At 53.6% G+C, this 56027-nt stretch carries 63 protein-coding genes (1 of these 63 running past the window's edge); 15 read left to right on the top strand and 48 right to left on the bottom strand.

The genetic code is table 11. The features are described 5' to 3' along the window. The 11 genes from CV944_RS01940 to CV944_RS01890 all read right to left on the bottom strand — a co-directional run. Positions 1-1474, bottom strand: the 5' portion of a protein-coding gene (locus CV944_RS01940; protein ID WP_044742633.1) for a stage V sporulation protein D. It extends 461 nt beyond the left edge of the window; only the first 1474 of its 1935 coding nucleotides appear in the window; its start codon is at positions 1472-1474; its stop codon lies off the left edge, out of view. A 72-nt stretch (positions 1475-1546) separates the two neighbouring features. Beyond that, positions 1547-3742 (bottom strand): penicillin-binding protein, encoded by a 2196-nt coding sequence (locus tag CV944_RS01935; RefSeq protein ID WP_100659528.1) that lies wholly within the window; start codon positions 3740-3742, stop codon positions 1547-1549. Positions 3743-3748: 6 nt separating this feature from the next. Next, positions 3749-4105, bottom strand: coding sequence for a cell division protein FtsL (gene ftsL / locus CV944_RS01930; RefSeq protein ID WP_033011332.1), 357 nt, complete (start codon positions 4103-4105; stop codon positions 3749-3751). Positions 4106-4139: 34 nt separating this feature from the next. Then, on the bottom strand, positions 4140-5081 hold the full coding sequence (gene rsmH, locus CV944_RS01925; RefSeq protein WP_033011333.1) for a 16S rRNA (cytosine(1402)-N(4))-methyltransferase RsmH: 942 nt from the start codon (positions 5079-5081) through the stop codon (positions 4140-4142). Between the two features lie 259 nt (positions 5082-5340). After that, the gene (bshC, locus tag CV944_RS01920) at positions 5341-6969 is read right to left on the bottom strand and encodes a bacillithiol biosynthesis cysteine-adding enzyme BshC (protein ID WP_100659529.1); all 1629 of its coding nucleotides are present in this window, start codon (positions 6967-6969) and stop codon (positions 5341-5343) included. Positions 6970-7042: 73 nt separating this feature from the next. Next, positions 7043-7429 (bottom strand): DUF3397 domain-containing protein, encoded by a 387-nt coding sequence (locus CV944_RS01915; protein ID WP_033010250.1) that lies wholly within the window; start codon positions 7427-7429, stop codon positions 7043-7045. Beyond that, positions 7422-8312 (bottom strand): 2-dehydropantoate 2-reductase, encoded by an 891-nt coding sequence (locus CV944_RS01910; protein ID WP_100659530.1) that lies wholly within the window; start codon positions 8310-8312, stop codon positions 7422-7424. The genes CV944_RS01915 and CV944_RS01910 overlap by 8 nt, the downstream gene beginning before the upstream one ends. Positions 8313-8409: 97 nt before the next feature. Next, positions 8410-8985, bottom strand: coding sequence for an RsfA family transcriptional regulator (locus tag CV944_RS01905; protein WP_055358184.1), 576 nt, complete (start codon positions 8983-8985; stop codon positions 8410-8412). Between the two features lie 70 nt (positions 8986-9055). Further along, positions 9056-9811: an enoyl-CoA hydratase/isomerase family protein gene (locus CV944_RS01900; RefSeq protein ID WP_033010253.1), complete on the bottom strand. Its 756-nt coding sequence runs from the start codon at positions 9809-9811 to the stop codon at positions 9056-9058. 157 nt (positions 9812-9968) lie between these two features. Then, positions 9969-10142, bottom strand: coding sequence for a 50S ribosomal protein L32 (gene rpmF, locus CV944_RS01895; RefSeq protein WP_011230605.1), 174 nt, complete (start codon positions 10140-10142; stop codon positions 9969-9971). A 138-nt stretch (positions 10143-10280) separates the two neighbouring features. Further along, complete coding sequence (locus CV944_RS01890) at positions 10281-10829, bottom strand: YceD family protein (RefSeq protein WP_033010255.1); 549 nt, start codon at positions 10827-10829, stop codon at positions 10281-10283. A 327-nt stretch (positions 10830-11156) separates the two neighbouring features. Between CV944_RS01890 and CV944_RS01885 the strand changes: the two genes are divergently transcribed. After that, entirely contained in the window at positions 11157-12377 is a 1221-nt protein-coding gene (locus CV944_RS01885) for a nucleotidyltransferase (RefSeq protein ID WP_047818092.1), read from the top strand. On the opposite strand, the gene CV944_RS01880 is transcribed toward CV944_RS01885, so the two are convergent. Together CV944_RS01880 and CV944_RS01875 are read right to left on the bottom strand one after the other, a co-directional pair. Next, entirely contained in the window at positions 12350-13369 is a 1020-nt protein-coding gene (locus CV944_RS01880) for a SepM family pheromone-processing serine protease (RefSeq protein ID WP_044742629.1), read from the bottom strand. The genes CV944_RS01885 and CV944_RS01880 overlap by 28 nt on opposite strands. Further along, positions 13366-14154, bottom strand: a complete 789-nt coding sequence (locus CV944_RS01875; protein ID WP_100659473.1) for a patatin-like phospholipase family protein — start codon at positions 14152-14154, stop codon at positions 13366-13368. The genes CV944_RS01880 and CV944_RS01875 overlap by 4 nt, the downstream gene beginning before the upstream one ends. 133 nt (positions 14155-14287) lie before the next feature. Between CV944_RS01875 and ylbJ the strand changes: the two genes are divergently transcribed. Then, positions 14288-15523 carry a sporulation integral membrane protein YlbJ gene (gene ylbJ / locus CV944_RS01870; RefSeq protein WP_033010260.1) on the top strand — a complete coding sequence of 412 codons (1236 nt, stop codon included), beginning with the start codon at positions 14288-14290 and terminating at the stop codon, positions 15521-15523. 139 nt (positions 15524-15662) lie between these two features. On the opposite strand, the gene coaD is transcribed toward ylbJ, so the two are convergent. Both coaD and rsmD read right to left on the bottom strand, forming a co-directional pair. Continuing rightward, positions 15663-16157 (bottom strand): pantetheine-phosphate adenylyltransferase, encoded by a 495-nt coding sequence (coaD, locus tag CV944_RS01865; protein WP_033010262.1) that lies wholly within the window; start codon positions 16155-16157, stop codon positions 15663-15665. Beyond that, on the bottom strand, positions 16123-16731 hold the full coding sequence (gene rsmD, locus CV944_RS01860) for a 16S rRNA (guanine(966)-N(2))-methyltransferase RsmD (RefSeq protein WP_044742664.1): 609 nt from the start codon (positions 16729-16731) through the stop codon (positions 16123-16125). Before rsmD ends, coaD begins: the two co-directional genes overlap by 35 nt. 360 nt (positions 16732-17091) lie before the next feature. Here rsmD and CV944_RS01850 point away from each other — a divergent pair, with 360 nt between their 5' ends. Further along, positions 17092-17481, top strand: a complete 390-nt coding sequence (locus CV944_RS01850; RefSeq protein WP_033010264.1) for a DUF7147 family protein — start codon at positions 17092-17094, stop codon at positions 17479-17481. Positions 17482-17518: 37 nt separating this feature from the next. Here the strand turns inward: CV944_RS01850 and CV944_RS01845 are convergent, their stop codons facing one another. The 7 genes from CV944_RS01845 to CV944_RS01815 form a co-directional block, all read right to left on the bottom strand. Next, positions 17519-17788, bottom strand: coding sequence for a YlbG family protein (locus tag CV944_RS01845; protein ID WP_044742663.1), 270 nt, complete (start codon positions 17786-17788; stop codon positions 17519-17521). Between the two features lie 18 nt (positions 17789-17806). Then, positions 17807-18253: a YlbF/YmcA family competence regulator gene (locus CV944_RS01840; protein WP_033010267.1), complete on the bottom strand. Its 447-nt coding sequence runs from the start codon at positions 18251-18253 to the stop codon at positions 17807-17809. A 147-nt stretch (positions 18254-18400) separates the two neighbouring features. Then, positions 18401-18772, bottom strand: coding sequence for a hypothetical protein (locus CV944_RS01835; protein ID WP_033010268.1), 372 nt, complete (start codon positions 18770-18772; stop codon positions 18401-18403). Positions 18773-18812: 40 nt separating this feature from the next. Then, complete coding sequence (locus CV944_RS01830; RefSeq protein WP_033010269.1) at positions 18813-19046, bottom strand: YlbE-like family protein; 234 nt, start codon at positions 19044-19046, stop codon at positions 18813-18815. A gap of 12 nt (positions 19047-19058) precedes the next feature. Beyond that, the gene (locus CV944_RS01825; protein ID WP_033010270.1) at positions 19059-19442 is read right to left on the bottom strand and encodes a YlbD family protein; all 384 of its coding nucleotides are present in this window, start codon (positions 19440-19442) and stop codon (positions 19059-19061) included. Positions 19443-19523: 81 nt separating this feature from the next. Continuing rightward, entirely contained in the window at positions 19524-20531 is a 1008-nt protein-coding gene (locus CV944_RS01820; RefSeq protein ID WP_033010282.1) for a CAP domain-containing protein, read from the bottom strand. Positions 20532-20656: 125 nt separating this feature from the next. Next, positions 20657-21082 carry a CBS domain-containing protein gene (locus tag CV944_RS01815; protein ID WP_033010272.1) on the bottom strand — a complete coding sequence of 142 codons (426 nt, stop codon included), beginning with the start codon at positions 21080-21082 and terminating at the stop codon, positions 20657-20659. 175 nt (positions 21083-21257) lie between these two features. Between CV944_RS01815 and CV944_RS01810 the strand changes: the two genes are divergently transcribed. Further along, positions 21258-21617, top strand: coding sequence for a YugN family protein (locus tag CV944_RS01810; RefSeq protein WP_033010273.1), 360 nt, complete (start codon positions 21258-21260; stop codon positions 21615-21617). 36 nt (positions 21618-21653) lie between these two features. Here CV944_RS01810 and CV944_RS01805 read toward each other — a convergent pair whose 3' ends face one another. The 8 genes from CV944_RS01805 to cyoE all read right to left on the bottom strand — a co-directional run bounded on the left by CV944_RS01805 (position 21654) and on the right by cyoE (position 28453). Beyond that, positions 21654-21947: an Asp23/Gls24 family envelope stress response protein gene (locus CV944_RS01805; RefSeq protein WP_033010274.1), complete on the bottom strand. Its 294-nt coding sequence runs from the start codon at positions 21945-21947 to the stop codon at positions 21654-21656. Between the two features lie 71 nt (positions 21948-22018). Further along, a complete protein-coding gene (locus CV944_RS01800) occupies positions 22019-22474 on the bottom strand; it encodes a DUF420 domain-containing protein (RefSeq protein WP_033010275.1) in 456 nt (151 codons plus the stop codon). Between the two features lie 43 nt (positions 22475-22517). Next, complete coding sequence (gene ctaG, locus CV944_RS01795) at positions 22518-23420, bottom strand: cytochrome c oxidase assembly factor CtaG (RefSeq protein WP_044742660.1); 903 nt, start codon at positions 23418-23420, stop codon at positions 22518-22520. A 106-nt stretch (positions 23421-23526) separates the two neighbouring features. Further along, positions 23527-23859 (bottom strand): cytochrome c oxidase subunit IVB, encoded by a 333-nt coding sequence (gene ctaF / locus CV944_RS01790; protein ID WP_100659472.1) that lies wholly within the window; start codon positions 23857-23859, stop codon positions 23527-23529. Positions 23860-23863: 4 nt separating this feature from the next. Then, positions 23864-24484, bottom strand: coding sequence for a cytochrome c oxidase subunit III (ctaE, locus tag CV944_RS01785; RefSeq protein ID WP_100659471.1), 621 nt, complete (start codon positions 24482-24484; stop codon positions 23864-23866). Then, positions 24484-26355: a cytochrome c oxidase subunit I gene (gene ctaD / locus CV944_RS01780; RefSeq protein ID WP_100663790.1), complete on the bottom strand. Its 1872-nt coding sequence runs from the start codon at positions 26353-26355 to the stop codon at positions 24484-24486. Before ctaD ends, ctaE begins: the two co-directional genes overlap by 1 nt. Before the next feature lie 22 nt (positions 26356-26377). Next, positions 26378-27448: a cytochrome c oxidase subunit II gene (gene coxB / locus CV944_RS01775; protein WP_100659469.1), complete on the bottom strand. Its 1071-nt coding sequence runs from the start codon at positions 27446-27448 to the stop codon at positions 26378-26380. Between the two features lie 75 nt (positions 27449-27523). Further along, positions 27524-28453 (bottom strand): heme o synthase, encoded by a 930-nt coding sequence (cyoE, locus tag CV944_RS01770; protein WP_100659468.1) that lies wholly within the window; start codon positions 28451-28453, stop codon positions 27524-27526. A 390-nt stretch (positions 28454-28843) separates the two neighbouring features. Between cyoE and CV944_RS01765 the strand changes: the two genes are divergently transcribed. After that, a complete protein-coding gene (locus CV944_RS01765; RefSeq protein ID WP_145994815.1) occupies positions 28844-29797 on the top strand; it encodes a COX15/CtaA family protein in 954 nt (317 codons plus the stop codon). 85 nt (positions 29798-29882) lie between these two features. On the opposite strand, the gene pyc is transcribed toward CV944_RS01765, so the two are convergent. From pyc to CV944_RS01750, 3 genes are all read right to left on the bottom strand, one after another. After that, on the bottom strand, positions 29883-33326 hold the full coding sequence (gene pyc, locus CV944_RS01760) for a pyruvate carboxylase (protein ID WP_100663789.1): 3444 nt from the start codon (positions 33324-33326) through the stop codon (positions 29883-29885). Positions 33327-33388: 62 nt separating this feature from the next. Then, positions 33389-34600: an FtsW/RodA/SpoVE family cell cycle protein gene (locus tag CV944_RS01755; protein ID WP_100663788.1), complete on the bottom strand. Its 1212-nt coding sequence runs from the start codon at positions 34598-34600 to the stop codon at positions 33389-33391. A 121-nt stretch (positions 34601-34721) separates the two neighbouring features. After that, positions 34722-35009: an Fpa/YlaN family protein gene (locus CV944_RS01750; protein WP_033008511.1), complete on the bottom strand. Its 288-nt coding sequence runs from the start codon at positions 35007-35009 to the stop codon at positions 34722-34724. Positions 35010-35173: 164 nt separating this feature from the next. Between CV944_RS01750 and CV944_RS01745 the strand changes: the two genes are divergently transcribed. Beyond that, positions 35174-35680: a hypothetical protein gene (locus CV944_RS01745; protein ID WP_044742651.1), complete on the top strand. Its 507-nt coding sequence runs from the start codon at positions 35174-35176 to the stop codon at positions 35678-35680. Positions 35681-35798: 118 nt separating this feature from the next. Here the strand turns inward: CV944_RS01745 and CV944_RS01740 are convergent, their stop codons facing one another. After that, positions 35799-37130: a PhoH family protein gene (locus CV944_RS01740; RefSeq protein WP_033008508.1), complete on the bottom strand. Its 1332-nt coding sequence runs from the start codon at positions 37128-37130 to the stop codon at positions 35799-35801. Between the two features lie 134 nt (positions 37131-37264). Between CV944_RS01740 and CV944_RS01735 the strand changes: the two genes are divergently transcribed. Together CV944_RS01735 and CV944_RS01730 are read left to right on the top strand one after the other, a co-directional pair. Beyond that, positions 37265-37861 (top strand): YhcN/YlaJ family sporulation lipoprotein, encoded by a 597-nt coding sequence (locus tag CV944_RS01735; protein WP_044742650.1) that lies wholly within the window; start codon positions 37265-37267, stop codon positions 37859-37861. 215 nt (positions 37862-38076) lie between these two features. After that, positions 38077-38277, top strand: coding sequence for a YlaI family protein (locus CV944_RS01730; protein WP_044742649.1), 201 nt, complete (start codon positions 38077-38079; stop codon positions 38275-38277). 59 nt (positions 38278-38336) lie between these two features. On the opposite strand, the gene CV944_RS01725 is transcribed toward CV944_RS01730, so the two are convergent. From CV944_RS01725 to typA, 3 genes are all read right to left on the bottom strand, one after another. Then, positions 38337-38621, bottom strand: coding sequence for a hypothetical protein (locus CV944_RS01725; protein WP_033008503.1), 285 nt, complete (start codon positions 38619-38621; stop codon positions 38337-38339). Continuing rightward, positions 38618-38926 (bottom strand): YlaH-like family protein, encoded by a 309-nt coding sequence (locus CV944_RS01720; RefSeq protein WP_033008502.1) that lies wholly within the window; start codon positions 38924-38926, stop codon positions 38618-38620. Before CV944_RS01720 ends, CV944_RS01725 begins: the two co-directional genes overlap by 4 nt. Positions 38927-39061: 135 nt before the next feature. After that, positions 39062-40906 (bottom strand): translational GTPase TypA, encoded by a 1845-nt coding sequence (gene typA, locus CV944_RS01715; protein ID WP_033008501.1) that lies wholly within the window; start codon positions 40904-40906, stop codon positions 39062-39064. 271 nt (positions 40907-41177) lie between these two features. Between typA and CV944_RS17250 the strand changes: the two genes are divergently transcribed. Beyond that, a complete protein-coding gene (locus tag CV944_RS17250) occupies positions 41178-41351 on the top strand; it encodes a DUF5325 family protein (protein ID WP_158236218.1) in 174 nt (57 codons plus the stop codon). A gap of 72 nt (positions 41352-41423) precedes the next feature. On the opposite strand, the gene CV944_RS01710 is transcribed toward CV944_RS17250, so the two are convergent. The 4 genes from CV944_RS01710 to CV944_RS01695 form a co-directional block, all read right to left on the bottom strand. Beyond that, a complete protein-coding gene (locus CV944_RS01710; protein ID WP_063330698.1) occupies positions 41424-42218 on the bottom strand; it encodes an inositol monophosphatase family protein in 795 nt (264 codons plus the stop codon). 100 nt (positions 42219-42318) lie between these two features. Beyond that, entirely contained in the window at positions 42319-42534 is a 216-nt protein-coding gene (locus CV944_RS01705) for a hypothetical protein (RefSeq protein ID WP_171697956.1), read from the bottom strand. A gap of 84 nt (positions 42535-42618) precedes the next feature. Next, the gene (locus CV944_RS01700) at positions 42619-42927 is read right to left on the bottom strand and encodes a UPF0223 family protein (protein ID WP_047818080.1); all 309 of its coding nucleotides are present in this window, start codon (positions 42925-42927) and stop codon (positions 42619-42621) included. A 16-nt stretch (positions 42928-42943) separates the two neighbouring features. Beyond that, on the bottom strand, positions 42944-43903 hold the full coding sequence (locus tag CV944_RS01695) for an NAD(P)H-dependent flavin oxidoreductase (protein ID WP_033008497.1): 960 nt from the start codon (positions 43901-43903) through the stop codon (positions 42944-42946). Between the two features lie 157 nt (positions 43904-44060). On the opposite strand from CV944_RS01695, the gene CV944_RS01690 reads away from it, so the two are divergent. Beyond that, a complete protein-coding gene (locus tag CV944_RS01690) occupies positions 44061-45533 on the top strand; it encodes an aminotransferase class I/II-fold pyridoxal phosphate-dependent enzyme (protein ID WP_100663787.1) in 1473 nt (490 codons plus the stop codon). Between the two features lie 111 nt (positions 45534-45644). Here the strand turns inward: CV944_RS01690 and CV944_RS01685 are convergent, their stop codons facing one another. After that, positions 45645-45770, bottom strand: coding sequence for a GapA-binding peptide SR1P (locus tag CV944_RS01685; RefSeq protein WP_033008492.1), 126 nt, complete (start codon positions 45768-45770; stop codon positions 45645-45647). 202 nt (positions 45771-45972) lie between these two features. Here CV944_RS01685 and CV944_RS01680 point away from each other — a divergent pair, with 202 nt between their 5' ends. Beyond that, the gene (locus tag CV944_RS01680; RefSeq protein WP_033008491.1) at positions 45973-46350 is read left to right on the top strand and encodes a DUF1885 family protein; all 378 of its coding nucleotides are present in this window, start codon (positions 45973-45975) and stop codon (positions 46348-46350) included. 66 nt (positions 46351-46416) lie between these two features. Here the strand turns inward: CV944_RS01680 and CV944_RS01675 are convergent, their stop codons facing one another. From CV944_RS01675 to pdhA, 5 genes are all read right to left on the bottom strand, one after another. Next, positions 46417-46659 carry a hypothetical protein gene (locus CV944_RS01675; RefSeq protein WP_100663796.1) on the bottom strand — a complete coding sequence of 81 codons (243 nt, stop codon included), beginning with the start codon at positions 46657-46659 and terminating at the stop codon, positions 46417-46419. A 134-nt stretch (positions 46660-46793) separates the two neighbouring features. Next, complete coding sequence (gene lpdA, locus CV944_RS01670) at positions 46794-48206, bottom strand: dihydrolipoyl dehydrogenase (protein ID WP_100663786.1); 1413 nt, start codon at positions 48204-48206, stop codon at positions 46794-46796. A 4-nt stretch (positions 48207-48210) separates the two neighbouring features. Continuing rightward, entirely contained in the window at positions 48211-49497 is a 1287-nt protein-coding gene (locus tag CV944_RS01665; RefSeq protein ID WP_100663785.1) for a dihydrolipoamide acetyltransferase family protein, read from the bottom strand. 73 nt (positions 49498-49570) lie between these two features. Next, positions 49571-50548 carry a pyruvate dehydrogenase complex E1 component subunit beta gene (gene pdhB, locus CV944_RS01660; protein ID WP_033008487.1) on the bottom strand — a complete coding sequence of 326 codons (978 nt, stop codon included), beginning with the start codon at positions 50546-50548 and terminating at the stop codon, positions 49571-49573. A gap of 3 nt (positions 50549-50551) precedes the next feature. After that, on the bottom strand, positions 50552-51661 hold the full coding sequence (pdhA, locus tag CV944_RS01655; RefSeq protein ID WP_100663784.1) for a pyruvate dehydrogenase (acetyl-transferring) E1 component subunit alpha: 1110 nt from the start codon (positions 51659-51661) through the stop codon (positions 50552-50554). Between the two features lie 527 nt (positions 51662-52188). Between pdhA and def the strand changes: the two genes are divergently transcribed. Continuing rightward, positions 52189-52743: a peptide deformylase gene (gene def, locus CV944_RS01650; RefSeq protein WP_100659463.1), complete on the top strand. Its 555-nt coding sequence runs from the start codon at positions 52189-52191 to the stop codon at positions 52741-52743. Between the two features lie 56 nt (positions 52744-52799). Here def and CV944_RS01645 read toward each other — a convergent pair whose 3' ends face one another. Then, positions 52800-53576: a Cof-type HAD-IIB family hydrolase gene (locus CV944_RS01645; RefSeq protein ID WP_033008483.1), complete on the bottom strand. Its 777-nt coding sequence runs from the start codon at positions 53574-53576 to the stop codon at positions 52800-52802. A 183-nt stretch (positions 53577-53759) separates the two neighbouring features. Between CV944_RS01645 and CV944_RS17830 the strand changes: the two genes are divergently transcribed. The 3 genes from CV944_RS17830 to rnjA all read left to right on the top strand — a co-directional run bounded on the left by CV944_RS17830 (position 53760) and on the right by rnjA (position 55920). After that, entirely contained in the window at positions 53760-53894 is a 135-nt protein-coding gene (locus CV944_RS17830; protein ID WP_255350129.1) for a hypothetical protein, read from the top strand. A gap of 146 nt (positions 53895-54040) precedes the next feature. Next, positions 54041-54256, top strand: coding sequence for a DNA-dependent RNA polymerase subunit epsilon (locus CV944_RS01640; protein WP_033008480.1), 216 nt, complete (start codon positions 54041-54043; stop codon positions 54254-54256). Continuing rightward, positions 54253-55920 carry a ribonuclease J1 gene (gene rnjA, locus CV944_RS01635; protein WP_033008479.1) on the top strand — a complete coding sequence of 556 codons (1668 nt, stop codon included), beginning with the start codon at positions 54253-54255 and terminating at the stop codon, positions 55918-55920. Before CV944_RS01640 ends, rnjA begins: the two co-directional genes overlap by 4 nt. Positions 55921-56027 lie beyond the last annotated feature (107 nt).

The following is a 56027-nucleotide window of genomic DNA, read 5'->3' as shown; positions in this document are numbered from 1 at the left end:
CGCGGTAGCCTTCGACATACGCCTTTTTCCCTGTGCCTTGGGCGACAACGCTCTCAAGCGCATAGCGGACTTGTTTCGACGTTTCCTCGGAAATGACGCGCCGTTTCGCCTTTGGTGTATTGCGGCGTACGACTTCCCCTGTTTCCGGGTCGACCCATTCTTTGGCGATGTACGGGGTGTATAGAGTGCCGCCGTTGATCGCGGCCGATACGGCGGCGACTTGCTGGATCGGCGTCACCGACACCCCTTGGCCGAACGCGGTCGTCGCCAATTCGACCGGCCCGACCCGCTTTAAGTCAAACAAAATGCCAGTCCCTTCCCCTTGCAGGTCAATGCCGGTTTTCTCACCGAAGCCAAACTGCTTAATATAACGAAACAGCGTTTCCTTTCCGAGCCGCTCCCCCAAAGCGACAAATCCCGGGTTGCACGAGTTTTGTACGACTTCCAAAAACGTTTGCTCCCCATGGCCGCCCTTTTTCCAGCAGCGGAGCGTAGCGCCGGCCACTTTAGCGTAGCCCGGATCAAAGAAGTGGTCTTTAAGGAGGTTGACTTTATGCTCCTCAAGCGCTGCAGCCAACGTAATGATTTTAAACGTCGACCCCGGTTCATACGTGCTCCAAATCGGCAAATTGCGGTTGTAAATTTCCGGAGGGACGCTGCGGTAATCGGCCGGGTCAAACGTCGGCCGGCTCGCCATCGCCAAAATTTCCCCCGTATTCGGGTTCATGGCAATGGCGATGATGCCGTCTGGATTGTATTTCGCCTCAGCAATATCGAGCTCCCGCTCTATGATCGTCTGAATGCGTGAGTCAATCGTGAGCACCAAGTTCAAGCCGTCGGTCGGCGGCGTATAGTCATCCGCCATATCGGGCATGCGCCGCCCTTTTGCATCGGAGTAAAACTGCACCGAACCGCGTTCTCCGCTCAGTTCTTTGTCATAATACAGTTCAAGCCCTGTGAGCCCTTGGTTGTCAATGCCAGTAAAGCCAAGCACATGCGATAAGTAGCTGCCAAACGGATAGTAGCGCTTCGTGTCTTCAGCAATGTACACCCCGTCCAAATCGAGCGCGCGCACGTCCGCCGCTTTCTCGTCGGAAATTTTCCGCCCTTCTTTCAAGCGGACGATCGAGGTGTTTTTTGTCATTTGTTTATAAACGGATTCGACCGAAGCGCCCAAAACCGCCGCCAGCTTTTCTGCCGCTTCCGCCGGATTTTTCACTTGCCGCGGGATGACATACACCGTCGGCGCGCTCATATTCGTCGCCAGCGGGACGCCGTTGCGGTCCAAAATTTCGCCGCGCTTCGGCTCAAATGGGATGTTCCGACCCCACAGCCCTTTCGCCCGTTCCGCTAATAGATCGCCGAGCCAAAATTGGACATAGCCGAGACGGAGATCGATAATGGCAAAAACCAAAACGCCGATCAAAAAGACGATCGTCAACCGTTTGCGCACGGTCACGTACGATACGCGCATATGGCGGAACCTCCTTCATGATGGGCTCGTTCCACTATATGCTTGTACGCCCCGTTATAGAACGGCAAAAAATCACTCGTGAGGCCCGGCCTCTTTCCGTTCAGCCGCCTCTTGTTCTTTCTTTGCCGCCGTTTCTTCCCACTGGCGCGGCGGAGCCAGTTCGACGATCAAATAATCCCCTTGCCGCACTCGCGCTCCCGGGCGGATGTTTTGGCTGACGACATAGCCGGTTCCTTTCGTGCTTGGCCGCAGGCCGAGTATATGAGCCACTTTCATGGCGTCCCGCAGCGAAAACCCGCGCAAGTCCGGCATCGTCGCCGCTCCATCCGTTTTCAACACGACCCGCTCGCCGGGAAGAAGACGATCTCCGCCGCGCGGAAGCTGCCGCTCAACGTACCGGCCGGTGCCGATGACGACCGGCACATAGCCGTTTTTCTTCAACTGCTCCGCCGCCGTGACGGCCGCCTCGCCGACCAGCGAATCGAGCGCGCGTTGCGCCGCTAGTTTCGTTTCCACCGATTTTTCTTTGCTCGGTTCAATATGCAAATATTGCAGGCTGCTTTTCATCACCGTTGTAAAAATTTGCGAAACAGGCGCCGCTCCGGTTTCCGTCACATCCAACCGCGGCTGCTGAACAGCTACATACATGAGAAGGCGCGGATCATCCGCCGGCGCCATGCCTAAAAACGAGAAAATATAATTTTCCCGTCCGGTCAAATAGCCGCCGGAAGCGGATGGAATTTGCGCCGTCCCCGTTTTGCCGGCGACGCGGTAGCCGTCAATTTGGTACGGGCGGCCGGTGCCGTGCTCTGAGGTGACAACCGTTTCCAAAATTTCCCGAACCTTCCGCGCCGTTTCAGCCGTAATCGGTTCACCGACGACAGTCGGCTCGTGGTCGAGAACGACTTTGCCGCTGTCTGGATCGACCACCTTTTCAATGACGTACGGCTTCATCATTTTTCCGTCGTTGGCGATCGCTGTCGCCGCCTGGATTTGCTGAATCGGGGTCACTGACGTCCCTTGCCCGAACCCGGTCGTAATCCGTTCGATCGGATAACGGTAACGAATTTGCCCTATCGCCTCATTCGGCAAATCAATGCCCGTTTTCTGATCGAAATGGAAACGATGCAAATACTGCAAAAACCGGTCTTCCCCGAGCTTTTCTTTCACCAAAATGGAAAAAGCGACGTTCGAAGAGCGCTGCACCCCTTCATTGAACGTAATCGTCCCCCAACCGACATCGTTATGGTCGCGGATGGTGTTCGGCCCGACTTTGTATGAGCCGGAACGGTACGTTTCATTGCCGTTGTACACTCCTTCATTAATGGCGGCAGCAAGCGTAAACACCTTCATCGTCGACCCCGGCTCATACGGGTAGGAAATAGCGTCATTTAAAAAGTTCGCAATATCGCGTTTGTTCGGGTCAAAACTCGGGCGAGTCGCCATCGCTAAAATTTTTCCTGTTTTCGGATCAGCCACGATGGCGATGATCTTTTTCGGCTTGTACTGCTTTTCTACGCCGTTCATGGCGTCTTCCAAAAACGTCTGGATTTTCGCGTCAATCGTTAAATACACGTTCGCGCCGTTGTCCGGCTTTGCAATCGTGCGCTCTCTCGCCTCCGGCAGACGGAACCCCTTCGCATCGCTGGCAAACGACACATAGCCGTCTTTTTCGCGCAAATAACGGTCAAGCGATTTTTCTACTCCCATTTTGCCGACCGTTTCGTTTTTCGCATTTTTTTGCGCGTAGCCGATGACGTGCGAGGCGAACACGCCATTCGGGTAAAACCGGGCAGTGTCGCGGGTAAAGATGATGCCCGGCAAATGGAGCGCTTCAATTTTCCGCTTCAGCTCGAAGCTGATATTGCGGCCATAGGAGCCGAACTCGACTTGTTTCGCCTTTTTGGTCAAAATGCGCTCCATTTGCTCGACGTCCATGCCAAGCAGCGGAGCGAGCTTTTCCGCTGTTTCCTCTGGATCGGCGACACGGCGCGGATCATCCGGGTCCACAATGGCGGCGACTGTATACGACGGCACGTCTTGGGCTAAAATGGCGCCGTTGCGGTCAAAAATCGTCCCGCGTTTCGCTTCAATCGTGCGCGTCTGCTTATGCTGCTGCTGCGCGATCTCCGCCAGCGCTTCGCCTTCCGCTTTTCCCGTCCACTGCACTTGCACAAAGCGGGCAAACAAAAGAAAAAAGGCAAAGCTGAACACGCAAAACAAAATAAACGCCCCGCGATGGGTGTTGCGATGCTTTTTTGCCTCCATCGCCCATCAGTCCTGTACGACTTTGACGTGGTTTTCGTTGAGCGACAAACCGAGCTCTTTCGCCTTTTGCAAAATGCGCTCGTACGCGCTCAGCCGCTGCACTTCGACGTACAAGTCATTATTTTCTTTCTTTTGTTCATCAATGGCCGATTCCAACTTTTGGACATCTTTATTAAGCTCATAAATTTGCACTTGGGTTGAGACGGTATGGACCGCCGCGTAAAAGACAAACAGCAAAAACGAAACGATCAACAGCTTCTCAGCCAGCGTCAGCCGAAGGCGCCGTTTTCGCTGCGGCTTCTGGCTCGGCGGCGCGGCCGGATGCTTTTGTTCGCGTGCTACTTTGACTGCCAAATGGTTCACAGCGTTTCCCTCCTGTTTCTCCTCACCTATTTTCTCAGCCGCGCGGCAGTTTTTCAGCAATGCGGAGTTTGGCTGAACGGGCGCGGCGGTTCCGTTCCACCTCTTCAGCAGAAGGAACGACCGGTTTTTTTGTAATAATTTTCAACACAGGGCGGTAGTCATTGGGGGGAACTGGAAGCCCTGGAGGCAATGGCGGGTTCTCGCTTGCTTTTTTAAACGTCTCCTTGCAAATGCGGTCTTCGAGCGAATGAAACGTAATGACGCTCACCCGTCCTCCCGGCGCCAACAAGTCAATCGCCTGCTCAAGCGCTTCGCGAAACGCCTCGAGCTCATCGTTGACTGCGATGCGGAGCGCCTGGAAAATGCGTTTGGCCGGATGTCCGCCGCTGCGGCGCGCCGGCGCTGGAATCGCCTCCTTAATGACCTCAACGAGCTCCCCGGTCGTTTCAATCGGCTTCTCGCGCCGCACCTCCTCGATTTTGCGCGCCACTTGCTTTGAAAATTTTTCTTCGCCGTACCGGAAAAAAATGCGCACAAGCTCCTCATATGGCCAACGGTTGACGATCTCCGCCGCCGTCAGCTGCTGCTTGCGGTCCATCCTCATGTCAAGCGGCGCGTCGTGCTGGTAGCTGAAGCCGCGCTCCGGCTCATCGAGCTGCGGCGATGAAACGCCCAAATCAAACAGCACGCCGTCGACGGCAGCGACGCCGCGGGCGGAAAGCTCCTCTTGCAAAAACCGGAAGTTGCGGTGCACAAACTGCACTTGCTGGCCATAACGGGCGAGCCGTTCACGCGCATACGAAATGGCGGTTTCGTCTTGATCAAAGGCAAACAGCTTTCCGCGCTTTGAGAGGCGGGAAAGCAAATAGTCGCTATGACCGCCGCCGCCCAACGTACAATCGACATAGACGCCGTCCGGGCGGATGTTCAGTCCGTCAACCGCTTCTTTTAACAGCACCGTTGTATGTTCAAACACATGTCCACCACCTTTGCTGCTTCCAAACGCTGCTTCCTTATTATATCGCAAAGACGGACAAAATTTTAGCTTTTTTTGTAAAAAAACGTCCCTTTTTGTTTATTTTTGTCGGACATCCCCAGATGGAGCCATTAGTTCCAACCTCCTTTTACTTTTATTTCCAAACCTGTGGCGATTGTTTTGTTACTATTTCATTCCACAAAAAAAAAATCCTGCTCGAAACAGGATTTTTCTTTTCGACTTTTTCTTTGAAAAAGCTTTATATATATACAATTTTATGCATTCCGTTTCCAGGGGCGTCGATCAGCGAAAGTTTTTTTACAAAATCAAATCCGTAACGATTCACGTAGTAAAACACGTTCCAAACCCGTTCCTGAGGCGCTCCGTTCGGCCGCAGCGCCGTTTCGACGCGCCAAAACTTGCGCCATGTCGTCTCATGTTTGCGCAAAAGCGCCCGCTCCAACGTTTGCTGAAGAAACTCGATTTGTGACTGAATGATGGCAGCATTTTTCGCCACCAATCCTTCCAATCCGCGGTCAATCTCCATGCCAAGCGCGCGCAGCGGCTGATGCGCCGCCTCGATGTCGGCTTTCGCTTTCTCAAACGCCTTGGCAAGCGGAACTTCAGCCGTCTCCTTCCGCCATCGCTCCTTGGCCGCTTCGAGCCGCCCGGCCAATACGTCGGCGGCTTCGAGACCGAGATCAGCGAGATCGGTTTGCAGCGAACGGCCGACGATCGTCGCCTGCAGGCGCGGCGCCACCGGCGGCATTTCGAATCCGAACAGCGAAAACGCCTCCTTCAACTCCGCCCAATAGGCGATTTCTCCCGGGCCGGCGACAAAAGCGAGCGTCGGCAGCAAATACTCTTGCATAAGCGGACGAGTGACAACATTGTTGCTTAAACAGTGCGGCTTCGTCTCGGCAAGCTCAAGCAGCTGCTGTTTCGCAAAGACGATATGCCCGGCCTTGTCGCGGAACGCGCCGCGCTCTTCGTCATAGTGCAAAAGCAGGCGCTCATGGCCGTTGTAATAAAACAAGTTGGCCGCGTTGGGCGCTATCTCAATGAGCGGCGCATACCCGAGCGCGCGCAGCGCCTCTTGCTGCGCCAACACGGCCGATGTCACGCTGCGATGGCGGTCAATGAGCGCGGCGAAAAAACGGCGCTCAAGAAGGCGCACCGCCGCATCGCCGGCATTCAAGACAACCAATCCGTCAGCAGCAAACAGGCGCAAGACAATCGCCGCAAAAAAGTCGACAAACGTGCGCGCCTCATCCAAACATGTCTTGAGAAAGGAAAGCAGTTCGTTCGTCGCGTCCGTCTCCCCGTACGTTTTCACGACACGTTCGATCCACGCGCCGGCAAGCTCATGATCAAGCGGGACGTCGGCTGCCATCCGCCTTTCCTTCCGCTTGTGCGGATATAGCGCTTTCCTCACTTCGCCGCCCTCTACCACATACACATGGTCGATTTCCGCGATGTCATGATCCTCGCCGGCGATCCAAAACAGCGGCACGACCGGCACGCCAAGCTTCCGTTCCTGTTCTTTGGCGAGCTGGATGATGGTGATGATTTTATAGATCGTATAAAGCGGACCGGTCAACAGCCCGGCTTGCTGTCCGCCGACAACAACGACGCTGTTCTCCTGCCGCAGCTTGTCGATATTGTGCATCGTCGCCCTGCTTGCCGAGAACCGACGGTGATAGGCGTCTAAATAATCGGCAAGCCCGCTCCGGTCGTATGTCCGTTTTTGCAAATGAGACAACCGGCGGCGAAACGCCTGATCATCAGCCCAAACGTAGTCAAACCCTTTCTCAGCCGGAAACGCGCCGGTTATGTAATCGGCCGCCAGCTTTGTCGCCGCCGGCAGCGGAATTTCGTGAACCTCCATGGCGAAAACTCCCTTTCTTATGTATTCTTTCATGAGTATAGCACGTTCGGCGCCAAGAGGAAAAAATGATTGCTCAAAGGACGGCAGCGATGCGCGCCATCATGCCATAGACGAGCAGGCCGGCGTAAAGGGACGCAAAAATGAGAAAACTGGCCCGCCAAAATAGACGAAACACCGCCGCCAGGTGAAAATCCGCCTTTTTCCGCCAGTAGCCGAGTGCGATGGCGGCGTGCAATCCGAGCAAAAAGAGAAGAAGATGGACAAAATATGACTTTCCGAACAGCACGGCAAGCAAAAAATAGACGGCGGCGATGAAAAATGCGGTCGCCGCGTTGACCGCCGCGTAAAACGCCGCCCGTTTCCGCCCGCCAAACAGGCGCATGGCCGCATAGACGAGCCAAAACAGCAGCAGCGGCAGTGTGACGAATGTCGCCAACACCGGCGCGAGCCAGTCACCCATCGCGGCTCCCCCCTTCCTTCCCTTTCAGCGCGCAATACACAAAGCGGACGAGCGGCAACGCAACGCCGCGCGCTTCCCCTTGCTTCAGCACATAGCCTAAAATGGCGTCAATTTCCGTCCGACGCCCGTTTGCCACATCCATATACATCGACGAATAATTGTCCGCCGTGTTCCGGCATATATGAACGATCCGCTCCCACGCCCGTCCGACGTCACGAAGCGGCAACACCCGCCGCACTTCATCAAACAGCTGCGCCATCATGTCCCGATACGGCGCCACCTCAAGAAGCTCGCCGTTTTTCACTTGCAACAGCGCCGTCAACGGGTTGATGACCGCATTGACGACAAGTTTGTCGACAAGAATGCGCTCCCAATCGTCCGCCCATTCAATGGGAAACTCTCGATCTCTAGCCAGCCCGGCGGCCGCAGCAGGCGACCCATAGAAGGGGGCAAGCGTCAGTTTGCCGGCGCCTGTGTGCGCAACCGTCCGATCGTCAAGCTTGAACGCGCCGTGCTCCACAACGCCGACGACGATGTTTTTGTCAGCAAAAACAGACAGCTGTTCGAGATGGCTCATCCCGTTTTGCAAAAAAACAATCGTGCCGACGCGGCGGAACGAATCACGCTGGGAGCAGACATCCGCCACATCATATTGTTTAACCGTCACAAACACAAGCGGCTCAATGAGTTCCGTCCCGGCAAACGGCCTTGCTTGAACGGCAGTCTCCGTTGTTTTTCCTTCTTTTTTCAGGGCGACGCCGCATTCAGCAAGCTGCCTCGCCTGAGACAAGCGCCTTGTATACACCGTGACCTTATGGCGCCGCCCGAGATAAGCGGCAAGAAGCAGGCCGACCGCCCCGCCGCCGACAATGCCAATGTTCACATGTCTCCCCCGCCTTCCCGCCAAATTGCGTTAGCCTTATTTTAGCAAATGTCCCCGTCATCCGTTAAGAAAAAAAAGCCGGCCCAAAGGCCAGCTTTTATCCTTCCCCGACGCGCTCAGCCGCCGGCTCCGTTTGTTTTTCGGCGCCCGCCACTATTTTCCGCGCCCGCTCCATAATGGCGAGCAACGTTTTATACTCCTCTTGGACGGCCGCCAGCTGCTTTTGCAACGCTTCCTTTTCCATTTGCAGCTTTGTCACCATTTGTTGCAGCTGCTCCATATCGTTTTTTAACGCCCGATTTTCATCCGCTGTCCGCCGGGCGTCGCGCGCTTTTTGCCCTTCCGCTTGCAAAAAAGCGAGCACTTCCGTCCATGACAGTTTGCTCTCTGCTGCCGCTTCCATCTCCGTTTGTCCCCCGCCTTCTTTTACCGATGCCGCCTCTTTTTTTCGCGTTTTCCGTTCTTGCTTTGCCTGTTCAATTTCCTCTTTATACTGCTTGCGAACGTACGAATTCCAGCGGAACCCGCACGCTGCCGCTGTCCGCGACAAGCGCCGCCCCACCTCAGCAAACGCTTCTAGCTGGGTGCCGCCCTCGCGAATATATTGAAGCACAACGTTGGCCAACAGTTCATCTTCCTCTTTCGTCCAAGCGTCCTGGCGTACTCCGGTCATCTCCCTTCCCTCCTCATCGCCGCTTTGTCATTATATGTATGCGGCTAATAGAAACAGTAGAAGGAAAAAATTACTGTTTGCGAAAAAAAGGACGCAACGCCTGTTCATGTTCAACCGACCCCCATAGTGCGGCGCAGCGGTCGATTTCAGCGAAAAATTGCTCACGAAACCAAGCTGTTCGCCATTTTTCGCCCGCTGCCGCCTTATAGGCTTCTAAAACAGCGAGCGACCGCGCGGCATAAAGGGCGAGCCGCGCCTGCCATTGCTCGCGCCAGTGGTCAGCCGCCAAGACCGCATCAGCCCACCCGCACGCTTCCATATCTTCCGCTGTCATCGGTTCAGCGCGCAGCAATAGATCGAGGGCCCGCGCGTACGGCAGTTTGCCGAACAGCATCGAGGCGCCGCCCCAGCCGGTTGTGATGCCGAGCCGCCCTTGAATGAACCCGATTCGGCTTCCTTCTTTGACAAAACGGAAATCGCAGGCCGTCGCCAGCTCGCAGCCCCCTCCCATCGCGGCGCCATTGACGAGCGCGGCCGTCGGTTTCGGAAACGTCAGCAGCCGGTAGAGCACCTCCCCCATGCGCGTCAGCATCTGTTTCGCCTCAGCGCCGCGCAAAGGCCCGAACTCGTGTAAATCGCCGCCCGAGCAAAAAGCCTCATCGCCAGCGCCCGTGATGGCAAATATTTTGACCCGCTCATCCGCTTCCGCCTCGCTCAGCGCTCCCTCAAGCGCCTCCATCACTGCAAAATTGACTGCATTCCGTTTTTCGGGACGGCAAATCGTAAACAAGGCGACGCCGTCACGCTGCTCCATCATCGCTTCCATCAGCACTCCTCCTTTATTTTATGACAATTGGTCATCGTCCCCCCTTTTTCCTGCCAGCAGCGAAAAAAACAAACGCGTGGACGTACGTTGTCGATTGTTCACTGCCAATAAAAAAGGCTGCCCGCTTTTCGGACAGCCTGTCGCTTGATGTCGGCCATTATTTGTTGACGACATCTCTTCCTTTGTACGTACCGCATGCTTTGCAGACGCGGTGCGCCAATTTCCATTCGCCGCAGTTCGGGCATTGCACCATGCCCGGCACTTGCAGTTTAAAGTGTGTACGGCGCAGTCGTTTTCTCGTTTTCGATGTTCTTCTAAAAGGTACTGCCATCGTTTTCCACCTCCTTGTCCGGCACATTCAGCGTATCGCTGCCGACGGGCAGCCGCTTGTTCAAGGCAGTCCGCCGGCAGGCAAGGCAGCTGCCGGACGGTGCGCGTTCTGGTCGGCGCCATCGGCCGGCAACGCCGGTCAGCCATCAGTTTCTTTCGTTCCATCAAAAAACTTAGCCAATCCTGCCAGACGAGGGTCGACCTTGTTCGCCGCCCGCTCTTCCAGCGTTTTTTCCCATTGTTCTTCCGTGAGAACGTCCCATCCTTCCCCGTGTTGCGGCGCCCCGTCAGCCCCCGGGTTGTCGGCGATGAGCTGCAACGGGATTTCAAGCAGGATGAGCTCGCGAATAATTGGGTTTAAATCAACCGTGTTTCCAGTTACGATATGGGTGTCTTCATCCGTTTCAGCGACGTCGCCGCCATCAACAAAAAACGTTTCCGTCGTCTTGATGGAAAACGGGTGTGTCACGTCCACGAGCGTCCGCGAACACGGCAATACCATCGTTCCTGACAGCGTCAAATGAAATGTAAACTTTGTCGAACCGACGTCCGCTTTCCCTTGAACGCGGACAAGCGAAATATCGCGGATCAACGTGTCGATTTGTTTCAAATCAGACACGTCAACCGTCTCGTCAATCGCCATTTCCTTGTGCTGAAAACGGCGAAGCTGTTGAACCGTCCATTTCATACAATCACCTCAAGGCAACGAGTAAAATTATACGTTCCGTTTCTATTTTTGTCAATGTTTTTTCTTTACAACCATCCGGACGCCTGAAAAAAGAAGAGGCAACAGGAAAGGCATACTTCCATTATTTCTAAATCCTGTTACTTGCATGCACATATGCCTCCGGCGGCTCGACGCGTTCCGCCAAAACCGGACGACAACATCACGACGCCCTTCCTAGGTTGATCTTTGCCGCCGCATGTTCCATACTAGATGAGAGACAGGAGGTGCGCTTATGACGAGCCATCGTTTCAGCGCCGAGCGACGTCCGTTCCATGGGGGGAAGCGGCCATGAAAGCTGTTGGCGTGATCGTCGAGTACAATCCATTTCATAACGGCCATCGATATCACTTGCAAGAGACGCGTGAAAAGACAGGAGCGGACTGCCTCGTCGCCGTCATGAGCGGAAATTTTCTGCAACGCGGCGAGCCGGCCATTGTTTCAAAATGGGCGCGGGCCAAAATGGCGCTGGCAGCCGGCGTCGATCTCGTCATTGAACTGCCATATGCCTTCGCCGTTCAGGCGGCGGAGCGATTTGCCGATGGAGCGGTGCGGCTGCTCGATGCCCTCGGCTGCGAAGAGCTTTGCTTTGGGAGCGAATCCGGCGACATTGCTGCTTTTTTAGCCGCCGCGAAGACGTTGTTTGCGCAAAAAGAGGAGTTTGACGCCCTCGTCCGCGCCGAACTTCAGCGTGGGCAAAGCTTTCCGAAAGCGAATGCCAAGGCGTGGGATCAGCTCCGCTCCGTCCCGCTTGATTTGGCGCAGCCAAACAACGTGCTCGGATTAGCCTACGTGAAAGCCATTTGGCGGCACAAGCTCTCCATCATGCCGCGCACGATTCCCCGCCTCGCCGCTGGCTATCATGACGAGTCGTTTTCCCATCCATCGATCGCCAGCGCCACAAGCGTGCGAAAGACGCTGCGACAAACTGGGCAGCTTGCGTCGATTGCGCCATACGTCCCTCCAACGACGCTCGAGCAGCTGCGCCAATATCGGCAAACGTATGGGCGCTGGCATGATTGGGAAGCGTATTTTCCGCTCTTGAAGTATCGGCTGCTGACGGCAACCAAGGAGGAACTGCGCCGCACGGCCGGAATCGAGGAAGGCGTGGAGCACCGGTTAAAGGAAAAAATTACCGTTGCCGAAACGTTCGCTTCTTTCATCGCCGCCGTCAAAACGAAACGGTACACGTGGACAAGGCTGCAGCGAATGTGCGCGCACGTGCTGACCAACTTCACAAAGGAAGAACAAACGAAGACATCCGATCCCACATACATCAGGCTGCTCGGCATGAGCGAAACCGGCCGCCGCTACTTGCAGCGGGTGAAAAAAGAGCTGGCGCTGCCGCTGATTACGAAAGCGGCTAAATTGAACGGCGATCCGCTTTACGAGCAAGAAAAAAGGGCGGCCGCCGTCTATGCAGCCGCCCTTCCTGAGCCGCTGTACAGCGCCGCGCTCAAAGAAGAATACGCAACGACCCCCATTTACGCTTCCGGCATGGAGCGCAAATAACGGATCGCATCTTCAAACGTATCGACCGGGACGATTTTCATGTTCGTCCCGATTTTTTTCGCGGTCTGCACCGCCTCCCGGTAGTTCGATGACGGGGAGCCATGTTCATTCGGAGCGAAAAACACTTCCGCGCCCGCGCGGTCAGCGGCCACGACTTTTTGTGAAACACCGCCGATCGGGCCGACTTGCCCATGAATGTCGATCGTTCCGGTGCCGGCAATGTTATGGCCTTTCGTCATATCTTCTTCAACGAGCTGATTGTAAATTTCAAGCGAAAACATCAGCCCCGCCGACGGACCGCCGATCTGTTCCGAGTCAACGTCAACCGGCGGGTCGGTGCGGACGTCATAATCGGTCATGAGCGTCACCCCAAGGCCGATTTGGTTTGGATGGTGCGGGAACGGCTTCAGCCGGAGCTCGACCTCCCGCCGCTCCCCCTCGCGGACAAACGCGATGCGGACGCGGTCTCCCTCTTTTTTCTTCCGAATGTAGTCGATGATTTGCTCCGACGTTGTCAACGGCCGGCCGTCGACCGCGGCGAGGCGGTCGCCGGCCTGCAAGCGTCCCTCCGCCGGCATGTCAGGGAGAACGTTCATCACATACACACCTTTCGGCTCATATGAAACCGGCTTTCCAGCGTGCCGGTAAGCGACGACAATCGCCGCTTCCTTTGACTGTTCCATCAGTTCTAGCTGACGCATCGTATATTCTTTGTCGCTTTCCCCTTCCTGTTTAATCTCTTCAACCGGATGCAGCTCATAAAACGGGCGGATATGGGCGAGCAAGTACGCGATGACGTTCGCCCGCCCCATGCGGACCGTCGTCAACATGAACGCCCCCGCATCGCGGTCGCCGTGCTCGACATGAACAAGCGGCGTTAACTTTTGCGCGCTTCCCGGCATCGTCACGTAATACGGCAATTTCATAAAAATAAGCAAAACGGCAAGGACGGCGCCAAAGAAAAACGCCGCTATATACGTCCGTTTCTTCATTGGTGCTTTGGCTCCTTCCACTGTTCAATCGCTTGGCGGATCGCCCCGGCTTGTTTCCGCGCTTCCTCTTCGCCGCGGGCAATAATGTCTTCGATATGGGTGAACGCCCGCGAGCTGTATTGCTCTACGCGCGGCCGGATCATCACGTCCGAGGCGAGTTCCCGATGGGCGACGAGCTCGGCTTGCAAAATATCAAGGCTCTGCCAAATGACATCCACAATCGAGGCAATTTCCGCCTCTTTGTTCAACGGGGCGACATCGACCGCGATGACAAGATCAGCCCCCATCGCCCGAACGACCGATACCGGCACGCGGTCCACGACACCGCCATCAACAAGCAGCCGCCCGTCCACCGCCGCGGGCACAAAAATGCCGGGGATCGAGATGCTCGCCCGCACAGCCTGGGCCGCATCCCCTTGCCGAAACACGACTTTTTCCCCCGTCTGCAAATCAGCGGCGATGACCGCCACCGGCGGAGAAAGCTCTTCAATCCGCCTCCCTTTCGTCAACAAACGAATGAATTCGGTGATGCGCTCACCGGCGATCAGCCCCATTTTCGGCACCGTCCAATCGAGAAAATCGTTGCGCCGGAACGACTTGGCGAGCCGATAAAGGCGGCTGAGGCCGTGGCCGCTCGCATAAAGGACAGCCACAAGCGCGCCGATGCTGCTGCCGGCCAAATAAGAAATAGGGATTCCTTCCTCCTCCAGCACTTTCAATACGCCGAGGTGAGCAAATCCGCGCGCGCCCCCTGACCCGAGCGCCAATCCGATCTTCGGCGGCACGATTCTCCCCCCTTTGCTGCGGCGCTCCCTCGCTTTCATCTTATGGTCTAAACCGCCCCCCTATGCTCGTATATTAGGTTATATGAGGTTGTACCGCGCAAGGCCGCACGGCAAAAAAAAGGGGGGGAGAACATTGAAGCGAAACTGGGGAGCGAAACTGAAAACGGCGCTGCTCGCTTCCGCTGTGACGTTATTCGCCTTTTCGCTCATTTGTTATCCAAAACAGTCGCTCCAAGCATCCATTCGCGGGTTAAATATGTGGTGGGAAGTCGTGTTCCCGTCGCTCCTGCCGTTTTTCATTGTCTCGGAGCTGCTCATCAGCTTTGGCGTCGTTAGCTTTCTCGGCGTCTTGCTGGAGCCGCTGATGCGCCCGCTTTTTCGCGTCCCAGGCGTCGGCGGGTTTGCCTGGGCGATGGGGATGGCATCCGGCTACCCGTCGGGGGCGAAGCTGACCGCCCGCCTGTATCAAGAAAAACAACTGTCGACCATCGAGGCCGAGCGGCTCTCTTCGTTCACCAATTCTTCCAACCCGCTATTTATATTTGGGGCTGTTTCAGCTGGGTTTTTTAACAATCCGCAGCTTGGTTTGTTGCTGGCCGCCTCCCATTATTTAGGGAACATTGCCGTCGGACTAGTGATGCGCTTTCACGGCATCCGGAAAGAACGGGGGCAGCCGAAGCGGCGGCCGCGCTCATTTTCGCTCCCGTATGCGCTGCGCACGCTCCACAAAACGCGGCTGAAGAATGAACAGCCGCTTGGCAAGCTGCTCGGCGATGCCGTCCGCTCTTCCGTTCAAACGTTGTTGATGATCGGCGGCTTTATTATTCTCTTTTCCGTCGTCAACCAATTGTTGTATATGATGCACTTGACCGAACAGCTCGCCCCCTTGCTGCGCCAGCTGCTCCGGCTCGTCCAGCTTCCGGAGCAGCTTGATATTCCGATTTTTTCCGGGTTGTTTGAAATTACGCTCGGCAGCCAAATGATCAGCCAGACAGATGAAGCCGAGCTGCTGGAAAAGGCGGTGGCCGTCAGCTTCGTCTTGGCTTTCGGTGGCTTTTCCGTTCAAGCGCAAGTGGCCAGCATTCTCGCTGAGGCCAACATCCGCTTTCAACCGTTTTTCATCGCCCGTTTTCTGCATGGAGTTTTTGCGGCTTCATTTACATATTTGCTTTGGGAGCCGTTGTACCTTCGGGCGGCAGGCAACGAAACCGGCAACATTCCGGTGTTTTGGCACGCCGCCGCAGAGAGCGTCTGGCACGAAAGATGGCAATGGCTGCAGCACTATGGGCCGCTGGCCACGATGCTGTTTCTGTGCCTTTATATATGGCTCGCCGCCAACGCAAGCAACAAAACGCGCGGACGCTTGTGACTGCCCGCGCTGCCGGCCCCGCGGCGCCATCCGGCCGCCGGGGCGGCTCTCGATGCTTTTGCATCCCGCTTCTCCGCCGGCAAAATAAGGGATCGGCGGATCGGTTCCGCCCTTGGACAGAACAGCCTTTTCCTAGCCGTCAATCGGCGGCCATCGAGGCGAATTTCCGCTTCAGGGCCGCCTCGACAACCGGCGGCACAAGTTCGGAGATGTCGCCGTTATATTTAGCGACCTCCTTGACGATGCTTGAACTCAAAAACGCATACTGGCTGTTCGTCATCATAAAAAACGTTTCAATGTTCTCGTCCAAGACGCGGTTCATCGATGTAATTTGCATTTCATACTCGAAGTCAGACACCGCGCGCAAACCGCGCAAAATGGCGTTGGCGTTTTTGCTGCGGGCATAGTCGACAAGCAGGCCGTGAAACGATTCGACATGCACGTTTTCTAGCGTCCGCGTCACCTCGCGCAGCAGCTCCATCCGCTCCTCAACCGTAAACAGCGGCTTTTTCGAGGAATTGTTTAACACCGCCACATAAACTTTGTCAAATACTTTTGCCCCCCGTTTGATAATATCCAAATGCCCGTATGTCACCGGATCAAAGCTCCCCGGGCAAACGGCAATGCTCGCCATCGCGTTCGTCCCCTTTCTGTTCGTCAGTCCGGCGGTAAATAGTGACGCCGGTGATGCCGTATGTTTCCCGCTTCCACTGCTTCAAGCGGCCGACTTCTTCCGGCAGCTCGGCCTCAGCCAAATGTTCGGCAACGACAACGCCATCGTCCTCCAACAAATCGTGGCTGGCGATAAACGATAACAGCGCCGGCCACTTTTTCTCCTTGTACGGAGGATCGAGAAAGATGACGGAAAAGCGCAGGCCTCGCTTCGCCACCGCCCTCAACGCCCGCTCGGCGTCGTTGCGGTAAATTTCCGCCCGGCGCTCAAGTCCACAGGCGGCAACGTTTTTTCGGACCGTCTGCACGGCCTTTCCGTCATGATCGACGAAAATGACGCGCTCAAGCCCGCGGCTGAGCGCTTCGATGCCCAAGCCGCCGCTGCCGGCGAACAAATCGAGGCCGATGCCGCCGGCGAAATACGGGCCGATCATATTAAAAACCGCTTCTTTCACCTTGTCGGTCGTCGGCCGCGTCGACAATCCTGGAACCGCTTGCAGATGCCGGCCTTTGCATGTTCCGGAAATGACTCTCATTGCGTTCACCTAATTCGTTGTTTTCATGGTCGTCTTATCATGTTTATTATAGTCAAACTTGAGAATTTTTCATAGCCGCGTGTATAGAAATCAGAAAACCGTCCATAATGAGTAATGGCAACACCGTAGATGGCGTTGTTGCCAATGACGGAGAAGACTTACGTTTCCCCATAAGTTCTTCCTCCGGTTTCTCCTCTCCCTTTTCTTTTTCTTTCCGTTCCCTGTTCCGCCCCGCGCGGAGGCAAGGAATTGGAAAGGGCCTTGCGGATCCGTTTGTCCGCAAGGTTTTTTTTTTGATTGCAATTTCTGCAATGGACCGGTAAAGTTATGAATGGACGATGATCGCAAGGAGGACCGTACATGATCCAGCGTTTTATCGAACTTGGCGAAGGCTATTCCGATATATATGAGCTGATGGAGCTGGCGCGCGCCAACCGCCACCGTTTATCCGGCTTTTTTGCTTTCCATACGGTGAAAAAAGGCCAGGCGGTCGTCTCCTTGGTTGTTGTGCTCCACCCAACCGACCCGGGCGACTTTCAACCGCTTTACATTTGCCGTGAAGGTGTTCCCGATCCCTCCGTCAAACCGAACAAACGGTACGATTTGTTTGCGGAAACCGCGAAAGAGCTTGGCTTTGGCGTCATCCATCTCGACGTCAAGCCGTCAACGATGTTCGCGGAACTCGACTTATATTATCAGCACTTAATCGGCATTATGCGAATGAACCGCTTCATCCCGCCGCTCCAATAGCCAAAAAAAGAGCAGGGCTAAGGCCCGCTCTTTTCTTTCATCCAAGCGAATACGGGGAGTCTTTCTCTTTCTCCCCTTTCGATTCAAACTCCAGCTTTAAAAACGGACGATACGACGGCTCAACGCGTTTGACGAACGGGAGCGCCGCCAGTTTTTTCATCACATGGTCGACTTGCTCCATGTCGCAGTACAGAACGGCATATTTCAGCCGCTTTGAAATATAGTGAATGTTGCCGAATTTGCGCAGCTGCTTCCCGTATTTCAATGAATGAAGCCAAACGATAATCCCTTGCCGTTTTGGAAACATAGTCCTTTCCCCTTTTTTCTATGCTCGGCAGCCGCAGCCTCCGCCGGATCTGCAGCCGCCGGAACAGCCGGCTGACAGGAAGTACGGGTTCCCGGTCGGCACTTTGACATGTTCCGAGACAGCCTTGCCGATCAACACGCTAATGTCATCAAGCAGCTGTTGCAGCGCTTTTTCCGACTCTTTAAAGGCGGCCACCGTCTCATGCAAATCAAGCTCCCGTTTCGCCTCACGCACTTCTTTCATCACGTTGCGGTAATCGGGATGGTATTTGCCGAAGCGCTGCACCTCCTCATACCGCTCTTTCAGCTTGACGAAACGGGCGATCAGCTGCTGAGCGCGGCGGTCTTGTTTGAGCCGCCGAAACGCGCGGCGGTATTCATCCGCCACCTCCGACTCGACAACCATTTTCGCCAACGATTCTGCTTTATCCAAAATCTCGATGCGCTCGAGAGTAGCGATCCTCACAAATATAGCACCTCCATCTTTCATCATACCATGAATAAAAGGAAAATGGAAAGGGAGGAGATCATGAAGGAAAAGAAGAGCGCAAAAAAAAAGACTATCCGAAGGCAGAAAGAGACTCTGCCGGATAGCCTTGTCTCCTGTCGAGCTTTACGGGATCGTCACTTCAAATTCATGCATCATGCCGGTCATCTTTCCATCGTTATAGACGAGCTCAAGGCGGATCATATGCTTTCCGCTTGGCAGGCCGCGCACGATAAAGGCGGCCGTATACACTTCCGTCATTTTCTGTCCATTGAGATACACGTTGATATGGCCGCCCCCCTCTCCTTTGCGAAACGGAAATTGCGCGGCCAAACATTCCACGAGCACGTCATGCCCTTTCACTTCATATTTGACATGCCATGGGTGATTCGCTGTCGGCGCATGAACAGCGGCCGCTGCCGTCTCCGGCCGTCCGCCGGCATACGCCCATAACAGCACCACACACCCGAACCATACAAGCCATTTCGGCAAAGGCATCACTCCCTTTCAGAGCTAGTCTTTGCCGTTTGCCGCCAAATTAGTCGCGCAGCGCTTTAAACATTTGCCACATGAGAGAGGCCATCTGCAACGATTGGGAAATTTTTTCTACTTTATCGGGGATCGTCTGCCCGTAATGGCGCAAGGCGGCCAACTGGAGCGCCGACAGCTCGTGCGGACGGCGAGCGAGCAGCCGGTACCAGCGCGGCTGTTCACGCACAAACGCGCGCAACATCGGGTTTGCCTGCACATATTGCCATACATCTCTTCTCATTGCTACCACCCTTTAGTCTTGGCGAAACGAAAACGGATGCTCCTCTTTGTTGGGCCGTTGCGGACTGGCTCCTTGAAATTCAGACAGAATGCCCTGGATCGCAGCGAGGGCCTGTTGGACGCTTGCCAAGTGTTTTTGCACTTCTGCCGCGTCAAGCTGTCCAAGCATCGCCGCGAGCTTATCAAGCCATTTGCTTGCTCCCTTTTCCTCTCTTTTCTCCTTGCCGCCTGCGTCTCGGTACGGTTCCCATATGTCGTCATCCTCTCCGAACAAGTACCAGTCCTCATACACTTGCTTCCACGTCTTTTTGCCGCTGCGCACCTCTTGAATGAGTTTCGGGTGTTTTTTGACAAACTGTTTGAACTGTTCAACGGAAGGATGCAGAGGCTTGGCCATAACCGTTTTCATCCCTTTCATCCACTCATGCCTATCTGCCATATCATATCGCGCCCAGCAGGCAAAGGTGCGCCCAAATTTTCATAGCGGCGTCAGGAAATTTTGCGTATAATAATCGGCATAAACGCCGACGCCAAGGTGGGTAAATTCCGCATTCAGCATAATTTCCCGGTGCTTTTGGCTGTTCAGCCACCCAACCGTCGCCTCGACGCCATCTACTTGATGAGCGGCAATATTTTCCCCAGCGAGCTGAAATGAAACGCCCAAGGCGCCAAGCCGTTTGGATAAATCGCCGTATTGCGGCGATTCATGGGAGAAGAACTGGTGGTCATGCATATCCTGGCTATGCTTGGCGGCAGCCATGGCGGCTTTGCTGTCCCAGACAAGGGGGGGAAGCTCATGACGGCGGCGGATCAAGTTCGTCCAGTCAAAAATTTGCTTCGCATTGGCCGCATCGACCTGCCGCTGTTCTTTCTCTGACAACGGGGCAGCCGCGGGCAGGCGGCCGCGGTACACAAGCTCATACGGCCGCAGTTTCACAAACGTTTCTGCGTCCATGAGGCGAACAGCGGCCACACGGCCGGTAAACCGGTCGATGTACAGCTGGGCATACGCCTCTCCCACTTTAACGACCGGTCTTGAGGAATAATCTTGTTCCGACAGCTCAAACCGGTACGTCCCGCTGCTTAGTGTAATCTTAATGTTGGACAGGACGGGCATCGTTTGGAAAATCGTCTGCAGACGCTGGCCAATCGCAAACGGCTCGACGTTCACCTTTTCCCCGCCGACTAAAGCCGTGACGATTTTGCCGCCAAGCACCCCGATTTGGAAATACGATTCAGGGCGGCGGCTGTACACCCACCAATCGTAGCCATAAGCTGACGGATCAATTCGATCCGGCGCGCCGAACTGCTTTTTCGCCTCTTGCGCCGGCCGGCCGATCAACGCAGCGACGCCGGCGGTTGCTTTCGGTTCTTTCAGCGTGTATCCATTTGTTTTGGGCTGCTCCGGAGGGCTTTGCGGCGGCGGACTCGGCACAAAATAGTAAAACCCGATCAATAAGAACAAAAAAAGAAAAAACCATTTCACACGGCAACTCCCGCTTTCTGCAACAATCTCCTTATTGCCATTATAGCCGTTTTTCACAGGCAAAAAAAGGGGGCGTCCAAAAAGACCGCCCTTCCCTTCAAGAAACAATGTCTGTCCGTATTCAGTCAATGGACGCGATGTTGTTCAGAAATCTCGCTCAGCGCACGGCCGGCGCTCTCATCCGAATAACGGTTCGTCGCCAAGTCGCCGAGGGCAACGATGCCGACTAAACGGCCGCCTTCAACGACCGGGAGACGGCGAATTTGATGGCGCGCCATGATGTCCGCCGCTTTTTGCACGGAATCGTCCGGCGACACCGTCACCAGCTCGCGGCTCATCACTTCGGTCACCGCCGTTGAACCCGGATGTTTTTCCGCGATGCCGCGCACGACTAAATCGCGGTCCGTAATCATTCCGACGAGGCGGCCTTGATCGACGATCGGAATGGCGCCAACATTAAATTCACGCATTTTTACAGCCACTTCATACATGTTGTCAAGCGGGGTGCAATATTGCACATCCGTCGACATGATGTCCCGCACCGTTTGCATTGTCCGTCTCTCCTTTCTGCTTTTATTGTGCATCCGGCAGCGAGAAAAAATGCAAGCAAAACGGAAATAATGGCAAACAATTCGTTGAAATGCAAACCGTTTTCGTACTATTATAAATGAGGGGACGATTTCCTTTTTGGCACTTTACATACCTGCGTTGTTAGGAGGAAGAAACATGAAATTTGACAATAGCGGTCTTGAAAATCAAACGGTTGAACTGTCCCGCCTTGATGACATCATGGCGCGCCACGGTTTTGTACGCGCGGCGCAGTGGGATTACGAACGGGTCACATACGACCGGAAATACGTGATTAAAGAGGGAACATACTATTTGCGTGTTCAAGGGTACGCGATCGAAGGGGATGTCGACTCGCGCTATGCACTCATTAAACTGCTCACACCGATTTTAGGGAAACATTACTATCCGCATGGCGTTGAATATGGCGAAGATGAGCATTTTCCATCTTCCCTTGTCGGCCAATGCCAAAAAGTATTGGAGCAAGTCAAACGCGAAATTGAAAAGACGAAAGAGTAAAGAAAAAACGCATGAGAGCTCTTTTCTCATGCGTTTTTACGTCGCGACAAGCCGTTTGACCGTCACATCGACCGACTCGGCGCTGTATGGCGTCATCGCGGCGATCTCCTCGGCAATTTGCTGCTGCAGCTGCCGGCAAACCGCGAGCACCGACGCCCCATACCGGACGGATAGCTTCACGCTGATGCGGCAGCGGTCCTCTTGTGAAACAGCTACAAATATTTCGCAATCGTCCATTACAACGTCTTCCCATTCCCGCACACACATCATGACAATCGTCAACAGCGTCGCTTCTACGGCGCTCCGCTTCCGATGCCGGGACGTCTTCACCGCACTCCCCCCGCAGCGTATGAGCTATTTTTGTTATGTTATGCGATCCGGCCGGCCGATGCCACTTACCTCTAAAATCCGAGCACTGCTTTAATCAGCGAGGTCGTCTGCCCACCCGGGTACAGGACGTAAAGAAGCAAATACACGATGACCCCCGTCGAAGCGCTGCCGAACCAAATAATGCTCGTCACCGGCCCAAGCCGGCGATGGCGGGAGCGGCTGTCTTTCAGCCCCGTCCAGATCGTCACAAGGCCAAATACGGCGCCCACTGTCGCCAACATGATATGGAAAATAAGAAACACCGTATAATAGACTTTGACATTCTCCGGTCCGCCGAAGCTCGTATTGCCAATAAACAACGTCCGCGACATGTAAATGATGAAAAACAACAGCGCAAAGACGGCGGCGGCCAACATCACCTTTTTATGCGCTTCCGTCCGTTTGCGGCTGATCAAATACCAGCCGTAAGCAACAAGCAAAGCGCTGATCACGATGCAGCTTGTGCTGATCGTCGGTAAAATCGCCATAGCTTCTCTCCCTTTCCTTCGTCTCTTTATGGCGTATGGCGCCTTACAGTTTCGTCGGCCGCGGCGCCATATCCATGCTCGGTTCTTTTTCTCGTTCTTTCCGATACCACTCGCTAAAAATAAAGAACAACATCACTCCGTATACAATTTCTTGAATAATTTTCATCAATACTCCGCCGAGCTGCTGATCATGAAGCGGGGACATCGACAAAAACATTTGCGGTCCGGTCAAATCAAGCGACGCCAACACCCCCTGCGGCACGCAAAGCGCCAACCCGGTCATCCATGCTTCCGGATCCGTGTACGTCTCATAAAGCGGGGTGCCGGCGAAAATAATAAGTGCACAAGCCGGTGTAAGGAGCATGCCGTCGGCAAAAATATAGCCCATTTTTTTTAACCCGGATAATGTCGTCCATCCGGAAAGTTTATTCACAAGCGGCCACCACATGAGGAAGGCTGCAATAAAAATGACCGTTGTGACAAACGCATGCAAAAACATGTTCGTTTTCACGATGTCAAAAACCATTGGGACGTGGTACAAAGAAAATAACCCATTAAACAAAAGCAAAGACACAATCGGCTTTGTCAACAGCTGAAACGAACGGCGAACCGCTGCAATCCGGAACATCCGCTCATAAAACTGCTCCGGAATCCCTAAAATAAAACATTGCGGCACTGTTAAGTAAAGCAACGCCATTTGCACCATGTGAGCGGTGAACGTCAAATGGCCCATCAAATCAAGCGGAGAGCCTTTGCATACGTAAAGAAGCACTATTCCTGTCAAAAAGTACGCTTTTTGTTTCCTCGAAACGGGGGCATCAAGGCCAAACCGCTGCCGCCACGGTCCGGTAGCTCCAAGGTATAATAAAGCAACAGCCGCCAACGCCAACAGAAAAAACGGACTCCAAAGCGCAACGGGACCAAACATTTGCAGCGATTGAAACATACTGATTCCCTCCTGCCTTGTCCTTTCCCCATTATACTACATGCCGCCGCATGAGCGCTATTAAAAAAAGGGGAAACCGGTGCTGCAACACCGATCCCCCCTTTGCTTACCACCAAATGACCGTCGAAAACGCCCACACAAGCAGAAGCATGACAAGCACACCGCCGTACATAAACATCGATGGAAATTCATGCCCTTTATGACTCATATGCATGAAATAGTACAACTGAAACGCCACTTGCACGCCAGCTAAAAGCAAAATAAACGGAACGACAAACCAATGGGAAAACTCTTCGTAGCCGACCGCGGCGAAAGAGATGAGCGTCAACAAAATCATCAGCACGAAGGCGATGAGTTGATGGCGCATGTCTTCCGCATTTTTGCGGCGGCGGTATGCCAAATCGACGCGTTCATTTCCGGAGTTCGTTTGGTTCGCCATACGTTCACCCCACCATTCCCATTAAATATACGACGGTAAAAATGAACACCCAGACGACGTCGATAAAGTGCCAATAAAGGCTCGCGACGTAAAATTTTGGGGCGTTGTACAAGGTCAACCCGCGCTTGGCATTGCGAATCATCAATGTTAAAATCCAAAGCAACCCGAACGCAACGTGGGCGCCGTGCGTGCCGACGAGCGTGTAAAAGGCGGACGCGAAGGCGCTCGTCGTAAACTTATGGCCTTCATGAACATACTCATAAAACTCATAAATTTCCAAGGCCAAAAACCCAGCGCCAAGCAGTACCGTAATGCCAAACCAAAGCTGCATTTTTTGAAAATCAAAGTTTTTCATATGATAAATGGCATAAACGCTCGTTAAACTGCTCGTTAACAGAAGCATCGTCGCCATAAACACGATCGGCATTTGGAACAGCTCTTCCGCGGAAGGGCCGCCGTTCGTTTTGTCTTTGAGCGCCAAATAGGTGGCGAAGAGAGAGGCGAACAGCACCGTCTCTCCGCCTAAAAAGAGCCAGAAACCGAGAAACTTGTTTTTCCCCTCAAGGGTGGCACGTTCCGGCGCCGCCGGGAACGTCTCGGCCGTCAGTTTTTCCTCCACGTGCATCAGGCGTTCGCCCCCTTCTTCTCAAGTTCAAGCACTTCCTCTTTATGAATGTGGAAGCCGTGATCATCAATCACCGAGCGCAAGAACATCGCACCGAGCGTAATGAGCAAGCCGAGAACGCCGACCGGCAAGCCCCAAGCCGCCTCTTGATGATACGTAAAACCGAATGCCGCGACAAACAAGCCAAATGAAATGATAAACGGCAAGAATGATGAATTCGGCATATGAATATCGCCAAGCGGTTCAGCCGGCGTCAATTCTTTTTTGCCTTCCATTTTTTCGATCCAGAAAGCATCAAGCCCGCGGACGAGCGGCGTTTGAGCGAAGTTGTACACCGGCGGCGGCGAAGCGATGGCCCATTCGAGCGTGCGGCCGTCGCCCCATGCATCCCCCGCCGCTTTTTCGCCTTTTACCGTCGTAATCACAATGTTAATAAGTAAAATAACCGTCGCGGCTGCCATAAAGAACGCCCCGACCGTACTGATGAAGTTGCCGGTCTCCAATCCTTGCCCCGGCAAGAATGTGAACACACGGCGCGGCATTCCCATTAGACCAAGAAAATGTTGGATAAAGAACGTCAAATGGAAGCCGATAAAGAACAGCCAAAACGTCATTTTGCCAAGCGTCTCATTCAGCATGCGGCCAAACATTTTCGGCCACCAATAATGGGTTCCGGCCAGCAAGGAGAACACAACCCCGCCGACAATGACGTAATGGAAGTGAGCGACGACGAAATAGCTGTCATGGTATTGGTAGTCTGCCGCCGCCGCCGCCAACATGACTCCGGTCACCCCGCCCATGACGAACGACGGGATGAAGGCGACCGCATAGTACATCGGCGTCGTAAACTTGATGCTTCCACCCCACATCGTAAACAGCCAGTTGAAAATTTTCACCCCGGTCGGCACCGCAATCGTCATCGTTGCGACAGCAAAGATGGCGTTCGCAATCGGCCCCATCCCGACCGTAAACATATGGTGCGCCCACACCATGAAGCCTAAGAACGCGATGAGCACGGTCGCAAACACCATTGACGAATAGCCGAATAGGCGTTTGCGCGAGAACGTCGCGAAAATCTCAGAGAAAATGCCGAACGCCGGCAATACAAGAATGTATACTTCCGGATGGCCGAACACCCAGAACAAGTGCTCCCAAATGATCGTATTGCCACCGGCGGCTGGATTGAAAAAGTTGCCGCCGAACAAGCGGTCCATCATCATGAAAATCAAGCCGACCGTCAGCGGCGGGAATGCAAACAAGATAAGCGCCGACGCTACAAACGTCGTCCATGTGAACATCGGCATGCGCATAAACGTCATGCCCGGGGCGCGCATATTAATGATCGTAACAAGAAAGTTAATTCCACCTATTAACGTGCCTATTCCAGAAATTTGCAATCCAAGCGTATAAAAGTCGATGCCATGATGCGCTTTTGAGTCAAGCGCCAACGACGCATACGACGTCCAACCGGCGTCCGGCGCGCCGCCTAAAAACCACGAACAGTTTAAAAACAGGCCGCCGAAGAAAAAGAGCCAAAATCCGAGCGCGTTCAAGAACGGGAACGCAACGTCGCGCGCGCCGATTTGCAACGGCACGACTGCGTTCATAAAGGCGAAAAGAAGCGGCATCGCAGCTAGGAAAATCATTGTTGTTCCGTGCATTGTCAGCACTTCGTTGTACAAACCACCGACCAGAAAATCGTTGTTCGGCTTCGCGAGCTGAATCCGGATGAACAGCGCCTCAAGACCGCCAAGCAGGAAGAAAAATCCTCCGGCGATTAGATACAGATGGGCGATTTTTTTATGATCGACTGTTGTCAAGTAATCCCATAAAACGGCGCCGACACCCTTTTTGCGAGTGATCGTACTCACAGTGAAACCTCCCTTTTATGCCTTATTCCACTTTTAAGCTCATTAAATATTTCGTCAATGCATCAAGCTGCTCTTCTGTCAGTTGGTCGTATGTACCTGTCATTTTGTTTCCAGGCTTTACACTTTCAGGGTCACGCAGCCATCTTTTTAAGTTTTCTTCATTGTGTTCTAAAATACCGGCAATCCGTTCACGATCGCCAAAGTTCGCCAAATTCGGCGCTGTGCGTGCCTGTTCCGGACGCTTGTCCACCGGCGACACGGCATGGCAGCCAATACAGCTTTTGTTGAAAATCGCCTCGCCTTGTTTGGCAACCGGATCCGTCACAACCGGTTTTTTCGCATTTTGCATTTTTTCGACCCATGCATCAAACTCCGCGCGCGGCAGCGGACGCACTTTGAAATCCATCAGCGCATGGGACGGACCGCAAAGCTCCGCACATTTGCCGTAAAAGATGCCGCCTGCTTTGTCTGTCGCTTCTTGGTCAAAGACGAGCCAAAACTGGTTTTTGTTGTCGGTGTTTGTGTCCATCTTGCCGCCGACTGGCGGAATCCAGAACGAGTGTTTCACGTCTGACGCAATCAAATTAAAATAGACTTTTTCATTCGTCGGCACGACTAAGTCTTGGCTCGTAATAATGCCGTAATCCGGGTATTCAAATTCCCACCAGTACAAGTTGGCGCGCACGTTGACCACAACCGTGTCTTTATCACGGTTCTTGTCATTCATCGGCTTGACATCCGCCAGCTTAAACGTCGCCGATACCGTCGGCACCGCCAAAATCAGCAAGAGGATGATTGGAATGACAGTCCAAATAATTTCTAGTTTATGGCTTCCTTCCACTTGCTTCGGAATTTTATTTTCTTCCCCTTTGCGCCGCCGGAAGCGGATGACAACATAGACGAAGATGATCGCTACAACGACAATGACGAGCACCATGATCGACGTGCTCAACAACATGAGCGAATACTGCATGTCCGCTACTTCACCGGCAGGCTGAAGCGTCGATAAAAACGGCTTGCCGCAGCCGGCGAGCAACAGCGCCATCATCCCGAACAAGGAAAATAAGCGCCAGTTACGCAGCCCTTTGTTCATAGCCTAATCAAACCCCTCTTTCTTTGATGGATAAATGTATATAAATTCTTTCGCGGAGAAAGAATTTTAACCTGTTCACCAAAGCGTGGCGATGACCATCGCCACGAACAGAATCGTCAAATAATTGAGCGAGTAGACGAACATCCACTTCGCCCACTTTAAGTCATCTTTCATTTTCAAGCCCCACAGCCCCAAAAACAGCCAGCCGATGTTCAGCAGCGTCGCGACCGTTAAAAACGGCGCGCCGAGCGAGAACAAATAAAACGGCAGCGGCAACAAACATGCCACCCAGACGATGATTTGCCGCTTTGTCATGGCGAAGCCGTGAACGACCGGCAGCATCGGAATGCCGGCAGCCCGGTACTCCTCGCACCTCTTCATCGCCAACGCCAAAAAATGCGGCGGCTGCCATAAAAACATGATCAAAAAGAGAACAAGCGGGACGACATGGAAACTTGGGTCAACCGCGGTCCAGCCGATCACCGGGGGAACAGCACCGGAAATGCTGCCGACGACAGTGTTGAGCGTATAATGGCGCTTCGTCCAAAGCGTATAGAAAAAGACGTACGTCACCATGCCAATGAGCCCGACAACCGCCGCCGTAACCGTTGTCATGAGCAAGCTCACCGTGCCGACGGCGACCAGGGCAACTCCGAGCCAAAGCACGCGCCGCGGCTCCATCGTTCCAGTTACCGTCGGCCGCACTTTCGTCCGCTCCATATATTGATCGATGTCGCGGTCAATGTAGTTGTTAATGGCGCATGAACCTGCGATGACGAACGCGGCGCCAAACAGCGTAAAAAACACAAGATGCAAATTCTCCAAAAAGTGCTCTCCAGTAAAATAAAACGCCAGCCACATTCCGGCAAACGTCGTGATCAAGTTCGAATTAACAATCCCGATTTTGACAACTGCCGACAATTCTCTCCAAATCGTCTTTGCGCTTGCCTGCGAACGATGGCGAGCATCGGCCGCGGCCCCATGCACCGCTTTCAAATCGGCCATTTCTCCTGTTCCTCCTCATTGCGCCGCCCAGCAGGCGCCGTGATCTTAGCTCTGATGCCCGAAAATGCAAAAACAAAAAAGCAAAAAAGAACAAAAGCAACCCCAGCTCTCTATTATATTAAATCACATTTTTTCTTATCATGTGAACTTTTTTTGAATAATTTGTGTCAAATTTTTGAATCCGTTAGGCGAAACCGGCCCGTTTGCCTATCCCATTAATATTTCTAGCAAACTTAATCGACTTATTCAATATGCAAACGTCATTTTGTGTTTCCGGTGGTCATCGTGTAAAATAGATTTGGTTTGGAACATCGTTGGCCGTCATCAACTGCACCACTTTTTACTAATATGGACAAAATCATAATTCCTCAATACAAGAAGGTGAAGATTTTGCAACGTTCATTAAAATGGTTTGCTTCGGCAACAACGCTGGTGATGCTGTTTGTGCTGATCGGCGGGGCGCTCGTGACAAAAACCGGCTCCGGCATGGGGTGCGGCCGATCATGGCCGCTGTGCAACGGCCAGTGGGTGCCGGATGACATTACGCCTGAACTGGTCATTGAGCTGAGCCATCGCCTTGTCTCCGGGCTTGCCGGCATCATGGTGCTCATTCTTTCCGTTTGGGCATGGCGGGTCATCGGCCATATGCGGGAGACAAAGTTTTTGGCAGTCGTCTCATTCGTTTTTCTCGTCCTGCAAGGATTAATCGGCGCCGCCGCGGTCGTCTGGGGGCAGTCCGATTTTGTGTTGGCCCTGCATTTCGGCATTTCGCTCATCTCATTTGCCACTGTGCTGCTGTTGACGCTGCTCATTTTTGAAGCGGACAAAACGTTTTCCGCCGTCTCGCTTACGCTTGACAGGCCGATGCGCGTTCATATTTACGGGATCATTATTTACTCATACATTGTCGTCTATACCGGGGCGCTCGTCCGCCATACGAACGCCAGCCTTGCCTGTCCGAGCTGGCCGCTATGCGCCAAGTCGCGCCCCCTCCCGATGCAGTTTCACGAGTGGGTGCAAATGGGCCATCGGCTGGCGGCGGGGCTGATCGTCATCTGGATCGCCATCGCGGCGCTGCACGCCATCCGTCATTACCGAAGCCAACCGGTTATCTACTATGGATGGATCATTGCTCTTTTTCTCGTCCTTGCCCAGATGACAACTGGGGCGCTCGTTGTGTTCACTCAGTTGAACTTATACGTGGCTCTGGCACACGCCTTTTTTATCTCCTGCCTGTTCGGCGTGCTCAGCTATTTGCTGCTCTTGGCGCTCCGCACCCGCCGCAAGCCGGAGAAGGCCGCTGGCCATCCGGTCAGGGAAACGGCGCCGGCGACGTTAAAATAACGGTCAGACTCCTCAAAAAAGGATGCCCGCAAACGTTGGGCATCCCTTGTTTTTGGCAAACCGGTTTGTGGCGGTCGCGATGATTTTATTTGGACAGCTCAATCAACAAGTCTCCCGCTTGGATCGCATCGCCACTTTTGACGTAAATGTCTTTGACGACGCCGGCAAACGGGGCTTGCACCGTCGTTTCCATTTTCATCGCTTCCGTGACCATTAAATGGTCGCCTTTATCGACTTTTTCCCCTTTTTCGACGAGCACTTTTACGACCGTCCCCGGCATTGTCGCCGCAATGTGGTTTGGGTTCGTCCGGTCCGCCTTAATACGCTCGACGACCGCAGCTTTAATGCTTTCGTCACGGATGACGACTTCACGCGGCTGGCCGTTCAGCTCGAAGTAGACGACGCGCGTGCCATCGGCCTGCGGCTGGCCGATCGACACGAGCTTGACGATGAGCGTTTTGCCGCGTTCAATCTCCACTTCAATTTCCTCGCCGAGGCGCATGCCGTACAAGAACGTCGGTGTATCGAGCACGGAAATATCGCCGTATTTTTCGACCGTTTCGGCATATTCCAAAAACACTTTCGGATAAAGCGCATAGGCAATGGCGTCAAAGTCGGTCACTTCGCGGCTGAGCTTGTCGTACAACTCCCGCTTGATTTGCTCGAAATCCACCGGCTCAAGCAGCTCGCCCGGACGGACGGTGATCGGCTCGCGCCCTTTCAAAATAATGCGCTGCAACTCTTTCGGGAACCCACCGTGCGGCTGGCCTAAATAGCCCTCAAACAGCTCGACGACCGAATCCGGGAAGTTCAGCGTTTCTCCGCGCTCGAAAATATCTTGCTCCGTCAAGTTGTTTTGCACCATATAAAGCGCCATATCGCCGACGACTTTCGATGACGGCGTCACTTTAACGATATCGCCGAACAAGTCGTTGACGCGGCGGTACATTTCTTTCACTTCATCCCACCGGTCGCCGAGGCCGACCGCCTTCGCCTGCTGCTGCAAGTTGCTGTATTGGCCGCCTGGCATTTCATGCATGTACACTTCCGTATGCGGCGCGTTCATGCCGCTTTCAAACTCCTGATAAAATTTGCGCACGTCTTCCCAATAGCGGGCCAACTGCTCAAGGCCGTAAATATCAACCTCCGGCGCCCGCTCTGTTCCTTCCAACGCATAGTAGAGCGTATTGGCGCTCGGCTGCGACGTCAAGCCGGCCATCGAGCTGACGGCGACATCGACGATATCGACGCCGGCTTCGATCGCTTTGGCGTACGTGTAAATGCCGTTGCCGCTCGTATCGTGCGTATGCAAATGGATCGGAATGTCGACCGTTTCCTTAAGCGCGGAAATGAGCACGTACGCCGCCTGCGGCTTCAACAGGCCGGCCATATCTTTAATGCCTAAAATGTGCGCACCGGCTTGCTCGAGCTCTTTCGCCAAGGCTTTGTAATAATCCAAATTGTACTTCGGCCGGTTCGGGTCCAAAATATCGCCTGTATAGCAAATAGCCGCCTCGGCGATTTTGCCGCTTTGCCGGACGGCATCGATCGCCACCGTCATCCCTTTCACCCAGTTTAGGCTGTCGAAAATGCGGAACACATCAATGCCGGCTTGCGCCGATTTGTCAACGAACTCGCGGATGACGTTGTCGGGATAGTTTTTATACCCCACGGCGTTGGCCGAGCGAAGAAGCATCTGGAACAGCACGTTCGGGATGCGCTCGCGCAGCTTGAGCAGCCGGTCCCACGGATCTTCTTTCAAAAAGCGGTACGCCACATCAAACGTCGCCCCGCCCCACATCTCAAGCGAGAATAAGTTGGGCAGCAAACGCGCCGTCGGCTCAGCGATCCGCAACAAGTCGATCGTGCGGACGCGGGTCGCCAACAGCGACTGATGAGCGTCACGGAACGTCGTATCGGTCAAGAGCACGCGCGGCTGCTCTTGGATCCAGCGAACAAGCCCTTCAGGTCCGCGTTCATCCAAAATTTGCTTCGTTCCCGCTGGGATCGGTTCGGTTTCGCTCAATTTCGGCACGCGCGGCTTGTCAAACACCGGCTTTTTCTTTTTGCCGATGCCAGGGAAGCCGTTGACCGTCACCGTGCCGATGTAGGTGAGCATTTTCGTCCCGCGGTCTTTCCGGCGCGGAAACACAAACAATTCCGGCGTCGTATCGATAAATGACGTATCGTATTCCCCCGACAAAAACTTCGGATGCTGCACGACGTTTTCCAAAAACGGAATGTTCGTTTTAATGCCGCGAATGCGGAATTCGCGCAAGTTGCGCAGCATTTTTCTGGCCGCCTGCTCAAACGTCAACGCCCATGTCGACACTTTCACGAGCAGCGAATCGTAATACGGCGTAATAACCGCTCCTTGGAAGCCATTGCCGGCGTCCAAGCGCACGCCAAAACCGCCGCCTGAGCGGTACGCCATAATTTTTCCCGTATCCGGCATAAAGTTGTTGAGCGGGTCCTCAGTCGTCACCCGCGACTGAATCGCATAGCCGTTAATGCGGATGTCCTCCTGCTTGGGAATGCCGACTTCCGGGCTGTGGAGTGAAAAGCCGTCGGCGATTAAAATTTGCGACTGGACGATGTCAATCCCCGTGATCATTTCGGTGATCGTATGCTCGACTTGGATGCGCGGATTGACCTCAATGAAATAAAATTCATCGCCTGAGACAAGGAACTCAACCGTACCGGCGTTGACGTAGCCGACGCTTTTCATCAGTTTGACCGCCGCTTCACAAATGCGCTGGCGCAGCTCGTCCGACAGCGAGACGCTCGGCGCAACCTCAACGACTTTTTGGTGGCGGCGCTGCACCGAGCAGTCACGTTCGTAAAGATGGACAATGTTTCCTTCATGGTCGCCCAAAATTTGCACTTCAATATGCTTCGGCTTTTCAATCAGCTTTTCGACATAAACGTCATCGCTGCCAAACGCCGCTTTCGCTTCCGACTTAGCCCGCTCAAACGCTTCCTTCACTTCCGACTTTGAGCGGACGATGCGCATGCCGCGTCCGCCGCCGCCCAGCGCCGCCTTGATGATGATCGGATATCCGTGCGTTTCGGCAAAGCGGACGACATCCTCAAGGCCGCCGACCGGTCCGTCGCTGCCCGGGATGACCGGAATACCCGCTTTCATGGCCGCATGGCGCGCTTTTACCTTGTCGCCAAACATGTCGAGGTGATCCTCGTTTGGGCCGATGAAAATAATCCCCTCTTCGCGGCACCGTCTGGCAAATTGAATGTTTTCCGACAAAAACCCGTATCCCGGGTGGATGGCATCAACGTCGTGGGCTTTGGCGATTTCGATGATGCCCTCGATGTCCAAATACGCTTCAATCGGCTTTTTCCCTTCCCCGACTAAATACGCCTCATCCGCTTTGTAGCGGTGGTACGATCCGGCGTCTTCCTTCGAATAAATCGCCACGGTGCGGATATCAAGCTCCGTGCAGGCGCGGAAAACGCGAATGGCGATCTCTCCGCGGTTGGCTACCAGCACTTTGCGAATTCGTCTTGTCCTCATTCTGTCCCTCCTCCTTTATTTAATAAAAGTATAAAAGTTTTGCCGATTTGTAAATACACTTTCTAAAAAGTCAGACCTCTTTTCTGTTTGCTGACCATCGTTTTTTCCGCTTTTTTATACCGTTGTTCGTACTTTGCAAACATAGAAATGTTCACAAGCAGACCGAGCGAAGCCATGGTCAGGACAAGCGACGTTCCCCCATAGCTGACGAGCGGCAGCGGCACCCCGGTGATGGGAATGAGCCCGACGACTCCGCCGACGTTAATAAACGTCTGGAAGCCGATCATGACGGAAATGCCGATGGCGAGCAAGCTGCCGAACGCATCAGTCGAGCGGCGGGCGATCCACAATCCGCGCAGCACGATAAACGCCAATAGCCCAAGCGTGAACGCTACACCAAATAAGCCGAGCTCTTCGGCAATGACGGCCATAATAAAGTCGGTGTGCGACTCCGGCAAATAGCCGTACTTTTGGATGCCTTTTCCGAGCCCAAGCCCTTTCAGCCCGCCGATCCCGATCGCCAAATACGAATTGACGAGCTGATAGCCGTCCGTATCCGCATATTGAAACGGATCCAAAAAACTGTAAAGGCGCGACAACCGTTCGTCCGAAAAAATCTTTTTGCCCATGAACGGAAGCCAAAGCGGCGACAGCATCACGGCGATCAAAGCGAAAAAGAGCAGCTGCTTGAAAAGCAACGTGAGGCGCAGTCCAGACGAAAGAATGATGCACACCGCGATGACAAAAACGATAAACGCCGTGCCGAAGTCCGGCTGAATGGCGATCAACGCACAAATAAACAGCGTATAGTAAATGGGGAATAAATTGCTTTTCACCGGCTCAGCCAGCCGTTTCCGCTTGTTGGCAAACGCCGCCGACAAGTACAAAATCAGGCCGAGCTTGGCCAGCTCCGCCGGCTGGATGGAAAGCGCCCCAACGCGAAACCAGCTTGTCGCATTGTTGACCGTATGGCCAAGGAACGCAACCGCGATCAGCATCAGCGGGGAAACGAAGAAAACGAATTTCACGAATCGTTCTTTTCGCCACACTTTATACGGAATAATAGCCATCATGGCAAAGGCAGCGAGCGCGGCGATGAGCCAATGCTTTTGCCGCTCATAAAAATAGTCGCTCGGCACCTCAAAACGGATGACGGCCGTCACCATGCTCGCGCTGTACACCATAATCAGGCCGAACAACGACAGCATAATGACCGCGGCCATGAGCGGATAATCGTAACATTTCAACACTTTCTTCCGTAATTGTCGATCCATCGTCCCTCTTCCCTGTTTGCACGTATGTACATAAATCATTCGCAGCAGCGCGCCGATTTCCTGCCCAAAAACAGAAAAACTCAAACGACGGCAGGCCAATCGTTTGAGTTGCCATGTATCGTTATCGTACGCGCTTTTTTGTCACTGCTTCATGCAATGCGGAAAGCTCGCGCTCAAGCCGGTCAAGGAGCGCCTTTCCGTCTTTGGCCTCCACAAGCCCGAGGCGCACCGCAAAGTCGATTTCCCGCGACAAGCCGAACATTTGCGTGTCCAACACTTCCTCATAGAGCGGACATTGCGGCATCGTCAAATGATCCATTTGCACGCGGATGAGCTGAATAATTTTTTCCGCATCGGCTTGCAGCAGCGCGTACGCCTTTTCGCGATAGCCCATCGATTCGTCCGTCACATCGATCCCTCCGTTCTCTCCCCTATCCTTCTTTAAATCTTAACGTGAAACAAGCCATTTTGCAAGTTGAAACCATTGACAGCAATCCGGCTTGGAACATGACAAACGCTTTATTTATTATTATACTAAAAACAGCGGCAACATGCAGAGGAGAGGGTGTCTTGATGAGCGATATTATCATGCTGACGGGAAAGGTCAACTTTACGATTACGCTCGACCCTGGCGTCTGGATTTTCGATGACCGAAAAGTCGATTTGGACACGTATTTTTCGCATCCGAAACCGGATCAGGCCGAGGCAGGGCAAGAGGAAGAAGAAATCAAAAAGTGGTCGGCGTTTTGGGACCGGGAAATTCAGGAGGGGGCCGTCTTTCCGCCCACATTGAAAACCGAGCGGCGTTTTTTGAAGGAGAAAATCATCACCGGTTCGTTCGGCATGCCGTTTGCTCCGTTTTTGCAAAACGCTGAACCGCACGAAGACGCTTCCGAACTTGTCGTCGTGACGGAAAGCGGGGAAACGGTGATCCCGCTCGACAAAGCATACGATTTGATTTTTGCTTTTTCTAAAAACGGAAAGCCGCTGCGCGATGACGGTCCGGTGCACATTTATTTCGGCGACGGCTCGAACCGCGAAGCGCCGATTACCCATGTGCGCCAGCTCATCGTCCGCTGACCAGACGCTCCGTCAAGAGGACGTCCGGTTTTCGGTCGGCCGTGAGGGGCCGCCATTCCTGTTCGTTCGCGTGACGCAGGATTGGCAGCCTCCCAAGCGGCCGGTTGGAAGACGAGGGCTAAAGCAAGTCGGCAGCGAGCTGGGCGAGCGCGGAACGCTCTCCTTTGACAAGGCGGATATGACCGGCGATTTTTTGGTCTTTGAATTTCTCGACCACATACGTCAAGCCGTTGTTGTATTCATCCAAATATGGATGGTCGATCTGTTCCGGATCGCCCATTAAAATGATTTTGCTTTTTTCGCCGACGCGCGTCAAAATCGTCTTCACTTCATGCTTTGTCAAGTTTTGCGCCTCATCAATAATGATGAACTGCTCCGGCAGGCTGCGGCCGCGAATGTAGGTGAGCGCCTCGACTTCAATCGAGCTCATGCCGGCTAAAATGGCGTCCAATTCCCCCGGCTTTTTCGTGTTGAACAAATACTCAAGGTTGTCAAAAATCGGCTGCATCCACGGGCGCAGCTTTTCTTCCTTTTCCCCGGGCAAAAAGCCGAGGTCTTTCCCCATCGGCACGATCGGGCGCGCGACAAGCAGCTTTTTGTACGTGCGCAAGTCTTCAGTCTGCATGAGCCCGGCAGCAAGCGCGAGCAGCGTTTTCCCGGTTCCAGCCTTGCCGATTAACGTCACGAGCGGAATATCGTCGCGCATAAGCAGCTCAAACGCCATCGTTTGCTGCACGTTGCGCGGGCGAATGCCCCATATATGCTCATGATGAAAAATCAGCTTCTTCACCTTTTTGCCGTTTTGGTCGACGATGCCAATCGCCGAAGCGGAACTGCCGAATGCGTCTTTCATAATAATAAACTGATTCGGGTAAAACGGGTGATCAGCGATATCGGCCAACACGAGCTCCCCTTTATCATAAAACCGTTGCAGGTGATCCCTCCCTATGTACAGTTCCAAAAACCCGGTGTAAATATGGTCGACGTCAACGACGCGGTCGCTTAAGAAGTCTTCGGCCTGCAGCCCGATGGCATCCGCTTTCACGCGCACGAGCGCATCTTTGCTCACCAAAATGACCGAACGTCCGTCCTCTTTCGCTTGTTCCTCAAGCGATAAGTTTTTCGCCACCGCCAAAATGCGGTTGTCGTTCGTTTTTTCGACAAAAATTTCCTGAAGCTGATGGAATGAACGGTGGTTCAGTTCAATGCGCAGCACCCCTCCGTTTTCAAGCGGAATTTTCTCGTGCAACTTGCCGTTCTCGCGCAGGCGGTCGATCAGCTTCGACACCTGGCGGGCGTTTCTCCCGACCTCATCCATATACCGCTTTTTCGAATCCACTTCCTCCAGGACGACAGCCGGAATGACGACCTCGTTGTCCTCGAACGAAAAAATTGAATACGGGTCTTGCAAGAGGACGTTTGTATCAAGCACATAGATTTTCTTTCCCAAATTCCGCTTCCCCCTAGCGTCCGTTTTTCGCCTTGTATACCGGATGGGAATGGCTGTGGTATAGCATATGAAAAAATGTATAAAGATAGAAGGATTTTTGCAAAATAAAGTCAAAAAAGCAGAGGTGGGCAAAGATGAAGAAAACACTCGGATGGCTGGCCGCCTTCTCCCTTCTTCTTTTAGGCGGATGCAATGTTGGAAACAGCAATGAAGCAAACGATGGGGACCGTTCGCTTGTGCGCGTCAGAAATACGGTTGATGAGCAGGTAGAAAATAAATCGGGCCAGGAGATCGCCCGCCGGATTGCGGAGATCGCGAACCGTGTGCCGAACGTTCACGATGCTACCGCGATCGTTGTGGGCAAGTACGCCATCGTCGGCATTGACGTCGGCGCCAATGTCGACGCCTCACGCGTCGGCACGATCAAATATTCCGTTGCAGAAGCGCTGCAAAAAGACCCGTACGGCGCCAACGCAATTATTATCGCCGATCCGGACCTTTACACGCGCGTGCGCAACATCGGCCGGCAAATTGATGAGGGGCGGCCGGTGCAGGCATTCATGAACGAAATCGCCGACATCGTTGGACGGGTGATGCCGGAAGTGCCAAGCGACCTGTTTGAAACGACGCCAAATCCGACCGAAGAAAACGACGGGCAGTTGAACAACCAAGAGGAACGGCAGTTGAACGAACGTCAAGAAAAGCAGTCCAACCACCACTTAAACCGCTAAACGATTCTGCTGCGCTGTGGTATAATGGATCGGGAGGGGCATTTTCGATCTTAATGACAGCCGGAGAAGCTTTAGCGTGACAGAGAACCGAACAACGAGCCGCCTTCCGGACAAATCAATTTGTCTGGAAGGCGGTGTTGTTCGGCCGCTCGCCAGTCGAAAAATAAAAAACGTTAAAGTTTCAACGTGCATTGATATAGTTGTTGAGGTGAACCATGAGAGTCAAATGCGTGCTTTGCGAACAAATTGACACGATCGACGATGAATCGCCGCTCGCCAAACGGCTTCGCAACCGCCCGATCCATACGTACATGTGCCGTCAATGTCATGACCGCATTGCGGAAAAAACACGGATGCGGCTGGCGACAGGAAAATTCCGCTTCTATCGCGGCAACCGCACCGATGACGATTGGTAACCAAAAACCGGCACTGAGAAGCGGCCGCTTTCCAGTGCCGGTTTTGCTTTTTTATTTCTTTATGATCCGTACTTCTCGGGCTCGGCTTCGATCTGCCGCCATATCGCTTCCGCCAGCTCCACAGGGAAATGAGCCGTCTTTGTTTCCCCGCCGCACCTATATTCAACAACGTACCGCCCGCTCGCTTCGTCTTTGGCGGCCTTCACCGCCGTCACGCCGAAGTTGTTTTCCAAGATAGCCAGAAAAAACGACGCCGTGTCGCGCGCCGCCTCATCGTGCGGGCGGGCGGCGGCGACAATTTCGATTGTCAGCCAGTTGTAAAGAGCGTCTTGCACCGATTTCATGGCTTTTCTCCCTCTTTCGCCTGCCTGAGGCGGATTTTATAAATGAGCAATACGAGCGCGGCGACCGCCAATCCTTCCGCCACAGGCAAAAAAACAGCGAAAAACGTTAACACCGTGCAGCCTAGCGCCAGCAAGACGTAAATGACGGCGCTTTTCAACAGCGGCAGCCGGCGGGCAAAACCGAGACGGTAAACAAGCGCCGCCAGCAGCAAAACCGTGGCGTACAGCAGCCACATGCCGCGCTCGGGATTGCCGTCAACGTCATAAAGCGAGGCGAAAAACGTCAGCCGTTCCAGCACGTTCATACTGTTCCCTCCCGTTCACCCGAATGGCCCGCCAAAACGCAGCCCTGTTTTGTTTCCTCTCAAGCGCCGCGCGGCAGAAGCATGCACACACCGGCGCATCCAGGGCTTTCCCGGTTAGCCAAAGGCATGCCGCTTCTATTTTGCCTGTTGCGCCGCTTTCTTTCTCTTCTCCGCTTTTTCGCGCTCGCTTTTGCTTAAGATTTTTTTGCGCAAACGAATGGAAACCGGCGTCACTTCGCAATATTCATCGTCGTTCAAATACTCAAGCGCCTCTTCCAACGTCAGCAGGCGCGGCTTTTTCATCGTCACCGTCTGCTCTTTCGTCGATGAGCGCACATTCGTAACATGCTTCTCGCGGCAAATGTTGACGACAAGGTCGTTTTCCCGGTTGTGCTCGCCGACGATCATTCCTTCGTACACTTCTGTGCCCGGCTCGACAAAAATCGTGCCGCGGTCCTCAAGCTGCATAATGCTGTACGCTGTCGCCTTGCCGGTTTCCATCGAGACGAGCACCCCTTGGCGGCGGCCTCCGATCGCGCCAGCCTGCATGGGAGCGTAATGGTCAAATGAATGGTTTAAAATGCCATACCCACGCGTCAGCGACATAAATTCGCTTCGATAGCCGATCAACCCGCGCGACGGCACAAGAAAGACGAGGCGCACTTGTCCGTTGTCTCCATGCACCATATCGGCGAGTTCGCCTTTGCGGCTGCCAAGCGATTCCATAACGGCGCCGGTATACTCTTCCGGAACGTCGATCACGACTCGTTCAATCGGTTCGCACAAAACGCCATCGATCTCTTTGACAATGACTTCCGGCTTCGATACTTGCAGTTCATACCCTTCTCGGCGCATGCTTTCAATTAGAATGGCTAAATGAAGCTCGCCGCGTCCGGAAACGATCCATGCATCCGGCGAATCGGTCGGCTCGACGCGCAGGCTGACATCGGTCTCAAGCTGGGTGAGCAGCCGCTCTTCCAACTTCCGTGCCGTCACATATTTGCCTTCGCGCCCGGCAAACGGGCTGTTGTTGACAAGAAAGGTCATTTTCAGCGTCGGCTCATCAATATGAAGCGGCGGCAACGGTTCCTGGCGGTCCGGCGGACAAACGGTCTCGCCGACGTTAATGTCTTCCATTCCCGCAACAGCCACGATGTCGCCGGCGTGGGCTTCTTCAATCTCGATCCGCTTTAAGCCAATAAAGCCGAACAACTTTGTGACGCGGAACTGTCTCACGGTGCCGTCGCGCTTCAATAAGGCGACTTGCTGGCCGGTTTTCATCGTGCCGCGGAAAATGCGCCCGATGCCGATGCGGCCCACGTATTCGTTATAATCGAGCAGGGCCACCTGGAATTGCAACGGTTCATCGCGATTGTCCGCCGGCGCCGGAATATGCTCGATGATCGTCTCAAACAAGGCGGTCATGTCCCCGCCTTGCCGGTCCGGGTCAAGGCTTGATGTTCCGCGCAGCGCCGATGTGTACACGACCGGAAACTCAAGCTGCTCCTCCGAAGCGCCGAGTTCAATAAACAAGTCGATCACTTCATCGACGACTTCCGCCGGACGGGCAAACTCGCGGTCGATTTTGTTGACGACGACAATCGGCACAAGCTGCTGCTCAAGCGCTTTTTTGAGCACAAACCGCGTTTGCGGCATGCAGCCTTCGTACGCATCGACGACAAGCAAGACGCCGTCAACAAGGCGCATGATCCGCTCCACTTCCCCGCCGAAATCGGCGTGCCCCGGTGTATCCAAAATGTTGATGCGCGTCCCTTTATACAACACAGCAGTATTTTTGGCTAAAATCGTAATGCCGCGCTCACGCTCCAAATCGTTGCGATCAAGCGCCCGCTCCTCGACTTGTTCGTTTTCGCGGAATGTCCCCGACTGCCGGAGCAGTTGGTCGACGAGCGTCGTTTTTCCATGGTCGACGTGGGCGATAATCGCAATATTGCGAAGATCCATTCGTTTCTTGGTCAATGTTGGTCACTCCTGTTAGACAAGCTGCTCGTCTATTATATCACAAAACATAGAAAATCAGCATATTTTCGTCTCTTCACCACAACATGTACTTGACAAGCCATGCGGTTTGCTGCAGAACGATAGGCCAAAATCGCTCATTTGGCAATTTTTCCTCACAGGCGCCAATAAGGGATGTTTCAAAAAAATCAAGTATAACGTTTGGTGAAGAGCCGTATTTTCCGGTACACTAGAAAAAGACGCCTCATTTTCCGAGAAAGGAGTCAAGCGGATGAAACGCATCGAACCTGTGCCGCTGCTACTCGCCATCCTCGCTGTCGCCGCCGTCATGGCGATCGGCGTTTTCATCGCTGAGCAAAGCGCAACCGGCATCGCCGTCTCGACGCTCACGTTTATCGCCATCATGGGCGCCGGGTTCGTTCGCAAAAAGCGGATGCGCGAATAAAAAAACGGGACTGATCCGAAAACGCACTCGCATTTTGGATCAGCCCCTTTTCTTGCTGCAGCCTCCTTCTCGTCAGCCCCGAAGGTAGCGCTGCAAAATTTCCTCATGCACGCCCGGCTTGGCGGCAAGCACAGAGCTGCGGTTGAGCAGATCGATCGGCTTTCCGTCGAGGTTCGTCATGATTCCGCCCGCCTCTTCAATTAAAATCATCCCGCCGGCAAAATCCCACGGCGACAGGCGCGGCGAAATGTAGGCGTCCAAGCGGCCGGCTGCGACATAGGCGAGCTCGAGCGCCGCCGACCCGTACGAACGCGTGCCGCGCGCATCTTTGGCCAGCCTCACGAGTGGACGATGGTCGAGACGTTTATTTTCCATGAGCCATGTGCCATTAATGGCGATGATCGATTCCGCCACCGGTGCCGGCTGCAAGCGGCCGAGCGGCTCGCCGTTCAAAAACAGCCCCTTCCCTTTTTGCGCGGTATACAGCTCGTCAAAGACAACGTCATACACATAGCCAAGCTGGCCGACGCCATCTTCGAAAATGCCGACCGACACGGCAAAGTGGCGCCGCTGATGGACAAAGTTCATCGTTCCGTCAATCGGGTCAATGACCCATACAACGCCGTCCAATGCGGCCAGCTCATCACCGAACCCTTCTTCGCCCAACAGGCGATGGCCGGGAAATTGGCGGCGGATGTGCTCGGCGAAAAACTGCTCAATGCCGCGGTCGACGTTCGACACCAAGTCGTTGCGGTTTTCCTTCGTTTCCACAGTCAGCGGCTCCGCAAACGAGGCGCGGATGCGCTGTCCCGCTTCTGCAATCCATTGCCGGGCATACTGGTCGATCTCTTCCCATTTTCCTGCCATGTCTATTCCTCCCGCTTTTATTATGTACGCAGCAGCCGGAAAGGGGTGGGCACCGCTCAAGAAAAAAACGAACCGCAAAGATGGTTCGCCTTAAAAATGGTCATACTTGAAGGCGCATCAGTTCTTGGCGCAGCTTTTCAAGCCGCCGTTTGCATTCTCTTTTCTTTTCTTCATCGTTTTCCATCATGGCTTCATACAGCGTCGCCAATTCATAATCAAGTTCGAGCCGCAACACCGCCATGCGTTTGTCTCCGTCTGGCCGTTTCAGCGAATTGGCGGTTTTTTTCATCTTCGTCCGCACCCCTTTCTCGATCATCCGCTAAACTTCCGGCGCCCCTCACGGAATGTGCTGCTTCGTTTTGTTTTATATTATATTATGTGGAAAAAGGGGTGTATGCAACTAATTTGTGCGTTTACCTACCGCGTTTCGCCCGCTTGGCCCGATGTGAATCCAGTCACCGTTTTTTGCCTCTTTCATCTGCTTGATGACCGCGTACGATGAATAGCCGCTTTCCTTTTCAAACTCGGCATACAGCCGGTTTTCCTCGCTTTTCGACGGGACGATCTCTTTGAAACGGCGGTATATCTCCATTAATTCTTCGCGTTTCATCCCCCGCTCATACGCCGTTTCGACCGCCGTAAAAAATTTAATGACATCAATGATTTCTTGCGTCGACCAATCATACGAAAACGGGTACGAATAGCCCATTGTTTCACCTCCGCCGTTAGTTTGCCCAACGGCGCCGAATTTGTTCCGCCTCGCCGATCATGCGAGCAAACAGTTCAGCGACCGACGGAATGTCGTGAATAAGCCCAATCGCCTGTCCGGCCCAAGCGAACCCTTCATCCACCTTCCCTTCGTAAATAAAGCGCCGATTCGCCTCTCCGCTAATGTATTCTTTCAAATCGTCATACGTGCCGCCTTGGCGCTCAATTTCCAATATTTTTTCTGTCCACTTGTTGGCAATTGCCCGCCCCGGCGCTCCGAGCGACCGTTTGATGACCACTGTGTCATGCTCACTGGCGTTCACGATCATGTCTTTGTATATCGGATGGGCGTGAACGCATTCTTTCGTGGCGATAAACCGCGTGCCCATTTCAATTCCTTCCGCTCCAAGCGCCAGCGCCGCCATAAGCCCGCGCCCGTCGGCGATCCCGCCCGAAGCGATGACCGGAATCGATACGGAATCAACGACTTTCGGGATGAGGACGAACGTGCCGGTGTCATATTTGCCAAGGTGGCCGCCCCCTTCCTGCCCGACGACCATCACCGCATCGGCGCCAAGCTCTTCCGCTTTGACCGCTTGGCGAACAGCTGCGACAAGCACTAATGTTTTGACGTTCGTTCCTTTCAGCAGTTCAAAAAACGGCGCCGGATTGCCGCCTGTGACCGAGACGACCGGCACGCCCTCATCAAGCGCCGCCTCAAGCATATGAGCGAACGGGCGGCCGTGCTGGCCGATGGCAAAATTAACTCCAAACGGCCGGTCCGTCTTTTCTTTCACTTTGCGGATTTCCTCGCGCAAGCGCTCCGGGCTTTCAAGCGACATCGCCGTAATTTGGCCGAGCCCGCCGGCGTTGGAGACGGCGGCGGCCAAGTCGGCGTACGCCAGATAGGCTAATCCCCCTTGAATGATTGGATATGTAATGCCGAGCAACTCGGTCACTCTCGTGTTCCATTCCATCGATTCATTCCCCCTTTTGATGTTATCCTTCTTTTACTTCTTGTTTTGATCGCCATTCTCCTTTTTTGGTGCAACATTCTTTTCTTCTTTGCAAACGAACAAATAAATGCTATAATGCATTTGTTTTATTTTTAAGGTAAAGAGGTGTGGGGAACCATTGTCACAACTCGAAACACCATTGTTTACCGGACTGTTGGAGCATATGAAAAAAAATCCGGTTCAATTTCACATCCCCGGCCATAAAAAAGGGGCCGGCATGGATCCGGAGTTTCGCGCCTTCATCGGAGAAAACGCCTTGGCGATCGATTTAATCAACATCAGTCCGCTCGACGATTTGCATCATCCGAAAGGGATGATCAAACGTGCACAGGAGCTCGCCGCCGAAGCGTTCGGCGCCGATTACACGTTTTTCTCAGTGCAAGGGACGAGCGGGGCGATCATGACGATGGTCATGTCGGTCGCCGGACCGGGCGATAAAATTATTGTGCCGCGCAACGTCCATAAATCGGTCATGTCTGCAATCGTCTTTTCTGGGGCGACGCCGATTTTCATCCATCCGGAAATTGACAAGGAGCTCGGTATTTCCCACGGCATTACGCCACAGGCAGTGGAAAAAGCGCTCCACCAACACCCGGATGCCAAAGGGGTGCTCGTCATCAACCCGACGTATTTTGGCATTGCCGGCGATTTGAAAAAAATCGTCGAGATCGCCCACTCGTACAACGTTCCGGTGCTTGTCGACGAAGCGCACGGCGTGCACATTCATTTTCATGAGGACTTGCCGCTCTCCGCGATGCAAGCCGGGGCCGATATGGCGGCGACAAGCGTCCATAAGCTCGGCGGATCGCTGACGCAAAGCTCGATTTTAAATGTGCGCGAAGGGCTCGTCTCCGCGAAGCACGTGCAAGCGATCTTAAGCATGTTGACGACGACGTCGACGTCGTATTTGTTGCTCGCTTCGCTCGATGTCGCCCGCAAACAGCTGGCGACGAAAGGGCGGGAGCTCATTGACAAGGCGATCCGCCTCGCGGAATGGACACGGCGGCAAATCAACGAAATTCCATATTTGTACTGCGTCGGTGAAGAAATTTTAGGCACGGAAGCGACGTACGACTACGATCCAACGAAGCTGATCATCTCCGTCAAGGAGCTCGGCTTGACCGGCCATGATGTCGAACAATGGCTCCGCGAAACGTATAACATCGAAGTGGAGCTTTCGGATTTGTATAACATTTTGTGCATCATCACGCCAGGCGACAGCGAGCGGGAAACCGGGCTGCTCGTTTCGGCCCTCCGCCGCCTGTCGGACGAGTTCAGCCATCAGGCGGAAAAAGGAGTCAAACCGAAAGTGCTGCTTCCAGATATCCCGGCCTTAGCCTTGACGCCGCGCGACGCGTTTTATGCTGAAACAGAAGTCGTGCCGTTTCACGAGTCAGCCGGACGGATCATCGCGGAATTTGTGATGGTGTATCCGCCGGGCATCCCGATTTTTATTCCCGGTGAAATCATTACGGAGGAAAATTTGAAGTATATCGAGACAAACTTGGCCGCCGGCCTGCCGGTGCAAGGCCCTGAGGACGATACGCTGCAGACGTTGCGCGTCATCAAAGAATATAAGCCGATTCGTTGAATGCACAAGCCGGTTTTCCCGGCTTGTTTTTTTGGGCCAAAATCAACGGCGCGCATGTGCTTTGCCTCACATGCGCGCCTATCCGTTCCTTCCCCCGTTTGTTTGCCCGCCTTATTCTTTTTCTCCGTCCTCGCGGTCATGACCGCAGCAATCGCATTTCCCGTAAAGCGTTGTCACTTTTTCATCTTCAAAATACGCAATTGTCGCTTCACACGTTTGGCATACGATCGTGCCCATCCCCAAAACCCCTTTATGATGATAAATGTTGTTGTTGGTTTTATAATAATATATCATATTTAGATTGTCAATCCCAATTTGTATGTCACATTTCGGATTATGACGGCTCTTTTATGACACCAAACTTTTTCACCGCAGTCCGGAAAAACATGGTACAATGAAGACGAGAGAGACAAAAAGATGGCGAAAGGAGAGAAGGGCGTTGAATGCAAGCCTAAAGCTGCCGGGGGGAAAATCGATCAGCATCGAGGAAATCAAACAGTTGCTCGAACGTTACCGAGCCGCGCTGCGCAAAACGGGGGAGCAACTTGGATGGGCGTACGAGCAGGCAGCCTTTCCATACACGGTGCATGAACGCGACCACGTTCTTTATTTGCAAGGCGACGGCCGCTTATACAAAGGGATGGCCATTGCCGTGCGGACAGCCGGAGAAGAAACATGGATTGAGCTGGCATTGGCGCCGGGAGCAACGCACGGGGACAAAGGAAAAGCAAACGAATTCAGCAAATGGATGGCCAAAACGCTTGGCGGCGAACTGCGTTTATTCAGCGGCCGGACGATGTCGTTCGGCCGCGCGTAAACAGCGGCATGGGACCGCTGTTTTTTTGTTCGCCGAACAGCGCCGCTTCCGCACCCAAGGGGCAGATCATGGAATAGATTGCCATATGAAATACTGGCCGGCAAAATACACCGCCGCCGTAGCAGCTGTTGTAAGGAGCGCTTTGCGCGTCGCCAAGCCGAGCTGGCGCGCCAGTAAAAACGCTATGTACATGAAGACGCACAACATCAAGCCGCGGAAAAACGGCCGGTCCCGCCCCGACAGCCACTCGATCAAGGAAAAACTGCTCCAAATCATCATTTGCAGCAAAAAGGCGACATACGCTTTCATCATTTCCATCTCCCGCTTTTCTTTACCATAACGATATGAAACGAAAGCGGAAAATAGTATGAAAAACAGGACAAGAAATGCGCCATTCCCGCATGATAAGAAAAACGACCGGGCCAAGCCCGGTCGTTTCACAGTTACTTCGTAATGATATGAATCGGTGTGCCAAGCGCCACTTCCGCCGCTTCCATGGCAATTTCGCCAAGCGTCGGATGGGCATGGATCGTCAAAGCGATGTCTTCCGCCGTCATGCCGGCTTCAATGGCGAGCCCAAGCTCGGCGATCATGTCAGAAGCATTTGGACCGATGATTTGCGCACCAATGACGACGCCGTCCTCTTTGCGGACAACGAGCTTCAAGAAGCCGTCCGTATCGTTCAGCGCCAAGGCGCGGCCGTTGGCAGCAAACGGGAATTTCGCGGCAATGACGTCAATGCCCTCGTCTTTCGCCTGCTGCTCAAAATAGCCGACCGACGCGCATTCCGGATCGGAGAAGACAACGGCTGGAATGGCCACGTAATCGACTGCCGACGGATGGCCGGCGATGGCTTCCGCAGCCACTTTTCCTTCATACGACGCTTTATGGGCGAGCGCCGGGCCTGGAACGATGTCGCCGATCGCAAAAATGTTCGGCACGCTCGTGCGGCATTGATGATCGACTTCGATCAAGCCGCGGTCTGTCATTTTCACGCCGAGCTGCTCGAGCCCAAGCTCGTCCGTATTCGGCCGGCGGCCGACGGTGACGAGCACATAGTCGGCGTCAATCGTTTTCGTTTCGCCATTCGCCTCATACGTGACCGTGACGCCGTCTTCGCGTTCTTCGGCCCCTTTCGCCAATGCGTTCGTCACGACTTCAACGCCTTTTTTCTTCAGGCGCTTCTTGATGATGGCGGCCATTTGCTTCTCAAAACCGGACAAAATTTCGCCGGCCCCTTCTAAAATGTTCACTTTCGTCCCAAAGTTGGCGTAAGCCGTACCGAGTTCGATGCCAATATAGCCGCCGCCGATGACCACGAGCGATTTCGGCACTTCCCCAAGGTTGAGAGCTCCCGTCGAGTCAAGAATGCGGTTGGAAAACTTGAAGTTCGGGAGCTCGATCGGACGCGAGCCGGTGGCGATAATCGCGTTTTTAAACGTATACGTCTGCGCGCTATCGCCGTTGACGACACGCACCGTATTGGCGTCGACGAAGTACGCTTCCCCTTTGACGATCTCTACTTTGTTTCCTTTTAACAGCCCTTCGACGCCGCCCGTTAATTTTTTCACGACGCTTGCTTTCCATTCTTGCACTTTGGCAAAATCGACGGTGACGTTCTCCGCCTTAATGCCCATTTCTTCGGAATGCTTCGCCTGCTCATAGCGGTGGCTTGCGGAGATCAGCGCCTTTGACGGGATGCAGCCAACATTTAAGCAGACGCCGCCTAAATTGCCCTTTTCCACAATCGTCACTTTTTGTCCGAGCTGCGCGGCGCGGATGGCGGCGACATACCCGCCAGGACCGGCGCCGACGACAAGCGTTTCCGTTTCAATTGCAAAATCGCCAACTACCATCGTTTTACGCCTCCATTAGTAATAATTCTGGGTCACTCAACAGCCGTTTGATATGGTTGAGCGCTTTTTGCGCTGTCGCCCCGTCGATCATCCGGTGGTCAAAGCTGAGCGAGAGCGCCAGCATCGGGGCAGCGACAATTTCACCGTCACGGACGATCGGCTTTTCCGCAATGCGGCCGATGCCAAGAATCGCCACTTCCGGATGGTTGATGACCGGGGTAAACCATTGCCCGCCGGCCGAACCGATGTTTGTAATCGTGCACGAAGCGCCTTTCATTTCTCCCGGCGTCAGTTTGCCGTCGCGCGCTTTTTCAGCGAGTTCGTTGATTTCCTTCGCCAGCGCGAAAATCGGCTTCCGGTCGGCATGTTTAATGACCGGCACAAGCAAGCCGCGGTCCGTATCAGCGGCGATGCCGATATTGTAATAATGCTTCCGGATGATTTCTTCCGTCTCATCATCAATGGACGTATTCAACACTGGGTATTCACGCAGCGCGGAAACGAGCGCTTTGACGACGTACGGCAAAAACGTTAGCTTGATGCCTTTTTCCGCGGCAATAGCCTTGAATTTTTTCCGGTGAGCAACAAGCTTCGTCACATCGGCTTCGTCCATCAGCGTCACGTGCGGGGCCGTATGTTTCGAATGCACCATGGCCTTGGCGATCGCCCGACGGATGCCGCTCATTTTCTCGCGCGTTTCCGGGAATTCGCCTTCTGGCGCCGCCGGTTTCGCTGCCGCCGGCGCCGCTTTTTCCTCCGCTGCGGCCGGTGCCGGTTTTGCGCCGCCGGCAAGGAAAGCGTCAATATCTTCTTTCAGGACGCGGCCGTTTTTGCCCGTTCCTTGGACAAGCCGAATATCGACGCCTTTTTCGCGCGCATACTTGCGCACGGACGGCATGGCGATGACGCGGCGGTTCGGGTCAGCCTCCGCTTCAGCTGCCGGTGCATTGGGAGCGACAGCGTCAACCTTTTCCTCTTTCGACACCGTTTCCGTTTTTTCCTCTTTTTTCGCTTCTTCTTGCTCTTGTCCTTTAAACGTCATGTTTTCATAACCCGGCGCATCGAGCGTGATGAGCGTTTGCCCGACCGTTGCCACTGTTCCCTCCGGGACGAGGATTTCAAGCACTTTCCCTTTGACCGGGGAGGGAATTTCGACAACCGCCTTGTCATTTTGCACTTCGCACAATACATCGTCTTCGTTCACTTCATCGCCCGGTTTCACAAACCATTTGACAATTTCACCTTCGTGGATGCCTTCGCCAATGTCCGGCAGCTTAAATTCAAAAGCCACTGTAGGTCGACCTCCTATCGTTTGCCGAAAATGGGCGGGGGAAGGCGTTCCGCTCCCCCGAATTTGTCCGCTGTTAGAAGTTCATCACTTTTTTCGCCGTTTCGATTACATCTTTAAAGTTCGGCAGCCATACCGATTCCGCCTGAGCAAACGGATAGACCGTGTCCGGAGCGGCCACGCGCAACACCGGCGCCTCAAGGCTTAAGATGGCGCGTTCGTTAATCTCCGCCACGACGTTGGCGGCGATGCCAGCCTGCCGTTGCGCTTCTTGAACGACAATGGCGCGGCCCGTTTTTTCGACCGAACCGATGATCGTTTCAATATCGAGCGGCTGCACGGTGCGCAAGTCGACGACTTCGGCAGAAATGCCTTCCTTCTCTAATTCTGCCGCCGCTTTTAACGATTCATGCACCATGGCGCCGTACGCGATGATCGTGATGTCTTTTCCTTCCCGCTTAATGTCCGCCTTGCCGATCGGAATCGTGTATTCCCCTTCCGGCACTTCCTGACGGAACGAACGGTACAGCTTCAAATGTTCAAGGAAAATGACCGGGTCGTTGTCGCGAATCGCCGAGATGAGCAGCCCTTTCGCATCATACGGCGTCGACGGAATGACAACCTTCAAGCCTGGCTGTTGGGCGACAAGCCCTTCCAAGCTGTCTGAGTGCAACTCCGGCGTATGGACGCCGCCGCCAAACGGAGAACGGATCGTAATCGGCATATGGTAGCGTCCGCCCGTACGATAGCGGATGCGCGCCATTTGCCCGCAAATCGAATCCATCGCTTCATACACGAAGCCGAAAAACTGGATTTCCGGCACCGGGCGAAACCCTTGCAGCGCCAAACCGATCGCCAAGCCGCCGATTCCTGATTCGGCGAGCGGCGTGTCAAAAACGCGATCTTCGCCAAATTCGGCCTGCAGCCCTTCCGTCGCCCGGAATACGCCGCCGTTGACCCCAACGTCTTCCCCGAAAATGAGCACGTTCGGATCATTTTTCAACTCGATGCGCAGCGCATCGGTGATCGCCTGAACCATTGTCATTTGCGCCATGGCTTACTTCGACTCCTTCTCTTTGTAAATTTCATACTGCTCCTTCAAATTGAACGGCAGCTCTTCAAACATGATGCTGATCAAGTCGGTCACTTTTTGTTTCGGCGTTTCGTCCGCTTTTTTGATCGCTTCCTTGATGTCCTCTTTCGCCTGCTCGATGACGCGGTTTTCTTCCTCTTCGCTCCATAAACCTTTCGCTTCTAAAAACTTGCGGAAGCGGACAAGCGGGTCTTTTTTCGCCCATTCGTTTTCGAGTTCTTTCGAACGATAGCGCGTCGGATCGTCACCGGACATCGTATGCGGGCCATAGCGGAAGCAGAGCGTTTCAATGAGCGTCGGCCCTTCGCCGTTAATGGCGCGCTCGCGAGCAGCTTTGACCGCTGCGTAGACCGCAAGCGGGTCCATGCCGTCAACTTGAATGCCCGGAATGCCGGCGGCGACTGCTTTTTGCGCCAATGTTTTGGCAACGGTTTGCTTTTCGACCGGCGTCGAGATGGCAAAGCGGTTGTTTTGCACGACAAAGATGGCCGGCGCCTTAAACGCCCCCGCAAAGTTGATCCCTTCGTAGAAATCGCCTTGCGACGTGCCGCCGTCGCCCGTATATGTAATCGCCACTGCTTTTTTGCCCCGCATTTTCAAGCCGAGCGCCACGCCGGCCGCTTGAATGTATTGGGCGCCGATGATGATTTGCGGCGGCAAGACGTTGACGCCTTCAGGAATTTGGTTGCCATGAAAGTGGCCGCGCGAGAACAAAAACGCCTGATACAGCGGAAGCCCATGCCAAATGATTTGCGGAACGTCGCGATATCCCGGCAAAATAAAATCTTCTTTTTCCAATGCAAAATGGCTGGCAATTTGGCTCGCTTCCTGCCCGGCGGTCGGCGCATAAAACCCGAGTCTCCCTTGGCGGTTCAACGAAATGGAGCGCTGGTCAAGAATGCGCGTATACACCATGCGGCGCATCAGCTCTTTCAGCTGCTCATCGCTCAGCTCCGGCATCGCCTCTTCATTGACGACTTCTCCTTCCTCATTCAAAATTTGAAATGTCGGGAACTGCTCGGCTACTTTCTCGAGCTGCTCCGCAAATGGGAATTGGAAGGTCTTTACACCCATCTTGTTCACCTCTGCCTTTCATCAAGAAATTTGGAAATCAGGCTGTCTTCATCCATATACTATTAATGTACCCAAAAGAAAGAAGAAATAAAAAGCAGCCGCCGCTTGGCGCAACGGAAACCGAAAACGGCGCCGACATCTGTATTACTATTTTTTATATCCTCATTAACACAGCATCTGTTCGCAAGTTTTAGTTTACACTTTATTTTTCACGCCGTCAACGACTTTGATTTTCCGTTGCTTTCCCTTTTGTCTCCTGGTTGTATTTGGAATCAGGAACATTCCTGAAAACATCTGTTATATTACATCGAAACAACACTGTATTAATTCTGTATTATATTTTTCGGGAAATGCAAAACGCAATGTCCGTTCACGTTATTGACAGCGCTTTCTTAAGTTTCTTTTCCGATTATTCCTTATACGCCGATAATATCTCCAGACGGCCGCATTTTCATTTACGGCGCACAGGCATTTTTGTTAGACTAACACTGTAGACCGCGATGCGAGAGACAGGAGTGAAAAGGCGAATGATCACCATGAAAGATATCATTAAAGAAGGGCATCCGACGCTGCGGAAAGTGGCTGAGCCCGTTCCGCTGCCGCCTACAGAGGAAGACAAACGCATTTTGCAAAGCTTGCTTGACTATGTGAAAATGAGCCAAGATCCGGAACTGGCGGCCAAATACGGCCTGCGGCCCGGCATCGGCCTCGCCGCTCCGCAAATCAACGTCTCCAAACGGATGATTGCCGTCCATGTCACTGATGAAAACGGAACGCTGTACAGCTATGCCTTGTTCAATCCGAAAATCGTCAGCCACTCTGTGCAGCAATGTTATTTGACGACGGGGGAAGGCTGCCTGTCGGTCGACCGTGATGTGCCCGGATACGTACCGCGCTATGCCCGCATCACGGTCACCGGCACGACGCTCGACGGCGAGGAAGTCACCTTGCGCCTCAAAGGATTGCCAGCCATCGTCTTCCAGCATGAAATCGACCATTTAAACGGCATTATGTTTTATGACCGCATCAATCCGGACGACCCGTTCCAAGTACCAGACGGGGCGATCCCGATCGGGCGCTGAACCGTGGCCGGCCATGCCAAACAGCCGCCCCGCCGAATGAGCGGCGGGGCGGCTGTTTATGGAATCAATTGCAATTGTTTCAATCCGTACCATATGCCTTCTTCACTGACCGGTTTCGTTACAAAATCGGCGACCCGTTTCACTTCCTCATGGGCATTTCCCATCGCCACGCCGGTTCCGACGAACGACAACATTTCAATGTCGTTCAGCCCATCGCCGAACGCATACACATCGCCTTTGTCAATCCCGAGCTTCTCAATCATCAGGCGGATCCCCTCCGCTTTCGATCCCCCTGCCGGCAGCACATCGGTCGACACATCGTGCCAGCGGACAAAACGGAATTCTGGATAATTGCGCACGTACGGTTCTTCTTCTGCGGCGCGGCAAAACAGCAGCGCTTGGTAAATGTCATTGTTTTCGTAATAAAGGGGATCGACAGGCGGGTGGGAAAACTTCAAGCTTCCCATGCTGACATGAATGTGCGGATGGTCGCCGACGCTCGCCCTCATTTCCTCCGCGTCCATAAAGACGAGCGGATGACCGTTGCGGTGGGCGTCCTCAGCCAACGTCCGCACTTTCTCGCGGCGGAGCGGACGCTTATGCAGGACAGTTCCTTCAAAAACGACGTATTGCCCGTTGAAGCTGACGAACGAGTCGATCCCAAGCTGGCGGCGTACATCCGCAAACATAAACGGCGCCCGGCCGGTGGCGATGGCGACATAGACGCCGGCCTGTTTTAGCTGACGGATCGCCTCAACGGTTGATGGCGGCAGCTGTTTTTGTTCATCAAGCAGCGTGCCGTCAATGTCGAAAAACACGATTTTTCTGCCCACGTTCTCTTCTCCTTGCCGAAAATGTATTCACTGTTTACCGTACTGAAAAACAATTGGAATGTCAACCGAAAGACACGGCTCGTTCCATTTTTACCCATGAAAAACAAGCCTCCACCTACATAACATATATAATAGAAACATTTACTTTCGTCGCAAATTGAGTACAATAAAAAGTAAGGAGTGATGAAAAATGTTGAAAAAGCTGAAAAAAAAGCTGCTTCAACAGTGGAAAGATTTGCTCCGGAAAAAATTGATCGCCTAACTGTTCCAACAACAGCCCTTCGGACGGAAGGGCTTCTTTCCCACTTTGGCGAATGAAACGGCCAAAATCCGTCAAAGATGATACGTACCGTCGGCACACCTCCCGCCTGTTTTTTGCTTTTGAACGACAAAAAACATGAAAACGGGGTTGCATTTTTATATAATGGAAAAGCAATCATTGTACGATAAGGAGAGATTCGGTCATGATTTTCAAAGTGTTTTACCAAGACAACGCGGAAGAGGTGCCCGTGAGAGAAAAAACGAAAACACTCTACATTGAAGCAGAATCAGAGCGGGAAGTACGCCAAAAGCTGCAAAACCGTCCGATCAATATCGAGTATATTCAGCCGTTAGAGGGGGCGCATTTGGAGTACGAAAAGAAAAGCGCTAATTTTCAAGTATTGGAGATCTCATCATGAAACTATTAACGGATCAGCAAGTCGGTGTGTTTGCCCTCGGCGGACTGGGTGAAATCGGGAAAAATACATATGGCGTACAATTTCAAGACGAAATTATTGTGATTGACGCGGGCATCAAGTTTCCAGAAGACGAATTGCTCGGCATCGACTACGTCATCCCGGACTATTCGTATTTAGTCAAGCACGCGGAAAAAGTGAAAGGGCTGTTCATTACCCATGGGCATGAAGACCATATCGGCGGCATTCCGTATTTGCTCCGGCAGGTGAACATCCCGATTTACGGCGGCAAGCTGGCGCTCGGGCTCATCCGCAATAAACTCGAAGAGCACGGGTTGCTGCGTCAGGCAAAACTCATTGAAATTCGCGAAGAGGATGTCATTCGCTTCCAAAAAACAGCGGTCACTTTTTTCCGGACGACGCACAGCATTCCGGACAGCTACGGCATCGTCGTTAAAACGCCGGTTGGCCAAATCGTCCACACAGGAGACTTTAAATTCGACTTTACACCGGTCGGCGAACCGGCAAATTTGACAAAAATGGCAGAAATCGGGAAGGAAGGCGTGCTTTGCTTGCTCTCGGACAGCACGAACAGTGAAATTCCGCATTTCACGATGTCCGAGCGGCGCGTCGGCGAGAGCATCCACGACATTTTCCGCAAAGTGAACGGCCGGATTATTTTTGCAACGTTTGCGTCCAACATCCATCGGCTTCAACAAGTGACCGAAGCGGCGGTCGCCAACAACCGGAAAATCGCTGTCTTCGGCCGCAGCATGGAAGCGGCGATTGAAATCGGCCAAGAACTCGGTTACATCAAATGCCCAAAAGGCACGTTTGTTGACGCTAACGAAATCAACCGCCTGCCGGCCAATCGGGTGACGATTTTGTGCACCGGCAGCCAAGGCGAGCCGATGGCGGCGTTGTCGCGCATCGCCAACGGCACGCACCGGCAAATTCAAATCATCCCAGGCGACACGGTTGTTTTCTCCTCATCGCCAATTCCGGGCAACACCGTGAGCGTCAACCGGACGATCAACATGCTGTACAGAGCCGGTGCGGAAGTGATCCACGGCCCGCTTAACGACATCCATACGTCCGGCCACGGCGGGCAAGAAGAGCAAAAACTGATGATCCGGCTCATGAAGCCAAAATATTTCATGCCGATCCACGGCGAATACCGGATGCAAAAAATGCACGCCAAGCTCGCCATTGACTGCGGCGTGCCGGAGGAAAACTGCTTTATTATGGACAATGGCGAGGTGCTCGGCATCAGTGAACACGAGGCGCGCATCGTCGGCAAAATTCCGTCCGGCTCCGTTTATATTGACGGCAGCGGCGTCGGCGACATCGGCAACATCGTCTTGCGCGACCGCCGCATTTTGTCAGAGGAAGGACTCGTCATCGTTGTCGTCAGCATCAACATGAAAGAATTCAAAATCGCTGCCGGGCCAGATATTATCTCCCGCGGCTTCGTCTACATGCGCGAGTCAGGCGACTTGATCAGCGAGGCGCAGGCGCTCATTGCGAAACATCTCGAAAAAGTGCTTGAGCGGAAAACGAATCAATGGTCGGAAATTAAAAATGAAATCACCGAAACGCTCGCCCCGTTCTTGTATGAACGGACGAGACGGCGGCCAATGATTTTGCCGATTATTATGGAAATTTAACAAAAAAATGGGGCTGACCCAAAAGTCCGCCAAAAAGCGGACTTTTGGAGTCAGCCCTCTCTGGTTTTTGTATATTTTACCAAACGGAACAAAATTCCGACTCTGTT

This window comes from Geobacillus sp. WSUCF-018B (genome assembly GCF_002809985.1).
Lineage (GTDB): Bacteria > Bacillota > Bacilli > Bacillales > Anoxybacillaceae > Geobacillus > Geobacillus thermophilus.
This window is presented reverse-complemented; position numbering and strand designations above follow the sequence as displayed.

Excerpts from the sequence above, each read along its gene's own strand:
- CV944_RS01935 (WP_100659528.1), bottom strand. The coding sequence starts at position 3,742 with ATGGAGGCAAAAAAGCATCGCAACACCCATCGCGGGGCGTTTATTTTG.
- bshC (WP_100659529.1), bottom strand. The coding sequence starts at position 6,969 with ATGGAGGTTCACGAAATTCCGCTGCCGGCGGCGACAAAGCTGGCGGCC.
- CV944_RS01915 (WP_033010250.1), bottom strand. The coding sequence starts at position 7,429 with ATGGGTGACTGGCTCGCGCCGGTGTTGGCGACATTCGTCACACTGCCG.
- CV944_RS01905 (WP_055358184.1), bottom strand. The coding sequence starts at position 8,985 with ATGACCGGAGTACGCCAGGACGCTTGGACGAAAGAGGAAGATGAACTG.
- CV944_RS01900 (WP_033010253.1), bottom strand. The coding sequence starts at position 9,811 with ATGGAAGCGATGATGGAGCAGCGTGACGGCGTCGCCTTGTTTACGATT.
- rpmF (WP_011230605.1), bottom strand. The coding sequence starts at position 10,142 with ATGGCAGTACCTTTTAGAAGAACATCGAAAACGAGAAAACGACTGCGC.
- CV944_RS01890 (WP_033010255.1), bottom strand. The coding sequence starts at position 10,829 with ATGAAATGGACGGTTCAACAGCTTCGCCGTTTTCAGCACAAGGAAATG.
- CV944_RS01885 (WP_047818092.1), top strand. The coding sequence starts at position 11,157 with ATGAAAGCTGTTGGCGTGATCGTCGAGTACAATCCATTTCATAACGGC.
- CV944_RS01880 (WP_044742629.1), bottom strand. The coding sequence starts at position 13,369 with ATGAAGAAACGGACGTATATAGCGGCGTTTTTCTTTGGCGCCGTCCTT.
- coaD (WP_033010262.1), bottom strand. The coding sequence starts at position 16,157 with ATGGCGAGCATTGCCGTTTGCCCGGGGAGCTTTGATCCGGTGACATAC.
- rsmD (WP_044742664.1), bottom strand. The coding sequence starts at position 16,731 with ATGAGAGTCATTTCCGGAACATGCAAAGGCCGGCATCTGCAAGCGGTT.
- CV944_RS01850 (WP_033010264.1), top strand. The coding sequence starts at position 17,092 with ATGATCCAGCGTTTTATCGAACTTGGCGAAGGCTATTCCGATATATAT.
- CV944_RS01845 (WP_044742663.1), bottom strand. The coding sequence starts at position 17,788 with ATGTTTCCAAAACGGCAAGGGATTATCGTTTGGCTTCATTCATTGAAA.
- CV944_RS01835 (WP_033010268.1), bottom strand. The coding sequence starts at position 18,772 with ATGCCTTTGCCGAAATGGCTTGTATGGTTCGGGTGTGTGGTGCTGTTA.
- CV944_RS01830 (WP_033010269.1), bottom strand. The coding sequence starts at position 19,046 with ATGAGAAGAGATGTATGGCAATATGTGCAGGCAAACCCGATGTTGCGC.
- CV944_RS01825 (WP_033010270.1), bottom strand. The coding sequence starts at position 19,442 with ATGGCCAAGCCTCTGCATCCTTCCGTTGAACAGTTCAAACAGTTTGTC.
- CV944_RS01815 (WP_033010272.1), bottom strand. The coding sequence starts at position 21,082 with ATGCAAACGGTGCGGGACATCATGTCGACGGATGTGCAATATTGCACC.
- CV944_RS01810 (WP_033010273.1), top strand. The coding sequence starts at position 21,258 with ATGAAATTTGACAATAGCGGTCTTGAAAATCAAACGGTTGAACTGTCC.
- CV944_RS01800 (WP_033010275.1), bottom strand. The coding sequence starts at position 22,474 with ATGGCGATTTTACCGACGATCAGCACAAGCTGCATCGTGATCAGCGCT.
- ctaG (WP_044742660.1), bottom strand. The coding sequence starts at position 23,420 with ATGTTTCAATCGCTGCAAATGTTTGGTCCCGTTGCGCTTTGGAGTCCG.
- ctaF (WP_100659472.1), bottom strand. The coding sequence starts at position 23,859 with ATGGCGAACCAAACGAACTCCGGAAATGAACGCGTCGATTTGGCATAC.
- ctaE (WP_100659471.1), bottom strand. The coding sequence starts at position 24,484 with ATGCACGTGGAGGAAAAACTGACGGCCGAGACGTTCCCGGCGGCGCCG.
- coxB (WP_100659469.1), bottom strand. The coding sequence starts at position 27,448 with ATGAACAAAGGGCTGCGTAACTGGCGCTTATTTTCCTTGTTCGGGATG.
- cyoE (WP_100659468.1), bottom strand. The coding sequence starts at position 28,453 with ATGGCCGATTTGAAAGCGGTGCATGGGGCCGCGGCCGATGCTCGCCAT.
- pyc (WP_100663789.1), bottom strand. The coding sequence starts at position 33,326 with ATGAGGACAAGACGAATTCGCAAAGTGCTGGTAGCCAACCGCGGAGAG.
- CV944_RS01755 (WP_100663788.1), bottom strand. The coding sequence starts at position 34,600 with ATGGATCGACAATTACGGAAGAAAGTGTTGAAATGTTACGATTATCCG.
- CV944_RS01745 (WP_044742651.1), top strand. The coding sequence starts at position 35,174 with ATGAGCGATATTATCATGCTGACGGGAAAGGTCAACTTTACGATTACG.
- CV944_RS01735 (WP_044742650.1), top strand. The coding sequence starts at position 37,265 with ATGAAGAAAACACTCGGATGGCTGGCCGCCTTCTCCCTTCTTCTTTTA.
- CV944_RS01730 (WP_044742649.1), top strand. The coding sequence starts at position 38,077 with ATGAGAGTCAAATGCGTGCTTTGCGAACAAATTGACACGATCGACGAT.
- CV944_RS01725 (WP_033008503.1), bottom strand. The coding sequence starts at position 38,621 with ATGAAATCGGTGCAAGACGCTCTTTACAACTGGCTGACAATCGAAATT.
- CV944_RS01720 (WP_033008502.1), bottom strand. The coding sequence starts at position 38,926 with ATGAACGTGCTGGAACGGCTGACGTTTTTCGCCTCGCTTTATGACGTT.
- CV944_RS17250 (WP_158236218.1), top strand. The coding sequence starts at position 41,178 with ATGAAACGCATCGAACCTGTGCCGCTGCTACTCGCCATCCTCGCTGTC.
- CV944_RS01710 (WP_063330698.1), bottom strand. The coding sequence starts at position 42,218 with ATGGCAGGAAAATGGGAAGAGATCGACCAGTATGCCCGGCAATGGATT.
- CV944_RS01705 (WP_171697956.1), bottom strand. The coding sequence starts at position 42,534 with ATGATCGAGAAAGGGGTGCGGACGAAGATGAAAAAAACCGCCAATTCG.
- CV944_RS01700 (WP_047818080.1), bottom strand. The coding sequence starts at position 42,927 with ATGGGCTATTCGTACCCGTTTTCGTATGATTGGTCGACGCAAGAAATC.
- CV944_RS01695 (WP_033008497.1), bottom strand. The coding sequence starts at position 43,903 with ATGGAATGGAACACGAGAGTGACCGAGTTGCTCGGCATTACATATCCA.
- CV944_RS01685 (WP_033008492.1), bottom strand. The coding sequence starts at position 45,770 with ATGGGCACGATCGTATGCCAAACGTGTGAAGCGACAATTGCGTATTTT.
- CV944_RS01675 (WP_100663796.1), bottom strand. The coding sequence starts at position 46,659 with ATGAAAGCGTATGTCGCCTTTTTGCTGCAAATGATGATTTGGAGCAGT.
- lpdA (WP_100663786.1), bottom strand. The coding sequence starts at position 48,206 with ATGGTAGTTGGCGATTTTGCAATTGAAACGGAAACGCTTGTCGTCGGC.
- pdhB (WP_033008487.1), bottom strand. The coding sequence starts at position 50,548 with ATGGCGCAAATGACAATGGTTCAGGCGATCACCGATGCGCTGCGCATC.
- pdhA (WP_100663784.1), bottom strand. The coding sequence starts at position 51,661 with ATGGGTGTAAAGACCTTCCAATTCCCATTTGCGGAGCAGCTCGAGAAA.
- def (WP_100659463.1), top strand. The coding sequence starts at position 52,189 with ATGATCACCATGAAAGATATCATTAAAGAAGGGCATCCGACGCTGCGG.
- CV944_RS17830 (WP_255350129.1), top strand. The coding sequence starts at position 53,760 with ATGAAAAATGTTGAAAAAGCTGAAAAAAAAGCTGCTTCAACAGTGGAA.
- CV944_RS01640 (WP_033008480.1), top strand. The coding sequence starts at position 54,041 with ATGATTTTCAAAGTGTTTTACCAAGACAACGCGGAAGAGGTGCCCGTG.
- rnjA (WP_033008479.1), top strand. The coding sequence starts at position 54,253 with ATGAAACTATTAACGGATCAGCAAGTCGGTGTGTTTGCCCTCGGCGGA.